This window comes from Sporosarcina sp. BP05, assembly GCF_014282005.1.
Classification (GTDB): domain Bacteria; phylum Bacillota; class Bacilli; order Bacillales_A; family Planococcaceae; genus Sporosarcina.
The window spans coordinates 461,373-519,043 of sequence record NZ_JACFTD010000002.1 but is presented as its reverse complement, the minus strand read 5'-3'; the positions used below and the strand labels follow the sequence as shown (position 1 = coordinate 519,043).

General features: G+C 41.6%; 60 protein-coding genes, 1 tRNA gene and 1 other annotated feature (2 of these 62 cut by a window edge). Of the genes, 15 read left to right on the top strand and 46 right to left on the bottom strand.

Annotated elements, in window-relative coordinates:
- The 7 genes from H2672_RS04300 to H2672_RS04270 form a co-directional block, all read right to left on the bottom strand.
- Positions 1–27 carry the 5' end (the start) of a TerC family protein gene (locus H2672_RS04300; RefSeq protein ID WP_186669373.1) on the bottom strand. Its footprint begins 729 nt before the window's first position, so the window shows 27 of its 756 coding nt (coding positions 1–27); it begins with the start codon at positions 25–27; its stop codon lies beyond the left edge, outside the window.
- 244 nt (positions 28–271) lie between these two features.
- Positions 272–1,360 carry an SDR family oxidoreductase gene (locus tag H2672_RS04295; RefSeq protein WP_186669371.1) on the bottom strand — a complete coding sequence of 363 codons (1,089 nt, stop codon included), beginning with the start codon at positions 1,358–1,360 and terminating at the stop codon, positions 272–274.
- A gap of 454 nt (positions 1,361–1,814) precedes the next feature.
- Positions 1,815–4,880, bottom strand: a complete 3,066-nt coding sequence (locus H2672_RS04290; protein ID WP_186669369.1) for an efflux RND transporter permease subunit — start codon at positions 4,878–4,880, stop codon at positions 1,815–1,817.
- 366 nt (positions 4,881–5,246) lie between these two features.
- Positions 5,247–6,821 (bottom strand): peptide chain release factor 3, encoded by a 1,575-nt coding sequence (locus tag H2672_RS04285; protein WP_186669367.1) that lies wholly within the window; start codon positions 6,819–6,821, stop codon positions 5,247–5,249.
- A gap of 379 nt (positions 6,822–7,200) precedes the next feature.
- Positions 7,201–7,707, bottom strand: a complete 507-nt coding sequence (locus H2672_RS04280; protein ID WP_186669365.1) for a hypothetical protein — start codon at positions 7,705–7,707, stop codon at positions 7,201–7,203.
- Between the two features lie 262 nt (positions 7,708–7,969).
- Complete coding sequence (locus H2672_RS04275) at positions 7,970–9,460, bottom strand: UDP-N-acetylmuramoyl-L-alanyl-D-glutamate--2,6-diaminopimelate ligase (RefSeq protein ID WP_186669363.1); 1,491 nt, start codon at positions 9,458–9,460, stop codon at positions 7,970–7,972.
- A 13-nt stretch (positions 9,461–9,473) separates the two neighbouring features.
- Positions 9,474–10,526, bottom strand: a complete 1,053-nt coding sequence (locus tag H2672_RS04270; protein ID WP_186669362.1) for a M42 family metallopeptidase — start codon at positions 10,524–10,526, stop codon at positions 9,474–9,476.
- Positions 10,527–10,619: 93 nt separating this feature from the next.
- Here H2672_RS04270 and H2672_RS04265 point away from each other — a divergent pair, with 93 nt between their 5' ends.
- Positions 10,620–12,191, top strand: a complete 1,572-nt coding sequence (locus H2672_RS04265; RefSeq protein WP_186669361.1) for a two-component system sensor histidine kinase NtrB — start codon at positions 10,620–10,622, stop codon at positions 12,189–12,191.
- 205 nt (positions 12,192–12,396) lie between these two features.
- Here the strand turns inward: H2672_RS04265 and H2672_RS04260 are convergent, their stop codons facing one another.
- Both H2672_RS04260 and H2672_RS04255 read right to left on the bottom strand, forming a co-directional pair.
- On the bottom strand, positions 12,397–13,785 hold the full coding sequence (locus H2672_RS04260) for an aldehyde dehydrogenase (RefSeq protein ID WP_186669360.1): 1,389 nt from the start codon (positions 13,783–13,785) through the stop codon (positions 12,397–12,399).
- A gap of 80 nt (positions 13,786–13,865) precedes the next feature.
- A complete protein-coding gene (locus H2672_RS04255; RefSeq protein ID WP_186669359.1) occupies positions 13,866–14,804 on the bottom strand; it encodes a Gfo/Idh/MocA family protein in 939 nt (312 codons plus the stop codon).
- Between the two features lie 144 nt (positions 14,805–14,948).
- Here H2672_RS04255 and H2672_RS04250 point away from each other — a divergent pair, with 144 nt between their 5' ends.
- Positions 14,949–15,092, top strand: coding sequence for a hypothetical protein (locus H2672_RS04250; protein WP_186669358.1), 144 nt, complete (start codon positions 14,949–14,951; stop codon positions 15,090–15,092).
- 153 nt (positions 15,093–15,245) lie between these two features.
- On the opposite strand, the gene H2672_RS04245 is transcribed toward H2672_RS04250, so the two are convergent.
- A complete protein-coding gene (locus tag H2672_RS04245) occupies positions 15,246–16,100 on the bottom strand; it encodes a DNA-3-methyladenine glycosylase family protein (RefSeq protein WP_370569595.1) in 855 nt (284 codons plus the stop codon).
- Between the two features lie 117 nt (positions 16,101–16,217).
- Here H2672_RS04245 and H2672_RS04240 point away from each other — a divergent pair.
- Positions 16,218–16,290, top strand: a tRNA-Val gene (locus H2672_RS04240).
- A gap of 113 nt (positions 16,291–16,403) precedes the next feature.
- Here H2672_RS04240 and H2672_RS04235 read toward each other — a convergent pair.
- The 5 genes from H2672_RS04235 to H2672_RS04215 form a co-directional block, all read right to left on the bottom strand.
- A complete protein-coding gene (locus H2672_RS04235) occupies positions 16,404–16,934 on the bottom strand; it encodes a DUF6241 domain-containing protein (protein ID WP_186669356.1) in 531 nt (176 codons plus the stop codon).
- Between the two features lie 563 nt (positions 16,935–17,497).
- Positions 17,498–19,495: a TRAP transporter permease gene (locus tag H2672_RS04230; protein ID WP_186669648.1), complete on the bottom strand. Its 1,998-nt coding sequence runs from the start codon at positions 19,493–19,495 to the stop codon at positions 17,498–17,500.
- Between the two features lie 13 nt (positions 19,496–19,508).
- On the bottom strand, positions 19,509–20,048 hold the full coding sequence (locus tag H2672_RS04225) for a DUF1850 domain-containing protein (RefSeq protein ID WP_186669354.1): 540 nt from the start codon (positions 20,046–20,048) through the stop codon (positions 19,509–19,511).
- A 93-nt stretch (positions 20,049–20,141) separates the two neighbouring features.
- Positions 20,142–21,137 carry a TAXI family TRAP transporter solute-binding subunit gene (locus H2672_RS04220; protein ID WP_186669352.1) on the bottom strand — a complete coding sequence of 332 codons (996 nt, stop codon included), beginning with the start codon at positions 21,135–21,137 and terminating at the stop codon, positions 20,142–20,144.
- 195 nt (positions 21,138–21,332) lie between these two features.
- Positions 21,333–21,917 carry a phosphatidylglycerophosphatase A family protein gene (locus H2672_RS04215; protein ID WP_186669350.1) on the bottom strand — a complete coding sequence of 195 codons (585 nt, stop codon included), beginning with the start codon at positions 21,915–21,917 and terminating at the stop codon, positions 21,333–21,335.
- Between the two features lie 111 nt (positions 21,918–22,028).
- Between H2672_RS04215 and H2672_RS04210 the strand changes: the two genes are divergently transcribed.
- The 3 genes from H2672_RS04210 to H2672_RS04200 all read left to right on the top strand — a co-directional run bounded on the left by H2672_RS04210 (position 22,029) and on the right by H2672_RS04200 (position 23,786).
- Positions 22,029–22,751, top strand: coding sequence for an alpha/beta hydrolase (locus tag H2672_RS04210; RefSeq protein ID WP_186669348.1), 723 nt, complete (start codon positions 22,029–22,031; stop codon positions 22,749–22,751).
- Positions 22,752–22,835: 84 nt separating this feature from the next.
- A complete protein-coding gene (locus H2672_RS04205; RefSeq protein WP_186669346.1) occupies positions 22,836–23,351 on the top strand; it encodes a YjcG family protein in 516 nt (171 codons plus the stop codon).
- Positions 23,352–23,354: 3 nt separating this feature from the next.
- Positions 23,355–23,786 (top strand): GNAT family N-acetyltransferase, encoded by a 432-nt coding sequence (locus H2672_RS04200; RefSeq protein WP_186669344.1) that lies wholly within the window; start codon positions 23,355–23,357, stop codon positions 23,784–23,786.
- A 17-nt stretch (positions 23,787–23,803) separates the two neighbouring features.
- Here the strand turns inward: H2672_RS04200 and H2672_RS19545 are convergent, their stop codons facing one another.
- From H2672_RS19545 to H2672_RS04165, 8 genes are all read right to left on the bottom strand, one after another.
- Entirely contained in the window at positions 23,804–23,926 is a 123-nt protein-coding gene (locus H2672_RS19545) for a hypothetical protein (RefSeq protein WP_255485302.1), read from the bottom strand.
- Between the two features lie 128 nt (positions 23,927–24,054).
- Complete coding sequence (locus tag H2672_RS04195) at positions 24,055–24,354, bottom strand: hypothetical protein (RefSeq protein ID WP_186669342.1); 300 nt, start codon at positions 24,352–24,354, stop codon at positions 24,055–24,057.
- Between the two features lie 89 nt (positions 24,355–24,443).
- Complete coding sequence (locus H2672_RS04190) at positions 24,444–24,698, bottom strand: stage VI sporulation protein F (RefSeq protein WP_186669340.1); 255 nt, start codon at positions 24,696–24,698, stop codon at positions 24,444–24,446.
- A 16-nt stretch (positions 24,699–24,714) separates the two neighbouring features.
- On the bottom strand, positions 24,715–24,876 hold the full coding sequence (locus H2672_RS04185; protein WP_186669338.1) for a YjcZ family sporulation protein: 162 nt from the start codon (positions 24,874–24,876) through the stop codon (positions 24,715–24,717).
- A gap of 67 nt (positions 24,877–24,943) precedes the next feature.
- Complete coding sequence (gene spoVAE / locus H2672_RS04180) at positions 24,944–25,306, bottom strand: stage V sporulation protein AE (protein WP_186669331.1); 363 nt, start codon at positions 25,304–25,306, stop codon at positions 24,944–24,946.
- Between the two features lie 9 nt (positions 25,307–25,315).
- Positions 25,316–26,317: a beta-ketoacyl-[acyl-carrier-protein] synthase family protein gene (locus H2672_RS04175; protein WP_186669323.1), complete on the bottom strand. Its 1,002-nt coding sequence runs from the start codon at positions 26,315–26,317 to the stop codon at positions 25,316–25,318.
- Positions 26,311–26,766, bottom strand: a complete 456-nt coding sequence (gene spoVAC / locus H2672_RS04170; protein ID WP_186669321.1) for a stage V sporulation protein AC — start codon at positions 26,764–26,766, stop codon at positions 26,311–26,313. The genes H2672_RS04175 and spoVAC overlap by 7 nt, the downstream gene beginning before the upstream one ends.
- Positions 26,766–27,212, bottom strand: a complete 447-nt coding sequence (locus tag H2672_RS04165; RefSeq protein WP_186669319.1) for a hypothetical protein — start codon at positions 27,210–27,212, stop codon at positions 26,766–26,768. The genes spoVAC and H2672_RS04165 overlap by 1 nt, the downstream gene beginning before the upstream one ends.
- A gap of 75 nt (positions 27,213–27,287) precedes the next feature.
- On the opposite strand from H2672_RS04165, the gene H2672_RS04160 reads away from it, so the two are divergent.
- The gene (locus H2672_RS04160) at positions 27,288–27,809 is read left to right on the top strand and encodes a CotY/CotZ family spore coat protein (RefSeq protein ID WP_186669317.1); all 522 of its coding nucleotides are present in this window, start codon (positions 27,288–27,290) and stop codon (positions 27,807–27,809) included.
- 111 nt (positions 27,810–27,920) lie between these two features.
- On the opposite strand, the gene H2672_RS04155 is transcribed toward H2672_RS04160, so the two are convergent.
- Both H2672_RS04155 and mgtE read right to left on the bottom strand, forming a co-directional pair.
- A complete protein-coding gene (locus H2672_RS04155) occupies positions 27,921–28,202 on the bottom strand; it encodes a hypothetical protein (RefSeq protein ID WP_186669315.1) in 282 nt (93 codons plus the stop codon).
- A gap of 198 nt (positions 28,203–28,400) precedes the next feature.
- On the bottom strand, positions 28,401–29,768 hold the full coding sequence (mgtE, locus tag H2672_RS04150) for a magnesium transporter (protein WP_186669646.1): 1,368 nt from the start codon (positions 29,766–29,768) through the stop codon (positions 28,401–28,403).
- A gap of 99 nt (positions 29,769–29,867) precedes the next feature.
- Between mgtE and prpE the strand changes: the two genes are divergently transcribed.
- The gene (gene prpE, locus H2672_RS04145) at positions 29,868–30,608 is read left to right on the top strand and encodes a bis(5'-nucleosyl)-tetraphosphatase PrpE (protein ID WP_186669313.1); all 741 of its coding nucleotides are present in this window, start codon (positions 29,868–29,870) and stop codon (positions 30,606–30,608) included.
- Here the strand turns inward: prpE and H2672_RS04140 are convergent.
- From H2672_RS04140 to H2672_RS04125, 4 genes are read right to left on the bottom strand one after another with little or no spacing between them, the layout of a single operon-like run.
- Positions 30,595–31,548: an RluA family pseudouridine synthase gene (locus H2672_RS04140; protein WP_186669312.1), complete on the bottom strand. Its 954-nt coding sequence runs from the start codon at positions 31,546–31,548 to the stop codon at positions 30,595–30,597. The two genes, prpE and H2672_RS04140, sit on opposite strands and share 14 nt — an antisense overlap.
- Complete coding sequence (locus H2672_RS04135) at positions 31,520–32,320, bottom strand: NAD kinase (protein WP_186669637.1); 801 nt, start codon at positions 32,318–32,320, stop codon at positions 31,520–31,522. The genes H2672_RS04140 and H2672_RS04135 overlap by 29 nt, the downstream gene beginning before the upstream one ends.
- On the bottom strand, positions 32,320–32,994 hold the full coding sequence (gene yjbM, locus H2672_RS04130; RefSeq protein ID WP_186669310.1) for a GTP diphosphokinase: 675 nt from the start codon (positions 32,992–32,994) through the stop codon (positions 32,320–32,322). Before yjbM ends, H2672_RS04135 begins: the two co-directional genes overlap by 1 nt.
- Before the next feature lie 19 nt (positions 32,995–33,013).
- Positions 33,014–33,403 (bottom strand): UPF0738 family protein, encoded by a 390-nt coding sequence (locus tag H2672_RS04125; protein ID WP_186669308.1) that lies wholly within the window; start codon positions 33,401–33,403, stop codon positions 33,014–33,016.
- A 153-nt stretch (positions 33,404–33,556) separates the two neighbouring features.
- Between H2672_RS04125 and H2672_RS04120 the strand changes: the two genes are divergently transcribed.
- The 3 genes from H2672_RS04120 to H2672_RS04110 all read left to right on the top strand — a co-directional run bounded on the left by H2672_RS04120 (position 33,557) and on the right by H2672_RS04110 (position 35,550).
- Positions 33,557–34,249 (top strand): lytic transglycosylase domain-containing protein, encoded by a 693-nt coding sequence (locus tag H2672_RS04120; protein WP_370569594.1) that lies wholly within the window; start codon positions 33,557–33,559, stop codon positions 34,247–34,249.
- A 105-nt stretch (positions 34,250–34,354) separates the two neighbouring features.
- On the top strand, positions 34,355–34,747 hold the full coding sequence (locus H2672_RS04115; RefSeq protein ID WP_067211850.1) for a globin domain-containing protein: 393 nt from the start codon (positions 34,355–34,357) through the stop codon (positions 34,745–34,747).
- Positions 34,744–35,550 (top strand): DsbA family protein, encoded by an 807-nt coding sequence (locus H2672_RS04110; RefSeq protein WP_186669305.1) that lies wholly within the window; start codon positions 34,744–34,746, stop codon positions 35,548–35,550. The genes H2672_RS04115 and H2672_RS04110 overlap by 4 nt, the downstream gene beginning before the upstream one ends.
- An 83-nt stretch (positions 35,551–35,633) precedes the next feature.
- On the opposite strand, the gene H2672_RS19540 is transcribed toward H2672_RS04110, so the two are convergent.
- The 10 genes from H2672_RS19540 to H2672_RS04065 all read right to left on the bottom strand — a co-directional run bounded on the left by H2672_RS19540 (position 35,634) and on the right by H2672_RS04065 (position 47,016).
- Positions 35,634–35,759, bottom strand: coding sequence for a hypothetical protein (locus H2672_RS19540; protein ID WP_255485301.1), 126 nt, complete (start codon positions 35,757–35,759; stop codon positions 35,634–35,636).
- Positions 35,760–36,119: 360 nt separating this feature from the next.
- Positions 36,120–37,937 carry an oligoendopeptidase F gene (pepF, locus tag H2672_RS04105; protein ID WP_186669627.1) on the bottom strand — a complete coding sequence of 606 codons (1,818 nt, stop codon included), beginning with the start codon at positions 37,935–37,937 and terminating at the stop codon, positions 36,120–36,122.
- Positions 37,938–37,991: 54 nt separating this feature from the next.
- Positions 37,992–39,104 carry a competence protein CoiA gene (locus H2672_RS04100; protein WP_483315862.1) on the bottom strand — a complete coding sequence of 371 codons (1,113 nt, stop codon included), beginning with the start codon at positions 39,102–39,104 and terminating at the stop codon, positions 37,992–37,994.
- Between the two features lie 130 nt (positions 39,105–39,234).
- Complete coding sequence (gene mecA, locus H2672_RS04095) at positions 39,235–39,897, bottom strand: adaptor protein MecA (protein ID WP_186669303.1); 663 nt, start codon at positions 39,895–39,897, stop codon at positions 39,235–39,237.
- A gap of 252 nt (positions 39,898–40,149) precedes the next feature.
- Entirely contained in the window at positions 40,150–40,545 is a 396-nt protein-coding gene (gene spxA / locus H2672_RS04090) for a transcriptional regulator SpxA (protein ID WP_186669618.1), read from the bottom strand.
- A 543-nt stretch (positions 40,546–41,088) separates the two neighbouring features.
- A complete protein-coding gene (locus tag H2672_RS04085; RefSeq protein WP_186669301.1) occupies positions 41,089–42,012 on the bottom strand; it encodes an ABC transporter ATP-binding protein in 924 nt (307 codons plus the stop codon).
- A complete protein-coding gene (locus H2672_RS04080) occupies positions 42,012–43,076 on the bottom strand; it encodes an ABC transporter ATP-binding protein (protein ID WP_186669300.1) in 1,065 nt (354 codons plus the stop codon). The genes H2672_RS04085 and H2672_RS04080 overlap by 1 nt, the downstream gene beginning before the upstream one ends.
- A gap of 14 nt (positions 43,077–43,090) precedes the next feature.
- Positions 43,091–44,110 carry an oligopeptide ABC transporter permease gene (gene opp3C / locus H2672_RS04075; protein ID WP_304626068.1) on the bottom strand — a complete coding sequence of 340 codons (1,020 nt, stop codon included), beginning with the start codon at positions 44,108–44,110 and terminating at the stop codon, positions 43,091–43,093.
- Entirely contained in the window at positions 44,110–45,039 is a 930-nt protein-coding gene (gene opp3b / locus H2672_RS04070) for an oligopeptide ABC transporter permease (RefSeq protein ID WP_186669297.1), read from the bottom strand. Before opp3b ends, opp3C begins: the two co-directional genes overlap by 1 nt.
- A 264-nt stretch (positions 45,040–45,303) precedes the next feature.
- A complete protein-coding gene (locus H2672_RS04065) occupies positions 45,304–47,016 on the bottom strand; it encodes a peptide ABC transporter substrate-binding protein (protein ID WP_186669295.1) in 1,713 nt (570 codons plus the stop codon).
- 239 nt (positions 47,017–47,255) lie between these two features.
- On the opposite strand from H2672_RS04065, the gene H2672_RS04060 reads away from it, so the two are divergent.
- Positions 47,256–47,600, top strand: coding sequence for a DUF3899 domain-containing protein (locus H2672_RS04060; protein WP_186669287.1), 345 nt, complete (start codon positions 47,256–47,258; stop codon positions 47,598–47,600).
- A gap of 59 nt (positions 47,601–47,659) precedes the next feature.
- Positions 47,660–47,914 (top strand) — a binding site (T-box leader).
- Between the two features lie 155 nt (positions 47,915–48,069).
- Positions 48,070–49,056, top strand: a complete 987-nt coding sequence (trpS, locus tag H2672_RS04055; RefSeq protein ID WP_186669285.1) for a tryptophan--tRNA ligase — start codon at positions 48,070–48,072, stop codon at positions 49,054–49,056.
- Here trpS and H2672_RS20070 read toward each other — a convergent pair.
- From H2672_RS20070 to H2672_RS04045, 3 genes are all read right to left on the bottom strand, one after another.
- Entirely contained in the window at positions 49,007–49,171 is a 165-nt protein-coding gene (locus H2672_RS20070) for a hypothetical protein (protein WP_483315861.1), read from the bottom strand. The two genes, trpS and H2672_RS20070, sit on opposite strands and share 50 nt — an antisense overlap.
- A gap of 627 nt (positions 49,172–49,798) precedes the next feature.
- The gene (fabF, locus tag H2672_RS04050) at positions 49,799–51,034 is read right to left on the bottom strand and encodes a beta-ketoacyl-ACP synthase II (protein WP_186669283.1); all 1,236 of its coding nucleotides are present in this window, start codon (positions 51,032–51,034) and stop codon (positions 49,799–49,801) included.
- A gap of 81 nt (positions 51,035–51,115) precedes the next feature.
- A complete protein-coding gene (locus H2672_RS04045) occupies positions 51,116–52,048 on the bottom strand; it encodes a beta-ketoacyl-ACP synthase III (protein WP_186669274.1) in 933 nt (310 codons plus the stop codon).
- A gap of 186 nt (positions 52,049–52,234) precedes the next feature.
- Here H2672_RS04045 and H2672_RS04040 point away from each other — a divergent pair, with 186 nt between their 5' ends.
- Positions 52,235–52,420 (top strand): YjzD family protein, encoded by a 186-nt coding sequence (locus tag H2672_RS04040; protein ID WP_186669272.1) that lies wholly within the window; start codon positions 52,235–52,237, stop codon positions 52,418–52,420.
- Between the two features lie 840 nt (positions 52,421–53,260).
- Here the strand turns inward: H2672_RS04040 and H2672_RS04035 are convergent.
- The 4 genes from H2672_RS04035 to H2672_RS04020 all read right to left on the bottom strand — a co-directional run bounded on the left by H2672_RS04035 (position 53,261) and on the right by H2672_RS04020 (position 57,421).
- The gene (locus H2672_RS04035; RefSeq protein WP_186669270.1) at positions 53,261–55,396 is read right to left on the bottom strand and encodes an ATP-dependent Clp protease ATP-binding subunit; all 2,136 of its coding nucleotides are present in this window, start codon (positions 55,394–55,396) and stop codon (positions 53,261–53,263) included.
- 174 nt (positions 55,397–55,570) lie between these two features.
- Positions 55,571–56,053, bottom strand: a complete 483-nt coding sequence (rraA, locus tag H2672_RS04030) for a ribonuclease E activity regulator RraA (RefSeq protein WP_186669261.1) — start codon at positions 56,051–56,053, stop codon at positions 55,571–55,573.
- Positions 56,054–56,290: 237 nt separating this feature from the next.
- A complete protein-coding gene (locus tag H2672_RS04025) occupies positions 56,291–56,599 on the bottom strand; it encodes a metal-sulfur cluster assembly factor (RefSeq protein WP_067211901.1) in 309 nt (102 codons plus the stop codon).
- A 54-nt stretch (positions 56,600–56,653) separates the two neighbouring features.
- Positions 56,654–57,421, bottom strand: a complete 768-nt coding sequence (locus H2672_RS04020; protein ID WP_186669254.1) for a prolyl oligopeptidase family serine peptidase — start codon at positions 57,419–57,421, stop codon at positions 56,654–56,656.
- A gap of 137 nt (positions 57,422–57,558) precedes the next feature.
- Here H2672_RS04020 and H2672_RS04015 point away from each other — a divergent pair, with 137 nt between their 5' ends.
- Positions 57,559–57,671 carry the 5' portion of a Cof-type HAD-IIB family hydrolase gene (locus tag H2672_RS04015; protein ID WP_186669252.1) on the top strand. 697 nt of this gene lie beyond the right edge of the window, so the window shows 113 of its 810 coding nt (coding positions 1–113); it begins with the start codon at positions 57,559–57,561; the stop codon falls past the right edge of the window.

The window sequence follows — 57,671 nt, the reverse complement described above, 5'->3', positions numbered from 1 at the left end:
TGCATATTCCAATAATATTGCTTCCAAATCGATTCCTCCTATTTTTGCAAAACAAAAGAGACCCTCACCTAATAAAAGGCAAAGGTCTCGCTAAGTCGGAATTTTGTTTTTGCAAAAATCCAGCTATCATAACCGATGGCAAAAGCCATGTATTGACGACTATGAAATAGGTTTCCCTATAGCTACTCCCCCTTGACGTAAAGTCAAAAGTTATTAAGTTCGGGTTCTTTTGTTTGATTATACCATAGTTGGCCAAAAAGTATATGTGGAATTACCCGATTTTTATATGATAATCGCTATTTTTCTTATTTTCTTCATAAAAAGCGGTCATGGATGGAATCGACTCCAGAAAATCAGCACACTGTATGCCGCTTCCTTTCAGTAGCGCCTCTGCAACTGTCGTATCGAATGTTGCATCCCACATCATGTAAGCCAATGTCTCCGCCTCAACACCCAATCTGCGCTGCATACGAATCGAAGCAAGGCCTTTTTCAGCAAAGAGCCGTGGCAATCTGCCTTTAGGCTTTTTCCCAGTCAATTCAACGACCATTGCGCTGTAAATTTCTTCAATCGGGTGCGGTGAAGGATCCGTTAAGTGGACTGTTTTACCAGCAGCCTCTTCGTGATTGGATAAATACACGGAAGCGTCGATTATATAGTCAACCGGTACAACATTTATGCATGCCTTCGTTTTTCCCACATAAGGAATAATTGGCATCCATCGCAATTTGTCAATCATATTCATAAAAAAATATGGACCGTCAAACTTAATCGTTTCTCCCGTTTTGGAGTGACCACGGACAATTCCAGGGCGGATAATTGTCACAGCACCATCCTTCTTCAATTCTTCTACAAGTAGTTCCGCTTCAAATTTGGTTTCTTCATAATGATTTTTAAAAGAAGACGGACGAATCAGCTCAGTTTCAAGCAACCTGCCTTCCCGTTTCCCTGCAACATACGCTGTACTAAAATACATAAAACGTTCGATAGAAGGATGATTCTGGACGAATTCAATCACTCGTCTCGTCCCTTCAACATTTACTTGCCAAGCAATTTCAGCCTTGACCGCGAGATCATATATGGCGGCGAGATGCCAGACAGTTAGCCTTTTCTCATGTAAATCACTACTTATCTTCTGCGCCATCCCAAGCCCTGGTTGCGTTATATCCCCGACCAGAATTTCAAATGGGAATGCCACATTCATCTCTTTCATAATAGATGTGGCTTTTTCCTTTGCAAGATCAGCTTGACTGGATTGAACTACTACGTATACCTTTTCCACGTCTCCAGCACGTACCAATTCTTTTATCAATTGCGTAGCTATGAATCCTGGAAAGCCTGTAAAAAAATGAGTCCGCATATAATCCCCCCTTATTTCAGTAGTGTAGCATTAGAGAAAAATAATTAAAAGAGTATTCCGTTCATTATATATGTTGGAATAAAGAACTTCATTGCATTCGCTACAGCGCTAACTTTCCGTAGATAAAGCAGTCACTAGTAGAATGGATAAAAATGCGACGTGCCAGTCACTGACACCATTCGTGCCCTTCGAATTGTGGCAGCAAGCCAAACAGCGAAGGGTTAGGTTTGTATAATTTCTGTGCACTTTACAGTAATCATACAAGTAAATGCACCTCACACTGAATAGAAAAGGCTATGCTGGATTCACATGCGAAATTCAAAATTTCAATCTATATAGTCAATATATACCTTGATTACAATTTCCAGGACTAGTTGATTCTTTAAATTTATGGCAGCAGCCAGCACCGGACTCAATTCAAAAAGAACCTCCCTAAGAAAGGGAGGCTCTACGGTTATTCACTTTCGACTGCACGTTTTCTCGTTTGTCGATCAAATAAGCTATAAATGATTGGTACAATATACAGCGTCAACAAGGTCGAACTAAGTAATCCACCGATAACTGCAATTCCCATCGGCTGATTCATCTCAGTCCCTTCACCAATTCCCAGGGCAAGTGGTAGCAAGCCAAGAATGGTCGTCAGTGCCGTCATGAGGATTGGACGTAACCGATCCCTAGCCGAAGCAACAATAGCGTCATATGAGCTGAGCCCCGCTTCTTTTCGTTGATTAATATAGTCAACCAGGACAATCCCGTTGTTGACCACAATCCCAACAAGGACGAGAATCCCGATTATCGCTGTAACACTGATTGGCGTACTCGTCAGGAAGAGACCTAGCGCTACCCCGATAATCATAAGCGGTACAGAGAACATAATAACGAATGGGTATTTGAACGATTCGAACTGCGCAGCCATGACAATGTAAACAAGCACAACAGCTAGTAATATCGCCATGATCATGTCATCGATTGCACTTTCAAAAAGCTCCCGATCACCGCCAAATGTAAGTTCAATTTCCTTCGGTAACTTAAGCCCGTCAATCGTATCATTCACTTTAGCCGTCATATCGCCAAGTGACTGGGACGATTCATATTTCAGATTAAATGTAACAGAGTGTGCTTGATCGACTCGTTGGATAGAAACGGGTCCTTCCGCAATTTCGATTTTAGCAACTTCCCCAAGTGTCACAAATGTACCTGCTGGGGCACGGAGTTTCAATTTTTTCAACTGATTCATACTGTTACGGAATTTCTTATCGTATTTCACATAGACAGCGAACACTTCGTCGTTTTCCCCAATAATCTGCGTGGCCAACGACCCCCGTGTAACGCTGTTTACTGTCTGTGCAATTTGATAAGGCGCCAATCCTTTGTCAGATGCTTTTTGGCGGTCCACTTCAATTTGGATCTCTTGAACAGTATTTTGAAGATTATTTGTCACTTCTGTTACAGAATCAAGTTCGACCAGTTCACTGTTTAATTTCGTAACCGCATTATTCAGGCGTGCTTCATCAGTATCTTTCAATGAGAACGTCAAAGTATTCGGACTTGAACCCGCTGCTGTCTGCATAACGAAACCAATTTTCGCAGCGTCTCCGACAGTTTTCAATACATCGGGTTGGACATCATCTACGAATTTAAAAATCGAACGTTCCCTATCTGCGAGTGGGACTAGTTTCACGGATATTTCTGCAATATTTGCTTTAGAAGTACCTTGCGCGATATCCTGTTGCGTTCCACCAATAAGACTAACGTATACTTCCACATCATGCTCAGCTTTCAATTTCGCTTCAATTCGTTTTACTACTTCATCTGTCGCAGCTGAAGATGAACCATTCGGTAACTTCACCGTAATGCTGACAAACCCCTCGTCAGTCGCTGGCAAAAATTCTGTCCCGACCTTGGTTAAAGCAAAACTGCTTAACACCAGCACAATTAGTGTAGCTAACAGGACGACAGCACGATGTTTCAGTGCCCATTTCACCGAACGTTCAAAGTTATTCAACCCTTTTGAACGGCGTCTCCGCGCTGCTACATTTTTCGTCGATTTCTTTAGCATACGGCTCGCCAACATGGGTACAACCGTCAAAGCAACGACAAGAGAGGCAAATAAGCTAAAGGAAATCGTCAAAGCAAATTCTGTGAAAATCTGTCCGATTAGGCCGCTGATGAAAATAACTGGGACAAAAACAGCTAGCGTTGTTAACGTTGACGCAATGATGGCACCACCAATTTCCTTTGAACCATCAGAGGCCGCTACTTGCGGATCCTTCCCCATATCGAGATGACGTTCGATATTTTCAATAACAACAATCGAGTTATCGACTAGCATTCCAATTCCAAGCGCAAGTGCACCAAGAGTCATAATATTAAGCGAGAAATCAGCAAAATACATAAGGACGAATGTCACGATTACCGAATATGGAATGGCAATACCAATAATAATTGGGCTTTTTATGCCACGCAGGAAGAAGAACAACACAAGCATGGCGAAAATACCGCCTAAAATAAGTGACTGGCCAATATTTCCTATGGCTAGTTTTACGTAATCCCCTTGGTCAAATAAAATATCTGACGCTACACCTTTGAATTCTTCTTTTCCCAACAGGTTGTCAAGAGCCTCTTTGAAGGCGGTCGAGACATCCGCTGTATTCGCACCAGATTCTTGCAATACAGACATCAGAACAGCCTGCTGGTCATTTGCACGTGTTTCTGTGGCGGACTCCGCCTCTACAAGTGCCACATCTGCCACATCAGCGATTGTTACTGCAACGCCATTCAACGGATTCGCACCAACCGTGATACTTCGAATATCAGATATGGTCGTCAATGTACTGATAATACGGGTTGTAAGTTGCTTGCCAGCTGTCGTTTTAATTGGTTCACCAGGCATAGACACATTATTTGCTTGAATCATTTTAACGATATCAGCTTGTTCAAGGCCGTTCGCTACAAGTTTTCTCTGATCCACAGTGATTTGCACTTCTTCTATCAATTGACCCGAAACGGAAACACTTGCTACACCTTTCGTCCGGCGTAATTCAGTTTCCAGCTGATCCGCAATTTTCCGGATATCTGTATCTTCCGCTGTTGTACGTAGTGACAATTGAATAACCGGGAACTGCGACGGATCAAATTTCATAAAACGCGGTTTAGTCGCACCTTCCGGGATTGGAACCTGATCGACCCTTTGCATAATATCGAGCTGGACCTCATCGATTTTCGTTGACCAGTCAAACATAAGTAAGATGAAATTGGCGCCTTCTTGAGAGGTGGATTGCATCGATTTCAATCCGGGCGCAGTCGAAAGACTCGCTTCAAGTGGTTTTGTTAGTTTCTCGCTCACTTCAGTGGGAGATGCACCTGGATAACTTGTCACAACGACAGCAATCGGCGGGTTCAATTCTGGTATAAGCGTCACCGGAATACGAAAGAATGACACTGCCCCCAAAATGATGATAAGAAACATAATGACAATCGTAAAAACAGGCCTTTTTATAGAAAAATCACTAATTTTCATATACACGTTCCTTTCTTATTTGAAAAAGCGGAAGGCGACGTCCTGTCGCAACGACTGCATACCTGCATCCTTGCAAGCACTAGGAGGCGAATTTCAGCCCCCACAGCAAAACGGCTTTCAAGGAACCCAGCCTAAATGCGGCGCGTCCTGCGGCAACGGCTGCGCAACTCACATCCTGCGAGCCTCCGAGGGGTTGGCGCCTGGAGTCTAGACAACGACCCAAGTAGAAAAAACTTATAATTTCTTATCTTTCCAAAAGCTTCATTTCATTAATCATAATGAAAGATGGAGGCGACTACAAATAAGAACGTCTACTAGCTAAGAAAACCCGACAGGACGGATGAACCGTCTTGTCGGGTTTGGGTATTATAATAGGCTATATAACTCGATTTCCGGATACTTATCATGGAACCAACGCATCGCAAAATCGTTTTCAAATAGGAATACACGTTTGTCGTGGCGATCTTTAACAAGCATTGCACGTTGCCCTGCCATTGATTCATTGACGTCGCTTTCGTTAACAATCCAGCGTGCAACTTTCGAACCGACATGCTCCATGCGCACTTCAACGTTATACTCATTCTTCATCCGATGCTCGAATACTTCGAATTGAAGTTGACCAACTGCACCAAGAAGTACTTCCTCAGTATGGAGCGTCCGGTAATATTGAATCGCTCCCTCTTGCACAAGCTGAAGAATTCCTTTATGGAAATGCTTAGATTTCATAACGTTTTTCGCTGTCACCCGAACAAAGAGCTCCGGTGTAAACTGTGGCAGCGCATCGAATAGGAAGTTCGATTTACCACCGATTACAGTATCCCCGATTTGGTAGTTACCTGTATCGTGAAGACCGATAATATCACCAGCAACAGCCTCCTCCACTATTTCACGATCATCCGCAAGAAACTGCGTTGTCTGTGTCAGTTTAAATGTCCTTGAAATACGCGGGACAGTTACAGTCATCCCGCGTTCGAACTTACCAGAGACAATACGGACGAATGCAATACGGTCACGGTGCATCGGGTTCATATTTGCTTGAATTTTAAAGATAAATCCTGAAAACTCTTCCGAATACGGATCGATTTCCGTTTTATCTTTTGTTATTCGTGGTTGTGGTGGTGGTGAAAACTGTAAAAACGTTTCCAAGAACGTCTGAACACCAAAGTTTGTCAACGCACTGCCGAAAAATACAGGCGTCAGTTCGCCAATTGCTATTTTCTCTTCATCAAAATCATTGCCTGCTTCGTTAAGAAGTAGAACGTCCTCGAGCGCTTGCTTATAATAGGATGTTTCCATCATCGGATGTGGTTCTGCAAGCCCTCCGTCTTCGTTTATCGCAAGAAAACGTTTATCATCGTCGACCCGTACCTGTTCAACACGGTGATTAAAACGATCGTAAATGCCTAGGAATTCCTTACCCATCCCAATCGGCCAGTTCATCGCGTAAGACTGGATGCCAAGTACTTCTTCCAACTCTTCCATCAATTCGAGTGGTTCTTTACCTTGACGGTCCATTTTATTAATGAACGTGAAGATTGGAATCCCACGCATACGGCATACTTTGAATAATTTAATCGTTTGTGGCTCAATTCCTTTTGCTGAGTCGACCATCATGACAGCCGCATCGACAGCCATAAGTGTACGGTATGTGTCTTCACTGAAATCTTCGTGTCCGGGTGTATCTAGGATGTTAACACGCTTACCATCGTAATCGAATTGCATGACGGATGATGTTACCGAAATTCCACGTTGCTTCTCAATTTCCATCCAGTCAGAAGTTGCGAATTTTCCTGATTTCTTCCCTTTTACTGTTCCGGCATCGCGGATTGCACCGCCGAAATAGAGTAGTTTTTCTGTGATTGTTGTTTTCCCGGCATCCGGGTGAGAAATAATTGCAAACGTCCGGCGGGATGCAATTTCTTCATGTATTGGTTTTTCCATTATATATTGTCTCCTTCTGTTCTGCTTTTCTTAGCATAGACACTATGGGTGAGGATTTCAACAGTTTTTCATCAGAATTTAGTAACTATATATGTTGAATTAAAGAATACCCTTAAAGCTGCTCCGAAGCTTAGGGGATGACTCCCGCCATAAGCTGCCCCTGTAAGGCGCCTTCGCTCAATATACATAGGTATAGCATTCCCAATCGCTATGGAGCAAAACTGTGTTGCGGGAGGACATAAATCGGGGTTTAATCTAGGTAATACGGATAGACACCGGTTGGCATTTTCATCATACAAAAAGGAACCCCCTCAACCATTTCCAGTTGAAAGCAGGTTCCTTCTATTGCACACCCGCTTTTAAGCATTCTTTCCCACCTCTACAGAAAACTTTGTTTTCTAAATCCACCCAGTAATGGATCAATTAACACTCTAAATTCAAAATCAAGATGCATGTCTGCCATCCAATTCAAATCAATCCTACGTAGCTTAAACATTGCTCGATTATCGTCCGGGAAAAAAAGTTCTATCTGACATCTGCAATCAAATTGCTGGTCGACATTTTTTATTTTACCAGCTGTTACTCCATCCACTTGTAAATTCAGCCTCAACTTATCAAATAAAATGGCAATTGCTAAATCATGGCTATCATTGCACCATTCTATTTCCTCTTTCGTTAAACAAAAGGATTGACACCAATACGAATAGCTAGCTGTACCATATTGACTAAAAAAGTTAAAATCGCCACGATTAAAATGGAATGTACTTTGCGCCCTTAAAGCTTTATCAATATCTTTATTGGTGAAAATAATGTAATCCTCACCCGAGTTGGAAATCAAAGACTTCGGCATGGAGTAAAATGCCAAATTTAATACAAAGCGTTCCACAAATCCGACAGCTCCTTAATTAGTTTTTTAATAGGATTTAAACCCAAAGAATTAAATAGATTTCAGGTGAAATACACCATGTTTCCGAAAAGGGTTTAGTGGGTATGACTTATTTGGGTAGACAATCATAATATGTTTTCAACAACAGTGAAACGACCTTTCTTTAGAAAAGTAGTAGCACCTTGTCTTGGATAAAGAATGAAGAAGGGTGAAGTATAATAAATAAAGAGCCGTCCCACAACAGGACGACTCCCTTTCCAAGTCATTTTTCAACTAACCCTGTACCAAATTTCTTTTCTGCCTCTTCCAACGCAATTTCTGCGTCCGAATGCGGATATTTCACAGAGCCAATAATTTGATAATCTTCATGGCCTTTCCCTGCAAATATGATGATGTCTTCAGGATTTGCAACCGCTATCGCATGGCGCACTGCTTCCGTCCGATCACCTATACATGCATACTGATCATGCTTCATACCCGCTTCCAATTCTGAAAGTATGGATTCATACGGCTCGTCTCGCGGATCGTCCGTCGTTAAGATTACATAATCTGCGACGGATGCTTTTTCGGCCATAATCGGACGTTTTATCCGATCACGGTTGCCGCCGGTTCCAATTACGAAGATTAGACGACTTCCTTCCTTCTTATAAGGAAGGACTGCATCAATCGCTTTTTCAATGGCATCAGGTGAATGTGCATAATCGACATACATTGTAATCGGCAATTCTGTCGGTACTTGTTCCATTCGCCCTTTGACGGCTGAAATCTTCCCTAAATAGTTAATGACATCTTCAGTCATCATTCCTTTTGCATACAAAGTAGCGATGACCGCGAGCGCATTATAGACACTGAATTCACCAATGAGGCTCATGTCAACCCGGAATTCACCATCGGGCGCAGTAAGCCTGAATGTCGTACCATTTGCCCGTAACTCAATCTCTGATCCACGAAAGACTGCTTTATTTCGGATGCCGTATGTGAAAACTGGATAAGACGTCATTTCCAACAACTTATTGCTCCACTCATCATCTGCATTGACGATAGCAAACTTACGCTTCTCTAAGTCTTGTCCAAGCTGCGAGAACAACAGTCCCTTCGCTTGTCCATAATTGTCCATCGTGCCATGGAAATCGAGATGATCATGCGTTAGATTTGTAAAAACAGCGATATCGAATTCGGTACCAGCTAGACGACCTTCCACTAGTCCATGTGAAGATACCTCCATTGTCATCGTTGTACATCCTTCTTCCACCGCTCGAGCAATCATCCCTTGTGTTGTCAATACATCAGCCGTCGTGTTCTCAGTCCCATAAAGAGTTCCATCCAAATCGAAACCGATTGTTCCGGTAACGGCAGATTTCTCACCCGCTCGCTGAAGAATCGCTTGTATGATGCCACTAACACTCGTCTTGCCGTTCGTGCCCGTCACACCAATCATCGTCATCCGCTTCGATGGATAATCGTAAAAACGGGACGCCAATAAACTGATGGCCCGTGACGTATTTTCAACCATAACGACCGCGACTTTATCCAAATTGACATCGACTGGCTTCGAAGCAACGATAACCCTCGCTCCATTCTCCACTGCTTTTCCAACGTAATTATGACCATCCACTGTAAATCCTTCGATACATACGAAAATTCCTCCTGCATTCACCGCGCGTGAATCAATCGCGATATCCGTCACAGTTGGAGGGACGACCCCAATTACCTGTTTTACCGGCAACATTGAAAGCAACTTTTCTGTTTTCATTATAACCCTCCGTTCAGTCCATCATTGCTGAAGTTACGTATGCGTGAAGCAACTGTGCTGATGCTTTTAGTGAATCGATATGTGTCCGTTCCAATGCATGTGATGATTCGATGCCTGGACCAAATAAAGCATGTTTCACGTCAAAGCCCGCTCGGATTGCAGCAGATGCGTCTGAACCGTAAAACGGGTAAATATCAAGTTTAAACGGAATGTTACCCTCTTTGCAAAGGCCCGTCAAATGCTGTGTCAACGCATAATGGTATGGCCCGCTTGAATCTTTCGCACAAATCGACACTGTATATTCATCCGAGGTTTGTCCATCACCAATCGCCCCCATATCGACCGCGATATACTCAACAGTCTCTACTGGAATATTAGAGTTACCCCCATACCCGATTTCTTCATTGTTAGAAATATAGAAATGCGTCGTATGTGGAAGTTTAACCTCTTCCTCTTTCAATGAACGAATTAGTCCAAGCAAGAGTGCCGTACTCGCTTTATCGTCAAGATGACGAGACTTAATGAAACCGCTGTCCGTCGCTTCAAAACGCGGATCAAATGATACAAAATCGCCCACTTCAATACCTAGTGCACGTGTTCCCGCTGCATCGGTTACTTTCTCGTCAATACGCACTTCGATATTTTCCGCGCTTCGTTCTGCGGTACCAGCGTTTTTATAAACATGAACCGTAGTCTGATGCATTAGGATTGTTCCACGTACTTCTTTCCCTGACGCTGTATGAATAAGACAGTATTCCCCTTCAACCGCATTCCAATTAAAGCCGCCAATCATCGTCAACTTCAGGCGACCGTTACTTTTAACTTCTTTCACCATCGCGCCAAGTGTGTCCGTATGTGCTGTAAGCAGACGATGGCGCGTTGAATCCGCTCCCTCAAGCGTTGCAATGATGGCTCCTTTGTTTGTTTTCTTATGTGTCACGCCGATTTCATCGAGTTCCTTAGCTATTAGCTGCATCACTTTCTCCGTATAACCTGATGGACTTGGTGTTTCAACAAGCCTTTTAAGTAGTTCAACAATACGTTTTTCATCAAATTTTGTTGTCATCTCTATTTCCCCTCTCCCTCGTCGAAATATGTCGTTCTATACCTACCCGGAATCATGTATGATAAGTATAATGAGAATTCAATGAGGTGCCTTATGAAAAATTCGACAGTCGTCCATTCTCGTAACATGTTCATTATACTTTTTTTTACCACTAGCGTCATCGTACATCTTTTCACTTCACTCTTTTTAGGTTTTTATAGCGCAATGATTTCAGCCCTTATCGGATTGTTCATCGTTACCGTGCTGCTTGTCCTTTATAAATCAGGGATGAATTCTTTTACTTTTCGAATCCCCCTAATAATTGGGTACATTATATATCTATTTATTGCAAACTTAGTAAATCCTGATTTACTACACTTATTTTATCTTATCTTCCCTGTCGCCTTAGTGGCAATCTACAATATCACCTGGTTAAACATACTGATTATGGTCATGACGGGTATAGAAGTGTTTGTTTTATTCTACTTATTCAGTCCAATTTATAGATCTGTGGATCAAGCTCAATTACTCCCCAATATAGCTTTCATTTTTAGCTTGGCAGTGGTCCTTTGCCTACTGTATACTTTCAGAATCACACCTGAATGGAACAATATCTTTAAGGAAAACAAGAAATTGGATGTTTTACTTACATCTAGAGAAAGCTATCTCGACCTTTTTATTGAGCATTCAGAAGACGCAATTGTCATGTTCGACCTAGACCAGAACATTGCCGCTATCAATCCTGCGTTTGAAAAAATGTATGGCTGGAAGCGTGAGGAATGCATTGGGCGTTCGCCGCGACTATTCCCTTTATCCGAAGATGCAATGACATCCGAGAGGACCCAAAATCTAATGGATGGAAAAAGTTATCATTTCCTACGGACGAAAGAAATGAGGAAAGATGGTACTATATTTGATGCTGAACTGACATTAGCGCCCATCTATGATGTCGAGAAGAAATTGGTCGCCACATCCTTCATTGCACGCGACATCACACTTAAAATACAAGCCGAACAACTTAAAATCGAAACAGAAAAACTAAAAGCAATTGGTGAGATTGCAGCAAGTGTTGCCCATGAAGTACGCAACCCGATGACGTCAATTTCAGGATTCGTACAGATAATGAACAACGATCCTTCTAATCCTTATCGCGCATACACCGAAATTATGTATAGCGAAATAAACCGTGTGGATTTGATAGTCAGCGAGTTTCTCGTCCTATCCAAACCGAACCTGAAAAACTCAACTGAGTTCTACATCGAAAAGTCACTACGGGATATAGTATCGATATTCGAAACGGAATTTATAAATCGATCAATTTTCTTCGATGTTCAGATTCCTGAAAACAATGCAATTTTTAAGGGTAATGAAGACGGTATGAAACAAGTCTTCATGAACGTACTCAAAAATTCATATGAAGCGATTGAAAAAAACGGCATGATCACTATCATTGTCACATTCCAAGACGAAGTGGTTTCAATCCTCATTCGCGATAACGGTCCTGGAATGGATCCTGAAACAATTAAAAATTTATTTGAACCATTTTACACGACGAAAACGGAAGGTACAGGCCTCGGGATGCTCATTACCAAAAAAATCATCGTCGATCAAGGCGGAACGATAACCGTGAACAGCAAAAAAAATCATGGAACCGAAACAACGATTATACTTCCACTATATAAATGAGAACAAAAGCGCAAGCGCCTGTTCAGCCCCGACTAGCGCTGGAAGGCAGCTTAGGATCGCGACATCCTGTCGCAACAGCTGCATGACCCACGTCGTGTGGGTCCAGGGGCTAGGCGCTGAAGTCTAGACGTAAAATCTCTACGTTACAACTAATCCACAGTACGAGATTTTATAATTTCCTAGACAATTAGAAAACCGCCATCCATTATCGGATGAGCGGTTTTACTAGTTTTAATTTATTGCCGTATGGCGGAAATGCAAGTGTCATTGGTATGGCCGTACTTTTTTTCATCATGGATTTTGCATGTGTGAATGTATCGAAACTAGCTTTTCCGTGGTACGCACTCATACCTGATGAACCGACTCCACCAAATGGTAAATTGATGTTTCCGACATGTGAAATTGTATCGTTAATACATCCCCCGCCAAACTGCAAGTTTTCAATGAAAAAGTCTGCCGCTTGCTCGTTTTCAGTAAACATATATGCCGCTAGTGATTTTGGCAATTGACGAATCTTGTGAACCGCTTCACCAAGATTATCATACGTCAAAACCGGTAAAATTGGACCAAAAATCTCATCTTCCATCGAAGCATTATCCCATGAAACATCGTCCAATAGTGTTGGTTCAATGAACAGTTCTGAACGGTCAGAAGAACCACCGCTTACCAAATGCATACGATCCTTTTCAATGATTTCAACAAGGCGATTGAAATGATTATTACTGATAATTCTACCGTAATCTGGGCTTAACGAAGCATCTTCACCATAAAACTTACGGATCGCAGTAAGCATTTCTTTGACTAGTTTATCTTTAATAGAATGGTGGGCAAGTATATAATCTGGCGCAACACATGTCTGTCCTGTATTGACAAACTTGCCCCAGACAATCCGTTCAGCCGCCTTTTGAATATTCGCTGTTTGGTCTACCAGAGCCGGACTTTTTCCGCCAAGCTCGAGCGTAATCGGCGTTAACCTTTCTGCCGCCGCCTTCATTACGATTTTCCCTACCGCTACACTGCCTGTGAAGAATATATAATCGAATGGGGCGTGGATGAGCGCTGAAATCTCCTCGCGCTCACCTTCTACAACGCGGATATAATCGGATGAGAACGTTTCAGTCAATATCTTTTTAACAATTTGTGCCGTGTGAACAGCTGTCTCGGATGGTTTGACAATTGCGCAATTACCCCCAGAAATCGCCCCGACAAGCGGCTCCATGACAAGTTGAAACGGATAGTTAAATGGACCAATGATAAGCACGGATCCGTATGGTTCACGAACAATGAAGCTTTTCGCAGGTTGCAGATGAACAGGCGTTTTTACCTTTTCATCTTCCATCCAGCCTTCTAGATGCTTAATCATATGTGAAATGCTTGAAAGAACGAAACCGATTTCCGTCACATAAGACTCAAAAGGACTTTTACGAAGATCTTTATGTAACGCTTCCGTAATTTCCACTTCATTCGCGACAATCGCTTCTTTCAATTTCAAAAGCATTTCTTTGCGGAATGCAAAACTCCTTGTTTGGCCCGAAAAATAATAGGCGTGTTGGGAAGCAATCATCGTTTCAACGTCTTGTGCGGTAAAGTTCAACTTATTCCCTCCATCCCTTTGTACCTTTAATCATAGTTAGATTTGTTGCGGGATGCAAAAGTTAGCACTGTATTCCATTATCAAGTCAATAGAAGATCAATCAGCTTTTGTATTTCTAATCCTTCATCAAATGACACCAGCAGCGCGGTTTCACCGTTAGCCGCCGCTATACACTCTTCCGTAAGCGTTTTCACTGTATCGAAGGAAGTCAATATCTCAAAAGGACTGTCTTTTTGTGCCACGGTAAGTTCCGACCAATTGCGCAGTTTCAGAACACCTTCATCTCCATATACTGTATAGGACAGTTCTTCTTGTTGACCGATTCCCGAAACGCCGTTCAAGAAGACCGGAATGTCATCAACAGTCTTTCCGATTGCAAGGACACTCGTTTCCGCAAGCGTTTCATCTTCAGGATAAACGGTTTGGTGGGAAGTAATCGCAAGTTGACCAAACATCCTGTACATAAGCTGAAGGTAATGCGGGAATACTTCTCGTGTAAAGCCACCTTGTTTTCGCGTTGCAATCCATGCATTTTGTTGCCATACACGTGGCCAATGCGGGAAATAAGTTTGCAGTTCGATTCGAACGATTTTACCAATTTCACCTTCATTAATAAGTTTCATCATTTGCCGAACGGACGGACTGTACATCAACGGAAAATGCATTGCAGTTTGAATTTCATTGTTCTCTGCAGCTGAAGCCATGACTAATCCATCTGAAGCGTCGTGTGCAAGTGGTTTTTCACAAAGTACATTCAAACCTTTTGAAATCGCAGCCTTGCTAAGTGCAGCATGCGATACAGGTGGAGTTCCAATATAGATCCAGTCGGGTTTCATCTCCAAAACCTCTTCATAAGAGGATGCCGCAAATAATCCGTATGTATCCGCCATTTCAGTAAGACGATCATCATTTTCATCAAACAAGGCAATAATTGTTGCAGATTCGTTGTTGCGTAATTGATTGATGATTCGCTCACCAACAATACCTGTACCAACGAGAGCAAATGTAGTTTTTTTCACCGAAATAACCCCTTTTTACGGATAGTTTATGAATGGCAAAAGGATAGGTAGAACGATTCCTTTTTAACCTTTGCCATTTAGTATTATAGCATCGAAGGGAATAGAATGTTCAAATAACACAGAATTTAAAAGGAGGAAATGGACATGACAACAACTGATACTTGGTGGGAAAAGATCTTTGAAGGAAATCTTTCATTGGGAATTAATAAAGAACGTCTTGTTGAACTTGAAGAAGAAAATTTCCTTTATTTTGATGAAGAGAAGCAACTGCAGGTGCCTGCACACTGATAATTAGTATAACTAACTTGACAACGATGCCCATTTCCAACGGACCCTAAAAACAGCTTTTCCATGAATTTATAATGGGAAAGCTGTTTTTTCATGTGTTAGAATGGCGCGTAGTATTTTTTGGGGGCTGCGTTATTCAGTTTTCCTTAAACGTCACTCAATACTGTGCCACAGATAAAGTGCTGCATAACTTAAGTAAGGTGACCACTCTGGAAAACGGGCACGCATTTCATCTTGCGATGGCTTGCAATCCATATTCCATACCTTTTTCAATGCGTTTTGCAAACCAATATCCGCAAGTGGAAATAAATTCGGACGTCCGAGCCCAGACATTAGAAATCCTTGTGCCGTCCAAGGTCCCACACCGCGGAAAGCAACCAGTTTTGAAGTTACTTCATCGTCATCCATTCCGCTGAACTGCTCAAGGTCGAGCGTCCCCTCTGCAATCGCTTGCGACAAGCCAATGACATATTCGGCCTTACGCGTGCTAAACTGCAAATCTCGAAGCGCTGAGACGTCAAGCGCCGCAATACGCTCTGGGGATGGATAACGCCAGACGTCATCCACCATCTCTCCAAATGATTCAACAAAGCGCTTCGTTAGCGTATGTGAGAATGACAAATTGAGTTGTTGGTGAATGATACTTTTCATAAGAGTTCCATATAATGAAAAACTTTTAATTAGCGGAGTGCCTTCATATTCAAGAAATAGTGGTCCAAGATCTGTTCCCGCAAAATGCAGCCCAATTGCATCTAACGGTTTATCAAAATGAAAGATTGATTTAATTGTTTCAATTTGAATGTCATCAATTGCATTTCCCACTATAAATGAAGGTAGTTGTTTCGTGCCTATACTTTGCAGCGTGACACTATTCCCTTCTTCCATGGGAATGCGTATTGTACGACTTTGCAAATCCACCGAATTCACCGGATCCCCCGCCAACCGAACAATTGCCCGATCGAAGTCATAGACATAAGGCAATGTAAATTGAACATCGATTGGAAACACCCCTTTCCATTGCCTATTATACTCGTTTTTAAAAAACTTTTCCTAAAGGTGTTGACTTCTATTACAGAAGCGCTATAATAGAAAATGTGCAGTAAGCAGAAACACAATTTAATTCCCGGTTCCGTAGCTCAGCTGGGAGAGCACTACCTCGACAAGGTAGGGGTCGCTGGTTCGAGCCCAGTCGGGACCATTGGGTGCCAAACCCGAAGAAAACCTTTAGGAACAAAGGTTTTTCCGAAAAAGACGTTTTAAGCCTTGTGCTTGAACGTCTTTTTTTCTTTGAATTTCCACCTATTTCTGACGTCACTCATTTTCAATTTTGAAGTGTTTTTTAATAAATGTTTTTTCTTCTTCAATAGATAACAATCCACTTGCTTTTCCAACATTCCCTTCTTGCAAATCCCAGATGGCGTTATGATCTTTATCTGCTCGAGAAAAGTCATTGTTTGCCCAACGATTGAGAATATCCAAATACACTGGAGCGCTAATATAATTATTTTCACTTGCTTCAACAACTTCAATTAAACGTTGCACACGGTCCTGAGTTAAAGGAATGAATCCCCATTTGTCATCTGCACGAACTTTCTGATGACTCATACCATGTATTGCATCTTGTACACCATATTCCTCCATAGAAAGCAGAAATTCTTCTTCAACTGGTATTGTTCTTTTTTCGCCAATTTCAATTACTGGTATTACAACTCCCGCTTTTGGAACTCCGGGTTTTTCCTCGATTGTTACGCTCCCTTTATTCCATTGATTGAAAACCAGGTACGCACTTAAACCCAATGCTACAATCCCTGCTGTTATTAGTATTGTTTTTTTATAATTCATTAAATTCACTCCCAATTACATTGTACAATTGGGAATATCTGCTTGCAACTTATATACAGGCGGTTCTATTTACGTTTTCATCTATAACTGAAGCCGGTCGTATTTTAGGTAACCCACGAAATACTGTCCCATTTTATTAAATAAATGGTAAACAACATTCGGCTGGTTATCGTTTCTAATATGGTTTATAAAACTTTTGAGGTGTTCAGATCATGTGAGACAATGACGTTTCAGAAGTAATGGGATGTTATGGTATCACCGTTTGCACAGTTTCAGAATTTGATTGTTTGCGGAGTGATTCGACAAGGTAAGGGCGCTGGTTCGAGCCCAGTCGGGACCATATTGAGTGCATAACCCACAGAGAACCTTTAGGAACAAAGGTTTTTCCGACAAGCATTACTTCTTCGGAAGTGATGCTTTTTTTGTACTTTTCATTTAACCACTGATTTAAAACGTTTATAATAATCGTTCGGCAAGCTTATATCCTCGGTTATTCGCCAAATCTTTAAACTAAAAATCCCTTCGCCTGATAAAACTCACAGCGAAGGGATTTCAACATTCTATTAAGCTACAGAAACATTCTTACCTTCGTCATCTTTCTCCCGTGTCATCCACTGGAGTGCGACCATTACCACGAACAATACTAACCCGACAATGTCGGTAATAGTTTCTGGGAAAATGAGAAGCATTCCCGTCGCTAAAGCGAACAAGCGCTCAATCCAGTTACATTTCCGATACCAGAAGCCAATCATGCCTGCACCGATCGCAATCATTCCGATAATGGCGGTGAAAACGACCCATAAAATCTCTGGGACAGAAGCGCCCATCATCAGCATCGCCGGGTTAAATACGAACATGTACGGAATGATAAATGCCGCGATAGCGAGCTTTGCAGAGGTGACACCTGTTTTAATCGGATCTCCACCAGAAATACCAGCTGCTGCAAATGCTGCAAGGGCAACAGGTGGTGTAATATCTGCAATAATACCAAAATAGAAAACAAATAGATGCGCTGATACAGCCACAACGATTGGAACAGTCGCGCCAGGGGTATCAAGCATAAGAAGCGTGATAATCGCAGGAGCGGCAATTGTTGACGTTATGACATAGTTCGCTGTTGTCGGTGAACCCATGCCTAAAACGATTGCAGCAAGCATTGTAAAGAACAACGTCAGGAAGATGTTCCCACCCGCCGCTGAAATCAGGCCAGTGGCAAGGCTTAAGCCTAAACCAGTCTTCACAACAACACCTACAATAATACCGGCACATGCCGTTGCCGCTGCGACGCCAAGCGCAGTACGTGCACCATCAACTAGCGCTTCGATCATGTCTTTGAATCCAAGACGCGTTGATTTATCGAATGAGCTGACGATAATCGTTAAGACGATTCCAAGCAACGCTGCTTTCATCGTTGGAATACCAATTAATAAGAAGACAATAATACCGACAATCGGTAAAAGTAAATAAATTTTCTTTAATGTCTTTTTACGGTCAGGAATTTGGTCTTCCGTCATTCCTTTCAGACCTACACGCTTCGCTTCAAAGTGTGTCATAATCCAAACACCCGTGAAATAAAGGAGTGCTGGAATCGCTGCTGCTTTTGCAATTTGCCAGTAGGTAACGCCGCCTATGAATTCAACCATAAGGAAAGCGGCTGCTCCCATAATCGGAGGCATAATTTGCCCACCCGTCGACGCTGCCGCTTCAACTCCGCCAGCAAATTCCTTTTTATAACCGAGTTTTTTCATCATCGGAATTGTATATGAACCTGATCCAACAACGTTTGCAACCGAACTTCCTGAAATCGTACCTTGTAAAGCACTTGAGAAGATGGCAACTTTAGCCGGTCCCCCAACTAAACGACCTGCCAACACAACCGCAAGATCGTTGAAATATGCTCCAACACCTGTTTTGACAAGGAATGCTCCGAATAACAGGAACACGAAGATGAATGTAGAAGATACACTAATTGGCGTACCCAAAATTCCATCTGTCGTGAAAAACATTAATTGAACGACACTTTTTAGATCTTGTCCACGGTGTGCAAGGAATCCCGGGAAATAAGGTCCAAAAAATGCATAGACTAAAAATACAGCTGAGATAATTGTAATCGGCATTCCAACCGCTCTTCTCGCGGCCTCCATGGTCAAAAGGATAGCTAGGACCCCGACGACAATATCAAGTGTCGATACACGACCTACACGTAAGACAAGATCACCGATGAGAAGCGGCCAATAAAGTCCGACTCCTATTGCCAAAAGCGCCAAAATCATATCGTAAAACGGTACCTTATTTCGTTCGCTCTTAATTTTTTTCTTAGCCGGAAACAAGATAAAGATTAGTGATAATGCAAACCCTAAGTGTATTGAACGTTGAATGTATGCCGTAAAAGGAGTCCCAATCGCTGTGTACAATTGAAATATAGAAAATGCTAGTAAACCAAAAAATACAATTTTCTTAAATATGCCTGTAACATCACGTGTATTCGATTCCGGGTCGTACTTTTGAAGTATTTCCAGTTGTTCTTCTTCTGACAGCATTTTAAACTCTTCTGTTTGCATTTCCAACTCTAGTTCATCGTTCCGCTTTGTTTCTTTTTCCATTCATATTAACCCCTTTAAGCATTTGATAGAAGGATAGTTTCGCGACACGAAATGTGTAGGATTTCCCCCTTACCAACTGTTTCTTTAAATTTAGTTCATTGCCTAAGTATCGAAAAGCTAATTCTGCATCTACATCGCCAATTAACATGACAAAAGAATCTATAACATTATCATTGTATGTAAGCGTATACACACCGTCCTGTACAGTAAATGTTTCTCCTTCTTCTGCATAGCCCGGTAAACCAATTGCAAGATCCTCGTACTGCATCGATAGCAGACGTATTTTTTGATTCGCAGTCACTTCATAGAATTCAATGACATCCGTCAAATGAATTGAATGAACGTATCTGATTTGAAAGCTAGTCGTACTTTTTAAAGGGACATAATAAACCCTAGAGTTCTCCACACGATGTTCAGTAAACGTAAACGCTGACTTTATCGGCATAAAAAAAAGAATGGCAACTGTACAAATAAAAAAAAGAATAAGCGGAACCACTATTTTGGAACCCATCCGCCTCTTCCTTCCGTTTCTAGTTTACAAGAATAATTAAAGAAAATAGGACGGCTGAAGCATAACGCTTCACCGCCCCGCGTACATCACAACTTATTTTTTGATTACTTCATCAAAGTATTTCTGTGCACCTGGGTGAACCGGAATTCCGATTCCATCAAGGCCTTTTTCTGCTTGTATCAATTTCCCTTTTGCGTGTTGCAATTTAGACGCGTTGTCATAAATTGCTTTTGTAATTTCATAGCCCAACTCTTCAGGTACTTCATTTTGAATTACAAGCATCGCACCAACGGAAACTGCTGGTGTTTCAGCTGCCATTCCATATGTGCCTGAAGGAATCATTTCTTTAGCGTAGTAAGGATATTTTTTGATCAATTCGTCTGCTTTTGCATCCTCAACTGGAACAACAAATACTGACGCGACTGCGTTCAAGCCTTCAACTGCTCCTGTAGGTGTACCAGCTGTGATGAAAGCAGCATCGATTTGACCAGCTTGTAGACTTTCTTGTGATTCACCAAAATCAAGGCTTTGTGGCTTAATGTCATCCATTGTTAGTCCATGGATTTCTAGAAGTTGTTCCGCGTTCGCATACGTACCAGAACCTGGTGCGCCAACAGAAACTTTCTTCCCTTTCAAATCTGCGTAAGTTTTAATACCGTTCTTTTCAAGTGTGATTAATTGAACAGTTTCAGGGTAAAGTGCACCAATAGCTGAAACATTATCAATTACTTCGCCATCAAACATAAGCTCACCTTTAGAAGCGTAGTAAGCAATATCTGTTTGAACAAATGCAATGTCAGCTTCACCATCTTGAAGTGATGTCATATTCGCTGCAGATGCTTGTGAAACCTCTGCCGTTGTTTTAATACCTGTCGCTTCTGTAATATAATCAGCGAATGATCCCCCAAGTGGGTAGTACGTTCCTTGTGTTCCTCCAGTTAAAATACTAAGGAACTTGTAATCTTCTTTACTTTTACCAGCGTCAGCATCTTTCTCGGAAGTCCCTGTATCGCCTGAGTTACATGCTGATAGTACTAGTAATGCAATCATTGCAATAAATGCAAACAATCTCAATTGCTTTTTCTTCATTTTATTTCATCCCCTTATGTGTGATAGTTCTTCATAATCCCAAAATACATCTTACCATGAAGTCTCTCTATTTTGTCAATAAACTTTAAAATTAATCAGATTCTTGCAAGCGTTTACAGTTCTTTCTACTTACTATCTTCTTCAAATTCAAAAAACCCAAAAGGACGAATCCTTTCAGGTGTTCATAAGTCGTCACTATATTTGTGCACCGTTGACTTTCGTCTCAGGCATCGTTTCCTCAGGTGAAATATCTCCGAATGTTTCCCCCGCTTCTTGAAGGTCCCTTGTTCTATGTGCGATTCTTGAAGCTGCACAAGCAGCAACACTGGCAACCAGGTCATCCAAAAACGTATGGATGGCTTTTCCTTTTTTCGTGTCTAGCTCTTTAATGATACCCATTTTATTTTTATCGAGATGACCGAATGTCGTTACCGCAATAGAACCATATGTAAACACGGCACCCAGTGCGATTGTTTCATCAACCCCAAAAAGACCTTCGTCAGACTCAACAATTTGTTGTAATGGCGCAGACAGTTTCCCCTGTTCTGCCAATTCATCTAATTCAATTCCCACGAGAATCGCATGCTGAAGTTCACGTTTTCGGAGTACACCTTCAATAGATTCAATACAGTGAGCCATTGTTAGACCATCGTTATACGGGTATTGCAGTTCATAGACGATTTCAGCAATGGCTTCCAGTGTCACACCGCGTCGTTTCAAAGCCGCTTTCGTCGCTTCTGTCACAACTTTTGAATGAACAATTTTTGTATCATCATGCATTTCTGTCCAACCCCTTTTATAGTTAGTATATAAACGGAACACAAGCATTATACCGGACCTTTACGTTATGATACAATTTCAATATACATGCAATTTTAGGAGGCAACCAGAGTGAAATACGGAAAAATAGAAGATATTACAATTTACAGTAAAGCACTTGATGAGGAAATGCAGTTGCTCATTCATTTGCCCCACAATTTTTCGCCTCTCTATAAATATTCGGTGCTAATTGCATCTGATGGCAAAGATTATTTCCAGTTCGGGCGTATAGGACGGGTCGTTGACGAATTGATCGACGCGGAAGAAATTGAAAATGTTATCGTGGTAGGTGTTCCTTATAAAAGCGTCAAAGAACGCAGGCGCATGTATCATCCGGGTGGTGACCGTCGCGAAGCCTATACTCGCTTCCTGGCTCATGAACTTGTACCGTATATTGACGACAATTATCCAACTTATCAGATTGGGGCAGGCAGGGCCCTTATCGGTGATTCCTTGGCAGCAACGATTTCTCTTCTAACTGCAACCAAGTATCCTAATATATTCGGGAAAGTCGTTCTGCATTCCCCTTACGTCGATGATTTAGTACTTGAAAAGGTCGAAGCTTCACAAGACCCTTCCCGTTTCTCGATTTATCATGTGATTGGGAAGGAAGAAACCCAAGTTAATACGCAAATTGACGGCGTTCAAGACTTCCTTACACCAAACCGGACTTTAAACGAATTAATTGAAAGAAAAGGTTTCCCTTATTTCTATGATGAATTCGACGGAGACCATACCTGGAAGCATTGGCAACCCGATGTCCGCCGCGCGATTCAAATGGTTTTTGGTCATTAATTCAGACAAAATGGACATATTTTCAAGTATTCTGCTATAATCAAATTTATAAAGCAAAAACAATTATTCTAGGAGGTTTAAATTATGAAATATGGTGTCGTTGCATTCCCATCAAAGAAACTTCAGGATTTGGCAAACGCTTACAGAAAAAGATATGATCCGCATTATGCACTAATTACGCCGCACTTGACGGTTAAAGGTGTATTCGAAGCGAATGATCAAGAAATTGAAGAAGTTGCAAAGGCCATTAGAGAAGTAACTAAAAAACACAGTCCTTTTGAATTGAACGTGTCAAAAGTGGGCACATTCGCTCCAATCACGAACACTATTTATTTTAAAGCTATTCTTAACGATGAATTAGCCGCTTTGCACAAAGACCTGAACAACGATTTCTTCGGTGAAAAACCCGAATTTGCATTCGTTCCCCACGTGACGATTGCACAAAAACTTTCTTCTGGCGAACACGATGATATCATTGGTCAACTGAAAATGATTGGTGTCGATCATACTGAAACAATTGACCGCTTACACCTCACTTATCAGCTTGAAGACGGTTCTTGGACGGTATATGAAACATTCCGCCTTGACGAGGATAACTGAGCATTGTTTGAAGTAAGATTTGCGACTTCTGACCTTGAACAAGAAGATGCATTTTCTGTCAGAAGGAAAGTGTTCGTGGAAGAACAAGGTGTACCACTAGACCTTGAACTAGATCATTTCGATAAAACTGCAGCACATTTCGTCGTTTATTCATCAGAATCTCCAATCGGCGCAGGCCGCATTAGAGAAATCAACGAAGGAATTGGCAAAGTCGAACGTGTCTGCATTTTGGGAGAATTTCGGGGAAAACATCTCGGAAATCTTATCATGCATGCACTTGAAGAGCATGCTAAAAAAACAGCCATGAATAAAGTTATTTTAAATGCACAATCATATGCTGTCCCTTTCTATGAAAAGTTAGGGTATGTCATTACTTCACCCGAATTTATGGATGCAGATATTCCGCATCGCGCAATGGAAAAAAATATGGCGTGAAAAGCGGAAGGCGCCTTCTAGACGCGACAGGCATAAGTCAATCCAGCGACGTGGCGCTCTTTTCCACATAGCTGGATTGCTTTCAAGGAACGTAGCCTAAGTACGCCGCGTCCTGCGGCAATGGCTACGTGAACCCACATACTGTGGGCCTCCGAGCGGCTGGCGCCTGGAGCTAGACACTATTATAAGTAGAAAAATACTTTCTCTTTTTTCACTAAAAAAGGTTCGCATTGCTTAAAAGCAACGCGAACCTTTTTATTATTATCAATTAAACATAGGCATTTACCGCGATACCTTTCCCTACTACTTTGGCAATCGCCGGTGATAGATTAACTGGATTGGGACGGATAAACCCTTGATATGCAGAAGGAATTGATACAATAGGCTTACCTTCCTCTTCCTCCTTTTCTCGTTCTTTATGCGAGGACTCTTTAAATTCATCCAAGAAGTCTGAATTTAACTTAACTTTGCGCACTCGTTCAATATATGCAAAGTTATAAGCTTCCATACTTAATCGATTTGCATACATCTGAGATTGGATTGGTTGAATTGGTAAAATATAACCCATTGTAAACACCTCCATTTTCACTAGTACTATTACTATATCCATAAGTTGGTATTGTTAAACCTATTATTCTGTTTTTTCGTAAAGTTATTTTATTGTCGGCCAAGCATATCTGTAATATCTTTAATATTAACCGCTTTGCCATTTTTTACGATAGAATTAACAAGCTCATCTTCCGTCTGCTGAGGTACTTCTTTTTTTGCGAGCTTCCCGACTTTCCGAATAATTTTTCTTACTTGCCGTTCATCATTGAAATCCGCATATTGGATTGCATTTGCAAGTGCAAAAACTTCTTCCATCGGGACGCCTGTTTTTGATTCGATTTTCCGGAAAAATGAATCATTCATCTGTTATCCCTCCTTTTTATACACAAAAAGTACGGCCCACAATGATAAGCAAGATGAATAGAACCACAATCAGGCAAAATGTTGAACCGCTGCCGCCTCTTTCCACTTCACAACCGCCGCCGTATCCGCCACAACCGCCACCGTATCCGCCACCGAAAGAATTACATCCTCCAAACATAATAATACCCCCTTCCTTTCTTCGTATCCTATGCGGACACTTGAAGAAGGAAGAGGGCGCATGACTATTAAACCTTTCCTTTTGATTTAAAAATAAGCGATGCAATGAATCCAAATATTATTGCTGCGCTAATTCCTGAACTAGTCACTTCAAACATCCCTGTCATAACACCGATCAGACCATGTTTTTCAGCTTCTGCCATTGCGCCATGCGTCAAGGCATTACCGAAAGAAGTAATTGGTATCGTTGCCCCCGCTCCAGCAAAATCGATGAGCGGTTCATACAGACCCACCCCATCTAACACGGAACCCACGACGACCAAAATGCACAATGTATGCGCAGGGGTTAATTTCGCTACGTCAAACAACAGTTGTCCCACAACACAAATGAGACCCCCCACAATAAATGCTGTAATGAAAATCGAAACCATAATCCACACTCATTTCATCGTTAATTCGATTGCATGCGCAATGCACGGAATCGTATCACCTTGTTGAAATGATAACGGAGATAATAGCGCGCCCGTCGCAATTAGAAGGACCCGTTTATAATCACCCGCCCTCATTTTATCAATTACTTCCGTTAGGAAAATGGCGGCAGAACAACCTGCACCACTTGCCCCGGATAAAAAAGCTGCATCAGCACCGTAAAATTCTTCGCCTGCATCCCTAAACTTTTTAGTCACAACAATACCTTGATTGCCAGCAAGTATTTTATATAGCTCAAAACCAGTTTTTCCAAGGTCGCCTGTCATTATCACATCATAATCTTTGACGTCTTTATTGTGACCTGTTAGATGCCGGATAAGCGTATCTGCCGCTGCTGGCGCCATCGCTGCCCCCATATTTAGCGGGTCGGTCATTCCTAGATCGATTACACATCCAATTGTTCCACACTCTATGGAAGGGAATCCTTTTTTATGAGGTGTAACAGCTGCTACCCCCGCTGCTGTGACGGTCCATTGAGCAGTGTCAGGTTTTTGTCCACCATACTCGTTTGGATAACGAAATTGTCGTTCCACTGCATTATGCTGACTAGATGCTCCCGCAATAGCGCATTTCGACATACCTATTTCGGTCAGCAACGCTGCCATTAAGAGCGAGGACACTGACGTTGCACAAGCGGAAAACAGACCGATATACGGAATTCCCACCGTTTTAGCGGCAAAGTTTGAGGGGGTCATCTGGTTAATAAGATCGCCAATTAACAGGAAATCGGCGTCGCTTGGTACAGAATCCACTTTACTTAATGCAATCATGCAAGCATCTTCCATCATTTTTGCGTGTGCATGCTCATTCGTTTTCATTCCACAGCGCTCATCTTCGTAAACTTTATCAAATTTTTCGGCGAACAGACTTTTCTTCTCTAGCGGGCCCGCTGTAACCCCAGTTGCCGCAATGGATGGTGTCGTTTTGAATGTCAAGAGACCGCGCGCTACCATGATACAACACCTAACTTTACAAGTATCGTTTTAATGAGTGCAACGACAAATGCCGAAAATACGCCGAAGAGAATGACCGAACCCGCGAGTTTGAACATATTTCCACCAACTCCAAGAACATACCCTTCTGACTTATGTTCAATTGCTGCTGAAATGACAGCATTGCCGAAACCTGTAATAGGAACTGCACTCCCCGCTCCTCCAAATTGGCCAATTTTCTTATACAATCCAAAGCCAGTTAACAGCATCGCGAAAAATATCATTGTTGCGACAGTCGGATTACTGGCCGTCCGTTCCGTGAAGTCAAAATATGTCATATAAAACAGCGACACAAATTGACCTACTAAACAAATTGTTCCTCCCGTCAAAAATGCAAAAATCATATTTCGCATCAATGGTGTTTTAGGTGATGTATCTTTTTCTAACTTCGCATATTTTTTTTCATCCATTATGTCTCTTCCTTTATAAGCGATTTCAATTTCTCAATCTTTTTACCCTTATCCTTATTATCTTTCAAATCAATGAGCTTGTTCATTTCCATCCATATTTTACTGTCCGCTGAAACGGTAACGTCCAATTCTGGGTAGCCATTTTCTAATTTTTCCTTAAGCTCCTTTTCAATCTTCACTTTTTTGAAGCGTGAAAAAGTTTTAAGCGTAACGGCAGTTAGCAAGTTATTTTCATGAAAAGTAGTGACTGCTGATGTGAGACGTTTGTCATTTTTCAATACTTCTTCCGCTTTTGCTTGATTCTCGCTGGAATTATTGTCTATCCGGAAACCGCTTCCTGAACAACCGGATAGAATGATAACTGCGAAAATCACAAGGCTAAGTTTCCGGATATGCGTCCCCTCCATTTTTATACAGTATGCCTTTTCATACGTAACTTTATTCATAATCCACCTATGCGCCCTATCACTGTGAACTTTGTCGCATAAAGTATAAAGAATTAAGAAAAGGAGGTGGAATTAATGGGATGTGGAAGAAATGAAGAATGTAGTGAAAGAAAGCACCAAGATGACTGCGTATGTGAGGTTGTCAGGTTCATCAAGCGTTTACAGGATGCTGGAACAGACGATGACTGCGTAGAATGCGAAACAGATTGTTTCATGGCTCCGCTTGGTAGCATATCCAGCCCTGCACGTCACCGTGTCAATACACGCGTATTCATGCTATTGACGAAGAACGGTGATCCGTTCAAAGCAATGTTCCGTCCGGAAAGCCAAAAATATTACCTTCACAATTGCTTCTCTACTTTTTTCAGAGTCCAAAACGTCTTTGACGGCTGCTGCGCTACATTGCAAGTACTAGCGCCATTAGACATTCACAATAATCCGGTGGACATAATTAAAAACGGTAAGTTGGATCTTGAAGAACTCTGTAAAGTTGAAAAATTTGGTGCGACAGATTCATGTATCACAGTCGACTTGACTTGTTTCTGTGGAATCCAATGTATTAAAGATACGTATATCGATTTTTGTGACGTAGATTAATTAATACCCTGCAATGCCCAAACAACCCAACCGATTTAGACCGGTTGGGTTGTTTTAACTTTTCACTATCATTGTAAAAAGGCAGGACGGAGAGGTTCCCGTCCTGCCTTTTCATTTAGTTTCATCAAATGGCTTACCGCGCCATAACACTTCTTCAATTTTGCCCATTTCTACAGCAATTATTTCGTGATTGGCACCTTCCAGATCAATCCACACGGTTTCTTCTTCAACTTTCTCAATCGTTCCTGATAGTGTTTCTTCCTCTAGAATAAATTGAAGTGGCTGATAAGCTTGGCGGCGGAATGAATTGCTCAAATAAATAATTTTACGTTGTATATCTGGATTCACCGGCAAGGCTTCGGTAGCAATTACCTCTTCTTCATTTTCTAACATAGACTGCTCCTCGTTGTTCAGTAAAAATACTGACGTGCTTTCCTCCACAATAATCGCAACTTTTATAAAGACAGGTGGCCCGTCAACGAACAATAATGGTTTATTTCGAAAAATGGTAAGCACATCCTTTTTAATACAGTATATGCGCCCACTTTTCGGACGTTACCCCTGTTAGAAAAAACGGTTCACACCAATGATCTAAAGATCACTGATGAAAACCGTTGCAAGGCCAAGATAAATAATAACACTAATAACGTCATTTAATGTTGTGATAAAAGGACCGGATGCAACTGCAGGATCGATTTTCAACTTATGCATAAGCAAAGGAATGAATGATCCTGAAATCGTTGCGACAAAAATTGAGACAAAAATCGCTGCCCCCACTAAAAGTCCAATAATAAATTCATTTTTCCAAACGTAAATAAGCCCAACTACAAATAGTGCACAGATAAATCCTGTCATCAATCCTGTTCCAGCTTCCCGGATTAGCAACTTAAATTTACTTTCGTCCTCTACATCACCTGTCGCAATACCGCGCACCGCGACCGCAAGCGCTTGCGTTCCGCTATTCCCGGCAGTACCCGCAATTAGGGGAATGAACGCGGCTAGAAGTGCCACTTTTGAAATTGTTTCTGTAAACAAATCTATCAAATTAGCAGTAAGCATTCCGAGTACTAATAGAATAAGCAACCAGGGAAGTCTTTTTTTCATAGCTGAGAAAGAGTTTTTATCAAATGTATCCATACTGGAAACTCCGGCAAGTTTGGAGTAGTCATCTGATGCTTCTTCATCGAGTACATCGATAATATCGTCGACTGTAATAATACCAAGTATATGCTGTTGGAAGTCGACAACCGGGACGGCAAGGAAATTATAGTCCTTGATCATCTTTGCAACGTCTTCCTGATCTTCTGAAACGAGAACACTTACGACTCGTTCACTCATAATTGAACTAATCAACGTATCTTCATGTGCAATGATCAAATCGCGTAGCGATATAACGCCTGTTAGGCGATTATTGTCGTCAACGACAAATATATAATAAATTGTTTCTGCTTTCGGTGCTTCATTGCGCAAAATTGTCATGGCAGAACGAACTGTCGAATTCTGTGGAATTGTAACATATTCCGTTGTCATGATTGACCCTGCCGTATACTCCTCATAATGAAGTAAGGCTTTGATCTCAGCAGCGGCTTCTTTATTCATGAGCGTCAAATAGCTGACAACTTGTGATTTGTCAAGTTCATTCAGGACATCTACCGCGTTATCGACAAACATAAACGAAATCATGTCTGCTGCATACGTCGTGTCCATCTCCTGAAGGAACTGTTTATATTCATCATCGCTGATTTCACTAGTCTCAAATATTTCCGCAAGTTCTTTTGGCGATAAGTATTGGTAGATAATCCCACGAAGCTCCGGTTCTATTTTCTCGTAAAATATCGCTCGGTCATATGGATGAAGGCGTAGATATTCATCTCGGAAGGATTTTATGTCGTGCTGGATTAAAGTCTCTTTCAGCTTCTCTTCATCGAAAACAACTTCTTCTTTATGCTCATCTATTATGCTCACAGCTACACCTTCCTTTCTATTTCTACCGTGGATTATTAATGTGATTAAGGGTATTCTATACGAATACGTTTTGTGAAAAAGGGTGATGAAAATATGAAGTTCGATATTGTCGGTGATATTCACGGTTGTTACGATGAATTCATGCATTTGATTGACAAATTAGGATACCTGATGGATACAGGTATTCCCCTACATCCTGATGGCAGAAATCTTGTATTTGTCGGTGATACGATGGATAGAGGGCCCCATTCGATTAAGATGTTAAATCTACTTTTCAACGTCCAAGATGAGCACTTACTCTATTATTCCCCGGGAAATCATTGCAATAAATTATATCGATTTGCCAAGGGTAACCAGGTTCAGCCCACACATGGTCTTGAAACGACAGTAGCTGAACTTGATGCATTATCAAGTGATGCGCGTAAACGCTTCTTGGCCAGATACCGTCAGTTTTACGAAGCGCTACCGTTATACCATACCCTTAATGATGGTAATCTCATCATTGCACACGCGGGTATCCGTGAAGAAATGATTGCTGCACCCTATTCTGAAAAGATACGGGTATTCGTTCTCTATGGTGATATCACGGGTAAAAAATTACCCGATGGCAGACCCCTTAGGCGTGATTGGGCTAAACACTATAAAGGGGCTCCCTTCATAGTCTATGGTCATACGCCTGTAAAGGAAGCACGCTTTGTAAATAACACCGCAAATATTGATACAGGATGCGTATTCGGCGGTAAACTTACAGCTCTACGCTATCCTGAAATGGATATTGTGTCAGTACCTTCTCTACAGCCATTTGTGCCAGTGAAATTTACTACGTTTGATTGATTTCCGTGTTGGTTAGGCGCTTCATATCTAGCGGAATATCGCATCTAAATTCAACTTTCCCACCTGTAAGCGGATGCGTAAACCCAATCATCTCACAGTGTAAAGCCTGTCGACCAATCAGCCCATGGGAACCGCCATATAAATCATCACCATGTAACGGATGGCCTGCCCACCTCATATGGACACGTATTTGATGCGTCCTGCCTGTATAAAGGGTTAGTGCAATTTTTGTTAACGGATGACCTTTTATATCCGTACGGCCCAGTACTTCTACCTCAGTTCGAGCGAATTGGCCGTCTTCACGCACAATTCGTTCGATAATGCTGCCGTCTTTTCTGCCAATTGGTTGCACAATACTGATTTGGTCCTTTTCCACATGTCCTTCAACCAGTGCGACATACTGTCGATTGAAACCGGAATTTGTCATCTGTTCACTGAGCAGGTGATGAATATGCCGGTTTTTTGCAATACAAATTAAACCCGATGTATCCTTATCGAGGCGTGTGACGACGTGAACTGTTGCCGGAAGTCGTTCCTTAGCAAATTTTCCGGCAACGGCATTCGCTATCGTGCCGACAGGATGGTCGCGCGACGGTATCGTACTTTGTCCAGCAGGTTTATTAACAATGATTAGCGCTTCATCTTCATAAACGATTGTTAAATCACCAATCTCTGGAAGTAAACCTGGGCTTGGTTCTTCCGGTGGGAAAATAATGAGTACTTCGTCGCCAACTTGTAATGGATATCGTACATTACGTTCAGAGCCATTCACACGGATATCTCCACCATCGTATTTAGTTGCAGTTAGCGTTCTTTTCGATATCCCTTTTGCGTGCAAGTATTCGCGTAGCAGTATGCCACCTTCATCCACTTTAAATACGAGACGAAATCTGCGATCCAATTCATCTCCCTTAGACATCGCTGTCAATGAATGAATCATGCACACGTCTCCAAAACGGAAACGGCCTGAACCTTCCGAAACGTACTTTCTCCTTCGAAACTTGGTATTCAATTGACTTCACATCTTTATGAAGAAGTTGCAAATGGTCGACTGTTACCATGAAATCTGGTCCTTTTACAGGTGTTAGTACACATTTATGATGCGCGGGTAGCACTAGCGGCGCACCAACTGTACGGAATACCCTGTTGTTAATAGACGCCATTTCTGTCAATTGCATGGACGGTAAAGAAGGATGGATAATTGCTCCGCCCAGTGCCTTATTGTATGCAGTTGACCCGGAAGGCGTTGACATACACAACCCATCCCCACGGAAACGTTCAAAATGATTACCATTCAGCTCAACATCCATGACGAGCGTCACATCAGGAGATTTCACCGTCGACTCGTTCAGTGCAAGGTACAGGGCACTATCCTTCTCATTTCTGTAGTTAATCTTCACATCAAGAAGCGGGTATTCGAAAACTTCGAATTCTTTTCGAGCAATAGAAATGACAAGCTTCTCAATTTCAGCCGGTTTCCAGTCTGCGTAGAATCCTAGATGGCCTGTATGAATTCCAACAAATGCGGTGTCTTGCAAGCGGTATTTATATTTATGAAAGGCGTGGAGTAATGTACCATCTCCCCCAATTGACAAAACAATATCGGGTTCTTCTTCATCGAAAACAAGCCCGAAATCTGTCAAATATTCTTTCGCTTCATCCATAAGCTTATTCGACAACGCATCGTTTCTTGTCTGGATTGCAAATTTCATCATTTCTCTCCTCCTTTCCCATTCGTATCACCATAGCGTCTTGTCGCTGTTTCCTTGAATGCACTGAAATATTGTTGCGCATCCTGAATTTCATTACGAATCTGCGACATTTCTTCATCTAACTGGAAGGCTGCTTCTGCTGCACGTTCTAAACGATGCCTGATTTCATCTGGCATTTCGCCATCATATTTATAATTCAATGAGTGTTCAATTGACGCCCAGAAATTCATTGCTAACGTACGGATTTGAATCTCAGCAAAAATTGTCTTCTCCCCATGAATCGTCTGAACAGGGTATTTGATAATTAAATGGTAAGACCTGTATCCACTTGGTTTATTATGCGCAATATAATCGCGCTCTTCAATCACTTCGAGGTCCTTCCGCTGCCGTAATGTTTCTACGACAGTACTAATATCATCGACAAACTGGCACATCAGACGAAGACCCGCAATATCAGGCAGTTCGGCAGCAAGTTCAGCCGACGGTTCGAACGGAATCCCCTTTTCAAGTGTCTTGTCATAGATACTGGCGAGCGGCTTAACCCTGCCTGTCACAAATTCAACAGGCGTATGTACATCTTCCAATTCATACTGGGCTCGCAAGCCTTTCAATTTCACTTTCAGTTCATCTACCGCTTGTTTATAAGGTTCAAGAAATTGACTCCACTGCCTCATTCGGACCCCTCCCAGCTAGTTATTCCATATGTTGAAGTATCGAGCTGAATGCTTGCTCCACTGCCGAGGAGAATGCTTCCCCATAATTATCATTACCCTCAATATTATAAATAAGCATTGTCAGCTCATCTTTGAATCCAGGAAGCGAAATTAGTTCATCCTTCCACGAAAGAACTGGATCTAAATTCGTTGCTAATACATCGACCATAAGCGGCCATACTGCCTGTGTTAAATGAAGGTGCTCGTACCCTTCATCTACTTCTAAAAGATAGACAAACGACAAGTTGTCTGAATCTGTAATCATCTTTCCAGATGGTATACCACGAGGCTTTTCTGCTTGTTCTGCTACTAAAAAGAGGATTTGTTCATCATTTCGAAATCCACTATCAATTCGATTTTTAATGTTCACAATTTCTTCTTCCCTTCATGCGTCATTACGTTTATTCTATCATATGCTGCGCGGCCTTGCAGTCTAGAAAATGCGTTTACACACAATAATTGGTATACTAAAGTTAAGTTATTATTTCGCAAGCCCGCAGCTTAACGTTAGAAGGGACAGATCATGATGGATACGCGCACAATTCGTACATTAATGGAAATAAATACACTGCAGACTCTCGGAGCTGTTCAAACACAAACTGAACAAAATAGCACATCCCCATCCGTTTTCAACACACTGTTAGAGGAGATGTTAGGTAGTACATCCGTAACAGATTCCTTATCTACCGATTCATCTACACTACTCGATAATCTAACTAATATAGAGACCTTGCGCTATGACGGAAAAAACAGTGTATTTGAACCTTCTTCTCTCAGTGGGATCCTTTCCGCAACGCAACAAAATTCAGCTGTCCCCACGGAAAATACATCCATTGGCAATGACAGCTATCGCGATATTATCAGCCAAGCTGCAAACAAATATAACTTGCCCGATAAACTGATCTCAGCCGTTATCAAACAAGAATCGAACTTCAATAATGGCGTTGTCAGCCACTCAGGTGCACAAGGTCTTATGCAGCTGATGCCCGGAACGGCGAAGTTCCTAGGCGTCAAAGATAGTTTCGACCCCTTCCAGAACGTGATGGGCGGAGCCAAATACTTAAGACAAATGCTAAATCAATTTGGCGGTAATATCGAACTTGCACTGGCCGCCTATAATGCCGGTCCCGGAAACGTAAAAAAACATGATGGGATTCCACCTTTCAAAGAGACACAGCAATACGTAAAAAAAGTGCTCGGCTATTTCAATGCATAAGATTGATAATCTAGACTTCCACTTCACTAACAATGCGATTTATTTGTGAAAAGAGTGTAGGGTTGATAGAATATTAATACAGTCAGAGCAAAGGAGAATGAGATAATGATGCGAAAACCTTTGATCCCTTATGAGGAGATCGGTGCAACAAAGTTGTCGGAACTCATCGACCTATTTTACGCAAAAGTGGCCGTACATCCGGACCTATACCCGATTTTCCCGGATGACCTGACAGAAACAGTACGCAAACAAAAGCAATTTCAAACACAATATTTAGGCGGTCCCAATTTATATACTGAAGAACATGGTCATCCTATGATGAAAGCTCGTCATATGCCATTCCCGATTACTCCAGTTCAAGCGGAAGCATGGCTAGCATGCATGGCAGAAGCAATGGACGAAGTCGAACTTGAAGGAAATATACGTGATATCTATTATAAGCGCCTCGTCTTGACCGCCAATCATATGGTGAACAGGGCTGGGGAGGAGAAGACGTGAATCGACAAACATTACTGGAGAACCCAGTCATTCCTTCCACATGTATAAGGCCAATCGAACTATATGTTTTCATCGATCCCTTATGCGGAGATTGTTTGTCGCTCCCGCCTTTACTCCGAAAATTACAAGTTGAATATGATCGTTATTTCACACTGCGCATTGCACTGCGCACATCATTACCTAAGATGAATCTTCAATGTCTGCATAATGATGCGGATGAGCTAGCTTGTGAACAAACACATCCAGCGTTTCCGAGTATCGCTGTTAAAACTGCAGAGTTTCAAGGCAAACGCGCTGGGTTTCGATTCTTATCAAAAATGCTTGAATATTCATTTTTGAAGTCTAGGAATGTATCGTCTTTTTCCGTACTCGTCGAAATCGCAAAAAAACTAAATCTTGATGTAGACGAATTCATCCGAGACTTTTCTTCCAAAAACGTCTTGCGCTCTTTACAAGTCGATTTGTACATGGCAAAAGAAATGGAAGTCGACAAAGCACCTACTTTCGTCTTTTTCAATGAAAACATTGAAGATGAAGGATTAAAAGTGAGTGGCATATACGACTACGATGTCTACGTACAAATTTTAGAGGAGTTGGTCGGCGGACCGATTCTGCCGGACATCCCTCCTCTACTTGACGATTTGTTCCAACGTTTCGATACACTTTCCACAACAGAGATTGCTAGTATCTATAACATCTCCGAAAAGTCCGCAGAACGCGAACTCAAAAAACGCCTTCTTCAACAGCATGTTGAACGGATTCATTTCCAGGACATGACATTGTGGCGTAAAAAGTTGATATGAATTAAAAGAGTTGCTTCGTTACCTGGTGATACCGGGCAATGGGGTGACTTTTTTTGTTGGGGTAGAGGTTGCCATGACAGTCTTCAGTTACACTCACAGTTCCACGTGTTGCCATCACAGTTCTCATGTTTCTCCTCACAGTTCAACACTTTGCCATGACAGTCTTCAGTTGCACTCACAGTTTCACGCGTTTCCATCACAGTTGTCATGTTTCTCCTCACAGTTCAACACTTTTCCAAGACAATTTACCCGTCGCTGTACCTCATTAACCAAAAGAAAAGAGCATTCGCTCCTGGGGGGGAGGGAATGCTCTTATTCAAAGGGAATGGGAGAAATGTTCACGTTCAAACAAAAGGGGTGTATGTTTGGTATGTGATTTATTTCACATCCTTACCTTATCACAAAATAATAGTAGCATCAAGAATTCACAATGTTTTTCACAAGACTGTCACAATAATGATTTCACCGATGCGCCTTACTTTATATCTATATAGCAATATGCATATACGAAAAATCCCTATCGCCACCATAAATGTGGCGGATAGGGCTTTTCACTGAATCAATTTACTTTATTTTTTCAATAGAAGTGATTCAAGCTCGTTCAACTTTTCTTCGAAGACGCGGCATGCTTCTTCGATTGGAGCAGCACTTGTCATGTCGACACCTGCTTTTTTTAGAACCTCGATTGGATAATCGGAAGAACCGGCTTTCAAGAAGTTATTTACATAGCGTTCAACAGCCGGCTCTCCTTCTGTCAAGATTTGATTGCTCAACGCGACTGCAGCACTATAACCCGTCGCATACTGATAAACATAATAATTATAGTAGAAATGAGGAATTCTGGCCCATTCCACTCCAATTTCCTCGTCGACAACAAGATCTTCGCCGAAGTATTTCTTATTAAGTGCATAATACTCTTCCGTCAGTTTTTCAGCTGTCAATGCAACACCTTGCTGATCAAGCTGATGAATAAGGTGTTCGAACTCAGCGAACATTGTCTGACGGAAAACAGTACCGCGGAAGCCATCGAGCCAATAATTCAGCAAATAAATTCGTTTCTGTTCATCATCAATTGTTTTCAATAAATGATCATTCAAAAGCGCTTCGTTCACTGTCGACGCAACTTCCGCTACGAAAATAGAATAACCGCTATAGACGAACGGCTGAGTTTTTCGTGAATAATAACTATGGACACTATGGCCGAATTCGTGGGCGAGTGTGAATAAGTTACTGACGTTATCTTGCCAGTTCATTAAGACATATGGATTTGTTCCATAAGAGCCCGAAGAGTAAGCTCCAGAGCGTTTCCCTTTGTTCTCCCGAACGTCTACCCAGCGATTCTCAAGTCCCTCTTTAACGATTGATACATACTCCTCACCAAGTGGGTGGAAACTGTCTAGCATCGTTTTGGTAGCTTTGTCATATGGAATTTCCATATTTGCATCTTTTACAAGCGGTGCATACAGATCCCACATATGAAGTTCTTCTAGTCCAAACACTTTTTTGCGAAGCGCAACATAGCGCTGCAACAAGTGAACGTTTTTATTGATAGTCGAAACAAGATTTTCATAAACCTGTTCCGGGATATGATTATTCGCCATCGCCGCTTCACGTGCAGATGAATAATTGCGAATGCGCGCATTGACGTTATCACCTTTTACGTTACCTGAAAGTGTCGAGGCAAATGTGTTTTGAAATTCGCTGTACTTCGAATACATCGCTTTGAATGCGTCCTCACGAACTCGCGAATCATCGCTTTCCAAAAACCCTACGTAGCGGCCATGTGATAATTCGACTTCTTCCCCTTTTTCATCTTTCACCATTGGGAAAGTCAAATCGGCATTATTCAGCATACTGAATGTTTCTGAAGAGCTACCCGTCACTTCTGATAGTTGTGCAAGCAAAGCTTCTTGTTCAGCAGGCAGTACATGTGGTCGCTGCGTGTTGATTTCTTCAAATTCTTGCTTATAAAGAGCCAGTCCCTCATGTTCAATGACCAACTTGTCCAATTCAGCTTCATCAATAGACAGAAGCTCAGGCAAGAAAAATGATAACGCAGTTGCTACTTTCACATAAAGTGATTTCACCCGGCTATCCATCGCCTGATAGAAGCTGTTTGTCGTATCCTGGTCGGTCTTTAAGTGCGCATATGTGTAAAGCCTGCGCAGTCTTTCAGAGAGCGCGTCACGGTATGCCAACGCAGTGTAAAGTGCATCGCCACCACCCGAGAGTGTCCCTTTGTAAGAGTCTGCTTTGCCGGAGAATTCCTCAACTTCAGCGAATTCTTTTTCCCAAGCTTCATCAGTTGCGAAGATGTCTTCGAGACGCCAAGTCTCCTCTACTTTTACTTCATCACGCGTCAATACTTTATTCTTAGTTTCGGCCATCATCAATTATCCCCCTTCTCCCATTACTTCGGGAAGCGAATCAATCCTATTTTCTCAATTTTCATAACGCTTTGCAAGTAATCTTTCTGTAATTAGTTGAATTATTTTTTCTTCGTCAATAACTGTTCCATTTTGACAGGAACCCACATTCTCAGAAACAAGGAAATCACGGTATGCTATGCATGCTCTCACCTTTGCTTCCGATGGTTCTTCTAACCAAAAGACATATTTTCTAACCTGACTGCTGGATACAGTTCTAAAACTAATCCCATTTCTTCTCAAATAATAAAGGAATGCTAATTGCCATTCACAGTCATGCTCGCGGAATGACTCGCCGAAAAGGACAGGCAATCCAATCCATTTTGGAAGATTCGTTGGTATCACGCGCAGTTCATAACACATTCTTAAAAAAGGATCTTTAACCCCCCTTTTATTCAATAAAACACGGGATTGAACAAATTGATTGCGCATGGATAAGTAAAGGGCTACATAGTGATGGATTTCTAACTCTGATGGGGTTTTAGGCCGAGCAAAAGGAAATACTTGCATCGCTAATGGCAATGTTCGATGGATGCCGATATAACGCTTCCCAGCAATATGGATAAGACTGGTGTAATAATGGAATCGTTCTGTTTGGGGGTTATATGTGAGTAATAAATAGCCTTCAGGGGATGTATACGTCAAGAAGCTTTCGTGGAATCTTGAAAAATGGAATGTACCTACACCTACAGGTAATGTACTAAATTTTGCTGGGGTTTGCAAAATCCAGATGGGTTTCATTCCTATACTGTGATAACCGGCGGATCTAGACTCGATGTCAGCAACAGGTATCGAACTGCACTGAAATTCGATGGGTATCGACTCAGATTGTGTCGTTACAAGGATATCAGGACGCTGAGATACCAATTTCAAAAATGGTTCAAGTTCGACAAGCTCAGTATGTTTTTGAAAAAAAGCATACAATTGTTGCTTTCCATAAAGATGGCTCCTTGATTCACCTTCTGAGAATAAAGTCAGACAGGCAGAATCCTTCAAATGTGCAAAATGTGGGATCGTAATATCTCCAACTTTCAACTGAACCGGAGAGTTACATTGAGGGCAAAAGAACAATCTTAATTTCCGCCATTTGCGCAAACGTTCTCTTTCTAACTCTGGTGTAAGTACAATAAGTTTTCCTTGCTCTGTTTTGGCTGTAAGAATACTATTCTACTCCTTCCTTGTTTAATAATACAAATATTCAGTCAGTAAAGCAAGTAAAAAAACAGCTACCAGTTAAGATAGCTGTTTCCTCTGTCTGTTATTTAGCCCCGAAGTATTGATGAATTGTCGAGAATACATCTGCATCGATAATCGATTTGCCATACTCCTCAAGTCGATGAATCGTCATGTTCGACGGCGCGCCGAATTCCGAAAGTACACTGAACAAATCTGTCTTACGAGAATCATCCATTTCTTCGTCGTCATATAACAAATGTAAATAATAGTTATTTTCAAACGAATATAAAGATGTCTTCACTTCATACTCTTTCATCTTACCTGCTAACGGAATAAGATCATCAAATTCGGCAAAGATAAACATATTGTCAAGCCATTCAAATGGTGCATCCCCTATACCTGGCATAGTATCATCATCATCATGATCATACATTTTGCCATGCTGGAACAACTTTTTTGGATCATCACTAGTAAACGGTGATTCCAGTGGCTCGCCATCGTCAGACATTTGTGCACGTGTGACTGTTACTTCAATGCCACCGCTCATCGCATGTACTTGAATCCACAATGGTCCCTCGACTTCAAACTCAGACTCATCACTGACTTCGTCCATCATCTCCCAGAAGAGTTCCTCGCTCTTGTCGCGATTATACCAAACTTCCTCACGGGTAAAGCCACGCTCTTCAATATCAATATATGAAAGAAAAAACTTAACTGTATTTTCATTAATACGCTCTATTTCCATCCCTTTTCTCTCCCTTCCTATGGAACAGGATTTGTCCGGTTCCCTTCAATGTGTGAAAAAATCCTGCAATGCTTATACTTACTATATGACCGTCCTCTACGTTTTGAAAGGTTTCCGCCTTAGGACGTATAATTTTGATAGTAATAGCATTGTAGAGAACATCCACCAGGAAAGCAAGAGAAATACAAAAAGCCGATAGGTGTACGGCATTTTGCAATGTCAACCCCTATCAGCTTCACACTATTTTCCGGATTAGTTTACCATGCGCCGCGCTTCAAGCAGCTGATAGGCTCTTACTTTTCTAGGTAGGAATCGACGAATTTCATCTTCATTGTATCCCACTTGAAGTCTTTTCTCATCAAGAATAATCGGTCTTCTTAACAGACCCGGATGTTCTTGTATTAACTCATATAGGCGCTGTAATGGAAGACTTTCCACATCAACGTTTAATTTTTGGAATATCTTAGAACGAGTTGAAATAATTTCATCTGTTCCATCTTCAGTCATACGAAGAATTTCTTTTATTTCATCAATATTCAATGGTTCCGAAAAAATGTTACGTTCAGTATACGGAATCTCGTGTTCCTCTAACCATGCTTTCGCTTTTCTGCATGATGTACAGCTAGGTGAAGTAAATAATGTTACCATCATATGCTGACACTCCCTTTCAGTCGGCTCGAATGTTTTGATTTATATTTTTACGTTTAGATTAGAATTAGTTTAAACTGTCTGCTTCTAATCCCTATTATACACATTTTCATTACTGATTAATACACTTTTCAAGAAATATTAGTTATCCCATCCACAATTGTCACAGTTCCGCAACATAAGCGACTTTAACAAGTATGTGCATGTTCACTATACTGTTATACCCGGTTCAAGAATTAATTAAACATCTGCTTTGTCAAATAAAAAACTTTCTCATTTAGGAAGTCGCTAATTGACAATAAATTAATGTCTACATTATATAGTACGTTTAAATGTAGGCAAAGGTTTCATATTAATAAAAAAAATTCAGAAACATAAATTCGTCTCTGAATTCTTTAACTATTTTGGTTTGTGATTAACATTTGGGGAACTCCTATTACATGAATCCACGAATTTCATCGCATTCTTACCATTTACTTCATTGAAACATGCAAAAGGACCGGTTCTCTTGTCGAAAACCAGCCCAGTTGCTTCTATTTAAAGTTATTTTGCAAAAGCATCAAATTCGCGCTGTGAGCAAAGGACAAGATGTCCTGGTGTCACTTCACGCATGATTACTTCTTCATCCTTAAGATACTTATGTGTTGTTGGATCGTAACTTTTGCGTACACGGCTACGTTCATAAGCTGGATCTGGCAACGGAATCGCAGATAGTAGCGATTGTGTATAAGGATGTAAAGGCGCCGTATAGATTGTTTCGGCTGGTCCGATTTCGACAAGTTTCCCGAAATGCATAACTCCAATTCGATCTGAGATATATTTCACCATCGACAAGTCATGCGCGATGAATAGATATGTTAGTCCTCTTTCTTCTTGAAGCTCTTTCAACAAGTTGACGACTTGCGCTTGAATAGATACGTCCAAAGCTGAAATCGGCTCATCTGCGATAATGAATTCTGGTTCAACAGCAAGCGCACGTGCAATTCCAAGACGCTGACGCTGACCGCCAGAAAACTCATGCGGATAACGATTGGCATGCTCACGATTCAATCCTACCGTCTCAAGAAGCTCGTGGACACGTGCAGTACGTTCCTTCGAGTTCTTCACAAGACCATGAATATCGAGGCCCTCAGCAATGATATCAAGCACTTTCATACGCGGATTTAAGGATGCATATGGATCTTGGAAGATCATCTGCATTTTTCGGTTGAAAGCTTTCAGTTCTTTTTTTGATTTTTTTGCATGGACGTCGACGCCATCATAGATGACTTCGCCGCCTGTTGCGTCGTAAAGACGGATGATTGTACGACCGGTTGTTGATTTACCGCAACCAGATTCACCGACAATACCAAGCGTCTCCCCTTTATAGATGTCGAATGTGACATCGTCAACAGCACGTACTTCATTCTTTGTTCCGACATTGAAATACTGTTTCAAGTTTTTAATTTCAAGTAATTTTTCAGCCATTATCGAACACCTCCTGCATTGCCTTCATAATATCGGCTGCCAGGGAATCTCTTCATACGCTCGATGACCGCTACTGGTGGATCCACTTGAGGTGCATCGGGATGGAGCAACCACGTCGCCGCATAATGTGTCTCACTCACTTTAAAGAGAGGCGGAACTTGCTCCATATCAATCTTCATCGCATATTCACTACGCAGTGCAAATGCATCTCCTTTCGGAGGATCCAATAAATCGGGTGGCGTGCCTGGAATCGCATATAATTTCTCTTCAGTTGCATCCAGTGAAGGCATTGAACTTAGAAGTCCCCATGTATACGGATGCTGCGGGTTGTAAAAGACTTCATCAACTGTTCCCACTTCGACGATTCGACCACCATACATGACGGCTACACGGTCTGCTACGTTTGCTACGACTCCGAGATCATGTGTGATGAAAATGATAGACGTATCGATTTTCTTTTGCAAGTCTTTCATCAATTCTAAGATTTGCGCTTGAATCGTAACGTCCAAAGCTGTCGTCGGCTCATCTGCAATAAGAAGCTTCGGATTACATGCCAAGGCAACAGCAATGACGATACGTTGGCGCTGTCCACCAGAAAATTGGTGCGGGTATTGCTTCATACGCATTTCTGGCTTTGGCATTCCGACTAGTGTTAACAACTCAATAGACTTTTTACGAGCATCCGTTTTACTTAGTTTCTGATGCTTTAGTAACGGCTCCATAATCTGATTACCAATTGTCATTGTCGGATTTAGTGATGTCATCGGATCTTGGAAAATCATCGAAATGTCTTTTCCTCTTACTTTTTGCATTTCTTTTTCGGAAATTTTCAGTAGGTCTTTTCCTCCGAATAAAATCTCGCCGTTTTTGTACTCAGTACTGGATTTCGGAAGGAGTCGCATAATCGATTTCGTCGTTACAGATTTACCTGAACCCGACTCACCGACGATAGCTAGTGTCTCCCCCTTATAAACTTCAAAATTAACGCCCTGAATCGCTTTCACTTCTCCTGCAAATGTATGGAAGGAAAGCTCCAGGTTTTTCACTTCAACAATTTTCTCCATTTCGCTTTCCTCCTTTAATCTTTCATTTTCGGATCAAGTGCATCACGTAGTCCATCCCCAATTAAGTTGAACGCAATCATCAGTAAACTTATGATTGCCGCTGGGAAGAATAAAATATGCGGCTGATACTCAATGAATTTATAACCATCATTAATAAGTGTTCCAAGAGACGCTTTCGGCGCTTGAAGCCCTAGTCCGATAAAGCTTAAGAATGCCTCGAAGAAAATTGCAGTCGGAATTGTAAACATCATATTAATGACAATAATCGCCATAATATTTGGCAGTAAGTGTTTACTAATAATTCGTGTATCGCTGGCACCAAGGGTTTTAGCTGCCAAGACGAATTCTTGAGTTTTATATTTCAGAACTTGTCCACGTACAATACGGGACATGCCGATCCATCCGGTTATCGAAATGGCTATGATAATGGACCAGATACCTGGCTTCATGATCATAATCATTAGAATGACGATGACCAGCGTCGGAACTCCAATCAGTACTTCGACAATCCGTTGCATAACGTCATCAGTTCGACCTCCATAATAACCGGAAATCCCCCCGTATATAACACCGATTACGACATCAATGACAGCAGCTACAAATGCGATGATAAGAGAAATCTGTGTTCCTTTCCAAAGACGGGAGAACAAGTCACGTCCAAGGCTATCCGTACCGAACCAGTAGTTAACTTCTACTTTCTTTAATTCATAAAGATTTACAGTTTTAGATCCCAGTTTACCTACGCCATCAAAAATACCTAACTTTTCAAGTCCAGGAATTTTTGGGGGTAAGCTTGCATGGGCAACCTTTACATCTTCAGGATCATGTTCAACCATGAAAGGGCCAACAAATGCCATAAATACGATAAATACCAAGATGAACATACTAACGATAGCCGCTTTGTTTTTACGGATACGTAGCCATGCATCTTGCCAAAAACTTAAACTCGGTTTCGAAATCCTTTCAGCATGTGAACTATCGATTGTAATTCGCTCAAATGAATCTTTTGGTAGTTTTTTCATGTTAGTAGTCATTACTTGGAACCTCCAGACAAACGGATACGTGGATCAATGACCCCATAAAGAATATCCACAATTAAAATAATCACAATAAGGAATACTGAGAAGAACATTGTTGTGCCCATGATGACAGCGAAGTCGTTCGAGCTAATTGATTTAACGAACTGTTCACCAATACCTGGGATTGCGAAAATCTGTTCAACGACTAGTGATCCTGTCAATAGCCCTGCTGCAACTGGTCCAAGTACAGTGATTAGCGGAATTAGCGCATTACGGAATGCGTGTTTGAAAGCGATTTCAAACCAGTTCGCGCCTTTCGCTTTTGCCAACAAAATATAGTCCGAACTTAACACTTCTATCATTTCCGTTCTGATGAACCTTGCCGCTATTGCAATAGGTCCCATTGCTAGTGCAATTGATGGCAGTATACTGGACTTCCACCCTTCCCATAATCCGACAGGTAACCACCCAAGCCAAACTGAAAAGACATATTGCAACAATACTGCAAAAACAAAGGACGGTATCGAGATACCAAGAATTGCGATTATGGTACTCCCATAATCCCATACTGTATTTTGCTTCAATGCTGCAATCATTCCAAGAATAATTCCAATTAGGGTACCGAATATGAGTGCCTGGGCACCTAAAATTGCCGAGTATTTCAATTTCTTCACAATAAGGGTTGTAACGTCTGCATTTTTATATTGGAACGATACACCAAAGTCACCCTTTGCAAGGTTCCCCATATAACGAGCGTACTGTACGGGAATTGGATCGTTCAAGCCATATTTCTCATAAACGACTTCCCTTTCCTCAATGGATAATTTTGCTGCGGAAGCTAGCGGGGACCCTGGAAGCAGTTTCATAAGAACAAATGTAAATGATGCAATTAGAAATAACGATAGGAACATATAAATAACACGCTTTGTTATATACTTTGCCATTTTAGCACCTCCTGAAATTCATAGATAAAGCGAATGGTGATCAGTTGGGCGATTCCTTATCACTCACTGATTGTTAGTTTAGCCATTACGGGGATTTACAACCTAGTAATGCAGAATACATTTCATAAAAGACTTTTAATTTAGCTAAGCGCTACTACAATGAATTTTTAGTTTTTTCCTCTTCATTGAAAAAGAGAGTACATGGTCAATAACGCCCATATACTCTCTAATCTATAAAATTTTAAGCTTTCAAAAATATAATTCTTATTTCTCGACGGCTTCCATATACGTCCACTTGTAGCTATAATCTCCGCCAAATGGGTGTGTTGCAAGGCCTTTAACTGCCGGATTCATAAGAACCATTCTTCCGCGTTGATAGTTTGGCGCGATAGCTACGTCATCTTCAAGTAGCATTTTCTCAGCTTCTGCAAACACTTCAAAGCGCTTGATTGGATCATTTGCGTATGTTGTTTTTGTAGATTCAATAAGTTTGTCATACGCTGGGTTAGAATAATTCATTTTGTTTTGTGGGCTTGTAGTTACGAACAATTCCATGAACGAGATTGGATCCTGGAAGTCAGGGCCCCATCCTGCAGATTGGATGTCGTAATCACTAGTATCATCAAGTTCAAGACGGACTGCGAAAGGAACTTCTTTCAGGCTGATTGTTAAACCTGGTAGGTTTCTTTCAAGTTCTGATTTGAACCATTCTTGTTGTTTCTTAGCATTTTCAGTATCTCCACCAAGAATTTCAAGTGTTACTTTGTCAGTTCCAAGTGCTTTTAGGCCTTTTGCCCAAGACTCTTGTGCTTCTTCAACATTATAAACTGAGAATTCCTTGCTGTAGTCACGGAAATCTTTACCGTCTTCATCAAATGTGAATTCTGTTGGTACTAGGAAGTTAGCAGCAATAGATCCATTAGCAAGGACTGCATCTGCAAGTTCTTCTTTGTTGTACCCTTTTGCGATTGCTTTACGAATGTCAGCATTTGCAAGTGGAGTTGGTTTACCATCACGTACTTGGTTCATTTTGAAATAGAATACAGCTGTTTCAAGCTCATTGATGATAGTCGGGTCATCAGCATATTGCATTGCATACTCGGCAGAAAGTGTTACACGGTCTTTCTTGCCTTGTTCATATAATTTTACAGCTGTTGAAGTTTCTTTAACTACGTCAACAATGATTTCATCAAGTTTTACAGTATCAGCATCCCAATACTTGTCATTTTTAACATATTTCCAGTTACCAGTACCATCCCAATCAGCTAATGAGAATGGACCGTTGTAAATCATTGCTTCAGAGTTAGTTGCATATTTATCTCCCTGAGCAGTTACAAATTCTTCGTTAAGTGGTAAGAACGTACCGAAAGACATAAGTGATAGGAAGTAAGCAACTGGACGTTCAAGCTCAATGATAAGCGTTTTATCATCTTCAGCTTTAATGCCTAGATCAGCAATTTCTGCTTTTCCTTCGCCGATTTCAGTTGCGTTTTTAACCATTCCTGCCATCAAATACGGTCCATAAGGTGAAGCCGTATCAGGGTTTATCGCACGCTGCCAAGCATATACAAAGTCATGCGCAGTTACAGGTGTTCCATTAGACCACTCCGCATCACGGATTTTGAATGTATAAGTCAATCCATCTTCACTGATTTCTGGATCTCCTTCTGCCATTGCAGGTACTGGAAGACTCTCTTGGTCAAGACGGTAAAGTCCTTCCATGATGTTGTTCAGTACGTTGAAACCTACAGCATCTTCTGAAGATGATGAGTCAATAGAAGGAATCTCTGCTGCTTCAATCAAATTCAAAACTTGTGGTACTTCTTTAGCTGGTTCTTCTGTAGTTCCTTTGTCTTCTTCTTTGTCTTTTACCGGTTCAGTAGTGCCCGCGTCTTCTTTTTTGTCGCCGCACGCTGCTAGGAACACGCTAAGTACAAGCATGATACTAATAAGCCACATAAATTTGTGGTTCTTCAAATCGATGACCCCCTCTAAATTGTCTGAAAACTAGGTACATTTATATTATACAATGATTCTCACAGTTGTACATACCTTTTTGAAATTTCATATAGTAATAGAACATCTTTTCATAGACAAACCCCGTGTTGGCAACGCTTACAACAATTATTTTAATCAAGACTTTTTTTAGCTATACCTTTGTTATATTGATTTTTCCTTGCCAATACTTTACTATTACTTTGGAACGGGGTGGAAATATGAAGAAGTTAGTTAGGAGTTTTCTGATTGCGCACATTGTGATTACTCTGCTTATTGTCCTCTATTTTAAAGAGCTGACTTTACTCTCTTATATAAACGCGTCATTCATCGTTGGAGGCGTACTAACATTTCTTGGTCTGGTCTCTTTCGTCTTTTCAACTGGGTTTTTCGATGTATTTACCGTTAGCATGAGAAAAGTAGTTACATCTAAACGCCGGATGGAAGATGTTATGGCGATGCGTAAGCCTTCAGAGATATTTTCTGGAAACGTAAGTCCAATGCTCGGAAGCGGTGCTCTCATCCTTGTTATCATGGGAATTGGACTTCTAATTTTTTATTTTTGAGGAGCAAGCCTATTGCATTTTCCAAGTATAAGATTTATAATTATTAGAAACATTTAGAGCGAATGGCAATGACGGAAAAAAGTATTTCAGTATCAGTCTTTTAGAGAGCCTGTGGGTGGTGTAAACAGGTAGGCTGAACCGAAAGAATGGGATCCCGAGCTTGATATGCGAACCTTTTGAATTAATTCGAAGTATATGGATTTTTTGAATTAACGCAAAAGAAGCTTGTCACGTCCCCCGCGTTATGGGAATCAGAGTGGCCTTCGGGCAATTCGGGTGGTACCACGGTTGATAAAACATCAGTCGTCCCTTTTTTACGGGGACGACTGATGTTTTTTATTACGCCTACAGGACGTAGGCGTGCGGCTTTTGCCACAGGACGTGGCGAAAGCCGCCTTCCATTAAGCTTTTACAACACCTTGAATCAATTTGCTTTATTTTATCCATCAAACAGGAGGAGATTTTTAAGATGAAAACCATTTTTTCAGGCGTTCAGCCAACAGGAACAGTGACTCTTGGCAACTATATCGGTGCCTTCCGTCAATTTACAGAGTTACAAAACGACTTTGAGTGCCTGTTTTGTATCGTTGACCAGCATGCCATCACCGTTCAACAGGATCCAGTGGAGCTGGCAAAAACAATCCGTTCTCTTGCTGCAATCTATATTGCAAGTGGGATCGACCCAGAGAAAGCGGTGTTATTTATCCAATCAGAAGTACCTGCACATGCGCAAGCTGGCTGGATGATGCAATGTATTTCGTATATCGGTGAACTCGAGCGAATGACGCAGTTCAAAGATAAATCAGATGGGAAAGAAGGCGTTTCTTCTGCACTTTTAACATATCCACCACTTATGGCCGCCGACATCCTTCTATATAACACTGATATCGTTCCAGTTGGCGATGATCAAAAGCAGCACCTTGAATTGACGCGTGATCTAGCAGAGCGTTTCAATAAAAGATTCGGCGATATATTGACGATTCCAGAAGTCCGAATTCCGAAGAACGGTGCCCGTATTAAATCACTTCAGGATCCGTTAAAGAAAATGAGTAAATCTGACCCTAATAAAAAAGGGACGATTTCACTTCTTGATACACCTAAAGATATCGAGAAAAAGATTAAAAGCGCGGTAACAGATTCTGAAGGAATCGTGAAATTCGACGTCGAAAATAAACCTGGCGTATCGAATTTATTGACTATTGAATCAGCACTTAGTGGGGTTGCCATTGATGATCTAGTCGCCAAGTATGATGGACTTGGTTATGGCGCATTTAAAGCCGGCGTAGCTGAAGCTGTCATCAATCATCTATCACCTATTCAAGAAAAATATTACGAACTGTTGGATTCGCCTGTCCTAGATAAAATTCTAGATGAAGGCGCAGTCAAAGCAAATGCGATTGCATCTGTCACTCTCGGGAAGATGGAAGCCGCGATGGGACTCGGGCGTAGACGGTAAGAATGAGCATGATTGTAGATACGACGAATAGCGTAAAATCAGCCGTATGTATAATAAAATAAATGATTTGACTCCATTCGTAACCAAGTGATCTGTAATTAAAATAAAAAATCATATGTGAAACAGTAACAACAATTAGTCCGTAACTGATAAGAAATAAGAATATACGTGTCATTGGCATCGTCCTTTTGATTTTCTTTGATTATATGACGGCATGGCCCCCTTTTAGACGAAGGGGGCTTTTTAATTTGATAAGAAGCTAATGTGAATATGTAGGGATGAGTTGGCGCAACACAAAACTGGCATCGCAAACTCCAAAACTGTGAGGGCAAATCATCAAACTGGCAGCGCAATCCGGAAAACTGTAAGGACAACTTCAAACTGGCATCGCAAACTCCAAAACTGTGAGGGCAAATTATCAAACTGGCAGCGCAATCCGAAAAACTGTAAGGACAACTTCAAACTGGCAGCGCAAACTCCAAAACTGTGAGGGCAAATTATCAAACTGTGATCGCAATCCGGTAAACTGTAAGGACAACTTCAAACTGGCATCGCAAACTCCAGAACTGTGAGGGCAAATTATCAAACTGGCATCGCAATCCGTAAAACTGTAAGGACAACTTCAAACTGGCAGCGCAAACTCCAAAACTGTGAGGGCAAATCATCAAACTGGCATCGCAATCCAAAACCGCATAAACAAAAAAAACGCCCCAGTAAACTGAGACGTCCTACTAACTTAAGCTTATATTTTTTTAAATACGAGTGATGCGTTATGTCCACCGAAACCAAGTGAGTTGCTCATTGCGTACGTAATGTCCGCTTTGCGCGCACCTTCAGTTACGTAGTCGAGATCACATTCAGGATCTGGATTCACAAAGTTCATTGTCGGTGGCAGAATTCCTTCTTGCAATGCCTTCACCGTGAAGATTGCTTCCAGTCCACCTGCTGCTCCGAGTAAATGACCTGTCATTGATTTCGTTGAGCTCATCGTAAGTTTATAGGCATGCTCGCCGAAAACCGCTTTTGCTGCCATTGTTTCGAATTGATCGTTATATGGCGTGCTTGTTCCGTGGGCATTAATATAATCGATTTTATCTGGAGTAATGCCACTTTGCTCAATCGCTTCTTGCATCGCGCGTGCGCCGCCTTCTCCCCCAGGAGCTGGAGCCGTAATATGATGCGCATCACCTGTTGCACCATAACCAGTTAGTTCAGCGTAAATTTTCGCACCTCGTGCAATTGCATGCTCGTACTCTTCAAGGATTAAAATACCTGCTCCTTCTCCAATTACAAAACCGTCACGTTCTTTATCAAATGGACGTGATGCAGTTGCAGGATCCGGGTTCAACGACAATGCTGTATTCGCACAGAAACCGGCCACTGCCATCGTTGTAATTGGCGCTTCTGCTCCGCCTGTAATCATAACGTCAGCATCACCGCGGCGAATAACTTCAAATGCATCCCCTATTGAGTTTGTGCCTGATGCACAAGCTGTTACTGTACAAGAGTTAATGCCTTTTGCTCCGTGATAAATAGATACTTGGCCCGCTGCCATATCCGGAATCATCATTGGTACGAAAAATGGACTAACGCGACGATAGCCTTTCTCTTGGAACGTCAGAAACTGTTGCTCATGTGTTTCCATACCACCGATGCCTGATCCAATCCAGACGCCCGTACGAAGAGCTAAATCTCCTTCAAGTTCAAGATTTGCATCTTTCATTGCCATAATCGATGCAGCAAGTGCGTAATGCGTGAACCGATCCATTTTACGCGCGTCTTTCCGCGAGATATACTGTTCTATATCAAAATCTTTGACTTCAGCAGCTACTTTTACAGGGAACTTTTCACTATCAAGTCTTGTTAGTGGTCCAATTCCAGATTTTCCTTCCAAGACCGCTTTCCATGACTCCTCCGCCGAATTCCCTACTGGAGAAATTGCACCAATACCTGTTACAACTACACGTTTTATTCCCATATGTGAAAACTTCCCTTCTATTCTATAAAGACTGATTCTATTTGCCACTTTTCATACACCACTAAAAAAAACATGTATTACTTATTTTCCCCACTTAATGCATAATGCGCCCCAAGTGAGACCCCCGCCGAATCCAACCATGACAATAACATCATCATCTTTCACTCTGCCTTCAGCTAAATCATCGACAAGTGAAATTGGAATGGACGCGGCAGATGTATTGCCGTATTTATGGATTGTCTTGGACATTTTTTCAACCGGTAAACCAAGTCGCTCACGGGATGAGTTCATAATTCGTATATTTGCTTGATGCGGAATTAGGAAATCGACGTCTTCCTTCGTTAGACCCGCTTTTTCGATAACACTTTCTGCGGATTCGCCCATTTGACGGACTGCAAATTTGAATACTTCGCGGCCATTCATTACGAGTTTTTCATCCTGATAAAGGTGTTTTCCACCGTTACCGTCTGCACCGAGTTCGAATGACAGGATTCCCCGTCCTTCACTTACTTTTCCTATGATAGCTGCACCCGCCCCATCTCCGAAAAGAATAGCGGTATTGCGGTCTTCCCAATTGGTAATTTTAGATAATTTTTCAACGCCGACAACGAGTACATAATCATATGTGCCCGATTCGATAAACTGTTTCGCTGTTACAACGCCGTACATGAATCCTGCACAGGCCGCGGAAACGTCCATTGCCGCTGCATTGGTTGCGCCAAGCTGTTGTTGAAGCATTGTTGACACTGACGGAAAAGGTCGATCAGGTGTTACAGTAGCTACAAGAATGAGTCCGATTTCTTCTGGTTTGATTCCTGCATTGTTGATCGCTTCTACAGCAGCGTTGTATGCCATATGGGACGTATCCGTTGAATCGTCCGCGATGCGTCTTTCTTCGATGCCTGTCATTGTACGAATCCATTCATCCGATGTATCTAAACGCTTTTCAAGATCCGCGTTCGTCAAAACGTGTGATGGTACGTATTTACCCATACCGATAAATCCAGCAATCATTCCGCATCCCCCGTTCTTTATCATCTATTATTAGTACCTGCTCTTAATCATAAAAGAAACGGGCTCACTTTTCAACCTACTGACACTTTTTCGCCAAATAAAGTTCGGTTTGCATGGATATTTGTTTCTCCAATGTATCCTCTGTGATATGATGAAATATGAAATAGTAATGTAGAGGTGAATTCAATGAAATACGTAATGACATTTTTCTGGTCTTTCTGTTTAATTTCAATGTTGAACTACGTTTCTGGAGCAATCGCTAACGTACCTGTTTTCGACTTCATGACAGGCGCAATCGTTTCAGCCGTCGTTTCTGTAATCATAATCTTACTGGCTGAATCTTTCCCAGAAGGCGAAATTGCAGATCATTAATCAACAAGAAACCATCTCCCTCGCTGGAGATGGTTTTTATATTGGACGCATTCATGTCTGTTGATTAACCATTTATTTGCATGAAATACTGGTGAGAAGGGCTTGATAACCTTCATTTCACTGGATTATTTTCGGCCCGCTTACGGCTAACTATTCGTGACAGATTTACTGAGGGGGCCTAGTGTGTCTAGAAGTGACTCTGTCACTTCTAGACACACTTTCTTCAGTAATCCTGTTGTGAATAGTTGCCTGTCGCGAACCTACACTGTTCCAGTGAAAAATGCAGTTGTTTTGGAAGAAAAGAGTAGATGTCTTTCTATAGAGATTGTAAGTGCCCGAAGATACAATTTCGGGCACTATTGCACGTTGTATAATGTACTTCTCGCTTACTTCTAGCAAAGAGTGTGCCTCTAATGATGTGATACCCTATAGAAAGTGACACTTCTTTAATTAAAAAGAAAAAACCATACAGTAAGCATCAGCCACCAAAATTGCATCTTTGGCGGCTTTTCTGCAGGTAGGAAGTCAGCTATTCTTTCGTTCCAAAAAGCTTCAGCACTACTTGTACTTATGCATTTGGAGAGCGACAGATGAAGGACCACCATACGATTAACGGAAAAAGTGTGTAGGGATGCGACAAAATCGCATCCCTACACATCCAGATATCTCGGTAATCGTAATAGTAGTCATTCAATCCAAAGCAATCCAAATGCAACTACATACGTAGCACCAGTGTATGATCAAGTTATTTGCTGGTTACTATTGGTTAATCTACAGACGTGGGATACATTACTAAAAGAAGCCGCAGGAAGTTCACAAACATCCTGCGGCTTCTCTATTTTAATCTGTTTGAATACCTAATTTCCCGTCTTCCATAGCTAAAATGAGCTTATCATTTGGCTTTCGTTCACCTTTAATGATTTCTTTTGCAACCATTGTTTCAACATGTCGTTGGATAAAGCGTTTCAATGGCCGTGCACCGAAATCAGCATCTGTGCCTTCATTGACAATCCAATCAAGCACGTCTTCACTATACTCCATAACGATTTCTTGTTCGCGTAATCGTTTGACGAGGTCTTCAATCATTTTCCGTGCAATCTTCCGGAATGATTTGCCCGTAAGTGAATGGAAAATAATGATGTCATCCATCCGATTTAATAGCTCGGGTTTGAAATGTTTTTTTAATTCGCCCATGACTAAATCTTCTGCTGCATGATTCTCTGTAGCATCGAGTCCATGAAGTAAGTACGCTGAGCCGATATTCGAGGTCATGATAACGACGGTGTTCGTAAAGTTGACGAGTCTACCTTGGCTATCTGTGATTCGGCCGTCATCTAATACTTGCAGCAAGATATTTGCGACGTCCGGATGCGCTTTCTCGATTTCATCTAACAGAACCACTGAATAGGGATTACGTCGTACTGCTTCCGTTAATTGGCCGCCTTCTTCGTAACCGATATAGCCCGGAGGTGCGCCGACAAGTCGCGACACACTATGTTTTTCCATATATTCCGACATGTCGATGCGGATGAAATGATCTTCCGAATCAAACAGGGTCGCAGCAAGCGTTTTCGCAAGCTCTGTTTTCCCAACGCCCGTTGGTCCCAAAAATAGAAATGAGCCGATTGGTTTGTCTGGGTCTTTAATGCCCGCACGTGCGCGCCACACGGCTTCCGTCACTAGTTGCACAGCGTCGTCCTGTCCGATTACACGCTCTTCAAGTGTTTCACGCAGACGGAGCAGTTTTTCACGTTCACCTTCAACTAGTTTCGTCACCGGTATTCCCGTCCAACGCCCAACAATCATCGCAATTTCTTCTTCCGTCACTTCTTCACGGAGCAAACGGTTTTCCTGCCCCTCTACAAGTACAGACTCAAGGTCATGCAATTCACTTTCAAGCGTCGGAATTTTCCCGTAAGTGAGTTCCGCAGCTTTATTCAAATCAAAACGGTTTTCAGCTTCTGCAAGTTCACGTCTGTAGCGGTCGAGGTTCTCACGCTTATCCTGGATTCCACGTAAAGTTTCTTTTTCAGAATCCCATTGCGCTCGCATACCTGATGACGAATCTTTCAGCTCTTTCAATTCGTCACGAAGCACTTCAAGACGATTTTTACTGACTGCGTCTTTTTCTTTGCGTAACGCTTGCTCTTCAATTTCAAGCTGCATAATCCGGCGTGTCACTGCATCCAGCTCGGATGGCATGGAATCGATTTCTGTCCGAATCATCGCACTCGCTTCATCTATTAAGTCGATTGCTTTATCCGGCAAGAAACGCTCTGTTAAATAACGGTCTGATAATGTTGCAGCTGCAACAATCGCCCTGTCATGAATGCGCACACCATGGTGAAGTTCGTAGCGTTCTTTCAGCCCCCGTAAAATCGACACGGTATCTTCAACAGACGGTTCACGAACAAGTACTTGCTGGAAACGACGTTCAAGCGCTGGATCTTTTTCGATATACATCCGGTACTCGTCAAGTGTCGTTGCGCCGATGCAGTACAATTCACCGCGTGCAAGCATCGGTTTTAGCATATTGCCCGCGTCCATTGCGCCTTCCGTTTTTCCTGCGCCGACAATTGTATGGATTTCATCGATGAAAAGAATGATCTCCCCAGCGCTATCTTTCACCTGTTTCAGTACGCCTTTTAAGCGCTCTTCAAATTCACCGCGGTATTTTGCACCCGCGATAAGTGAACTCATATCAAGTTCAAAAATTTGGCGATCTTTTAATCCTTCCGGCACGTCACCTTTCACAATTCGTTGCGCAAGTCCTTCAACGATTGCTGTCTTCCCGACACCCGGTTCTCCAATTAATACAGGATTATTTTTAGTCTTTCTCGATAAAATCCGAATAACGTTACGAATTTCCTCATCACGTCCGATAACCGGATCCATTTTCCCTTTTTTAACTTCTTCCACAAGATTCCGTCCAAATTGTTCAAGAGGTGTACGCTGGTCTTCTTGTTGTCCATCCATTCGCATATACATCCACCTTTCTATATGTCACACCTGACTTTGACCATCTTTGATTAATTAAATTATAGGATGGATTTGATTGAAAGTAAAGCGATTTGCACAGTGATTAATTAATGAATCAATGGACATAAAAAAACTCCAAAAAGGTATTCTTACCCTTTCGGAATTTCATAGTTAATTGTACAGATTACGGGTGGCCACTATAACACCGTCTTCATCTGCATAAACATAGTGGTTGGGGATCCAGTCTACGTCTCCGAAATGTAGTTTACTACCCTTTTCCCCTTCCCCCTCTTTTTTACTCTTCATCGGGTTGCTATCAAGTGCTAACACCCCAATATTTTGTTCAATCAATTCTGCCGTATCGCGGACGCATCCGTAGATGATGACACCAGCAAGCTTGCGGGTTTCTGCAATATCGCCTAAATTGTCACCCATTAATGCACACTTTTTTGAACCGCCGCCATCGACAACAAGGACACTACCTTCTGGAATCGTTTGCAGCGCCTCTTTTACTAATACGTTATCCTCAAATACTTTCACGGTAGAAATTGGGCCAGAGAATCTTTTGTTTTTGCCATACGATTTAAATTCCGTTGAACAAACTTGCAATTCATTTGAAAAATCATCACATACATCGGCAGTTTTCATCGACATTTGAACACACTCCCCTTTTTAAAGTTATTTTCTATATTTATAGAATTCGACATTGTTTCTATATTCCTTTTTTGATGTGAAATAAAATAGGATTGTAGACCTAACGAGGGAAGTTCTGAATTGTGGGATTACGCACGTTTTTCAAGGTTTACCCGCGGTTTCAACGATTTATCCGCGCCCCCCACAAAAAAAGGCCGCGCGACTTATCACTAAGTCGCACGGCCTTACTATTTTCTATTATCTTACGCCTAATGCTATTTTTGCATAACGAGACATATTATCTCTTGACCATGGTGGACTCCAAATGATATTAACATCTACGTTTTTCACTTCTGGAAGTTCCATCAGTTCTTGTGTAACGTTGGCAACGATTTGCGGTCCCATTGGACAGCCCATCGATGTTAGTGTCATTGTCACTTTTGACGTGCCTTCTTCGTCCAACTCTACATCATATACAAGACCTAAGTTGACGATATCGACTCCAAGTTCCGGGTCAATTACGTTTTCAAGTGCCCCCATCATGCTATCTTTCATATCCTGGCTCATCTTCATCCCTCATTTCGTGTTTTTACTATCTCAATCATAGCAGAGTTCAGCTCTTCATTTCAAATGCCAAGCAAACCAATCTGCGGCTTGAAGCATTCCCGCCCTAGAAACCACATGGCCTGCAGTTTCATTTGAAACAAACTCAATTCGTTCCGGCGCAGCCGCATACTCCTTTTTGATTGCCTTATAAAAGTTGTGCGTCGGTTCATAGGGCACAACTGTATCCTGCTCGCCATGCCAAAAGTAGATAGGCCTGTTGTTCAATGCGGATGGGTGTTTTGTTAAATCAAACGTAGATAATGTGGCTAATAATTTCTTTTTTTCTTCATCAGTGATGGGTAATTTAAAACCACGACGTTCGAACCCAGACATTTGTGCTTTCGCTAACTGGACAAAGCCAGGCGCCCCCATCATAACGGCGGCGGCATCGACCCAATCATAGACAGCGAGGCAGCCAAGCGTCGTAATACCGCCCATCGATGTGCCACCCAAACCAATTTTGCCTGTTGAATGAAGCCCGCGTTGCACCAGCTCTTCACGAATGAAACTCACTTCTTCAATTGACGTCAAAACGATTTCCCAAAACCGCAAACTTAGTTGAACTTCATCCAGATTATCTTCCCGGGCACCATGTAGATGCGCGTCAGGTAAGAGAACTCGTATACCCTGCTTTGCCATATTGTAGGCATAATGTAAATTATGCTCTTTAGCACTCGTAAATCCGTGAATAAAAATGACGACTGGAACTTGTTTGTCTTTAAACTCATCTTCAACTATATGCAATAAGGGGATATCGCCCCATAACTCTTCGGTTACATTCATCGAAATCACACCTTTTCCTTTTCACTTGAGCGTACCAAAGTTTTTCTAAAAAAACAAAAAGCACGATTTCATGAAGAGATTTTTTGACTTGAATCCTATGTTAACGATAGACTACTTAATAGAAGGAGGCGTTTTTTTTGAAGCCACATTTAATCGTCCTCGATCTTGACGGGACATTACTGACAGACGAAAAAGTAATTTCAGATAAAACCAAGCTTACACTGAAAAAAGCAGAAGAAAAAGGCCATCA

Bases quoted from the DNA above. Each gene is read 5' to 3' on its own strand.
- H2672_RS04165 (WP_186669319.1), bottom strand. From the start codon at position 27,212: ATGAATAAAGTTACGTATGAAAAGGCATACTGTATAAAAATGGAGGGG.
- trpS (WP_186669285.1), top strand. From the start codon at position 48,070: ATGAAAACCATTTTTTCAGGCGTTCAGCCAACAGGAACAGTGACTCTT.
- H2672_RS04035 (WP_186669270.1), bottom strand. From the start codon at position 55,396: ATGGATGGACAACAAGAAGACCAGCGTACACCTCTTGAACAATTTGGA.
- H2672_RS04115 (WP_067211850.1), top strand. From the start codon at position 34,355: ATGATGCGAAAACCTTTGATCCCTTATGAGGAGATCGGTGCAACAAAG.
- rraA (WP_186669261.1), bottom strand. From the start codon at position 56,053: ATGTCGATGAAAACTGCCGATGTATGTGATGATTTTTCAAATGAATTG.
- H2672_RS04155 (WP_186669315.1), bottom strand. From the start codon at position 28,202: ATGTTAGAAAATGAAGAAGAGGTAATTGCTACCGAAGCCTTGCCGGTG.
- H2672_RS04290 (WP_186669369.1), bottom strand. From the start codon at position 4,880: ATGAAAATTAGTGATTTTTCTATAAAAAGGCCTGTTTTTACGATTGTC.
- spoVAC (WP_186669321.1), bottom strand. From the start codon at position 26,766: ATGGATGAAAAAAAATATGCGAAGTTAGAAAAAGATACATCACCTAAA.
- H2672_RS04295 (WP_186669371.1), bottom strand. From the start codon at position 1,360: ATGCGGACTCATTTTTTTACAGGCTTTCCAGGATTCATAGCTACGCAA.
- yjbM (WP_186669310.1), bottom strand. From the start codon at position 32,994: ATGAGGCAGTGGAGTCAATTTCTTGAACCTTATAAACAAGCGGTAGAT.
- H2672_RS04220 (WP_186669352.1), bottom strand. From the start codon at position 21,137: ATGAAGAAAAAGCAATTGAGATTGTTTGCATTTATTGCAATGATTGCA.
- H2672_RS04020 (WP_186669254.1), bottom strand. From the start codon at position 57,421: ATGAATGTAACCGAAGAGTTATGGGGCGATATCCCCTTATTGCATATA.
- H2672_RS04120 (WP_370569594.1), top strand. From the start codon at position 33,557: ATGATGGATACGCGCACAATTCGTACATTAATGGAAATAAATACACTG.
- H2672_RS04140 (WP_186669312.1), bottom strand. From the start codon at position 31,548: ATGATTCATTCATTGACAGCGATGTCTAAGGGAGATGAATTGGATCGC.
- opp3b (WP_186669297.1), bottom strand. From the start codon at position 45,039: ATGGCAAAGTATATAACAAAGCGTGTTATTTATATGTTCCTATCGTTA.
- H2672_RS04235 (WP_186669356.1), bottom strand. From the start codon at position 16,934: ATGAATTATAAAAAAACAATACTAATAACAGCAGGGATTGTAGCATTG.
- H2672_RS04045 (WP_186669274.1), bottom strand. From the start codon at position 52,048: ATGATTGCTGGATTTATCGGTATGGGTAAATACGTACCATCACACGTT.
- H2672_RS04135 (WP_186669637.1), bottom strand. From the start codon at position 32,320: ATGAAATTTGCAATCCAGACAAGAAACGATGCGTTGTCGAATAAGCTT.
- H2672_RS04185 (WP_186669338.1), bottom strand. From the start codon at position 24,876: ATGTTTGGAGGATGTAATTCTTTCGGTGGCGGATACGGTGGCGGTTGT.
- opp3C (WP_304626068.1), bottom strand. From the start codon at position 44,110: ATGACTACTAACATGAAAAAACTACCAAAAGATTCATTTGAGCGAATT.
- H2672_RS04025 (WP_067211901.1), bottom strand. From the start codon at position 56,599: ATGAGCCAGGATATGAAAGATAGCATGATGGGGGCACTTGAAAACGTA.
- H2672_RS04250 (WP_186669358.1), top strand. From the start codon at position 14,949: ATGACAACAACTGATACTTGGTGGGAAAAGATCTTTGAAGGAAATCTT.
- H2672_RS04230 (WP_186669648.1), bottom strand. From the start codon at position 19,495: ATGCAAACAGAAGAGTTTAAAATGCTGTCAGAAGAAGAACAACTGGAA.
- H2672_RS19545 (WP_255485302.1), bottom strand. From the start codon at position 23,926: ATGTGGGTTCACGTAGCCATTGCCGCAGGACGCGGCGTACTTAGGCTA.
- H2672_RS04080 (WP_186669300.1), bottom strand. From the start codon at position 43,076: ATGGAGAAAATTGTTGAAGTGAAAAACCTGGAGCTTTCCTTCCATACA.
- H2672_RS19540 (WP_255485301.1), bottom strand. From the start codon at position 35,759: ATGACAACTGTGATGGAAACGCGTGAAACTGTGAGTGCAACTGAAGAC.
- H2672_RS04195 (WP_186669342.1), bottom strand. From the start codon at position 24,354: ATGGGTTATATTTTACCAATTCAACCAATCCAATCTCAGATGTATGCA.
- H2672_RS04265 (WP_186669361.1), top strand. From the start codon at position 10,620: ATGAAAAATTCGACAGTCGTCCATTCTCGTAACATGTTCATTATACTT.
- H2672_RS04040 (WP_186669272.1), top strand. From the start codon at position 52,235: ATGAAATACGTAATGACATTTTTCTGGTCTTTCTGTTTAATTTCAATG.
- H2672_RS04190 (WP_186669340.1), bottom strand. From the start codon at position 24,698: ATGAATGATTCATTTTTCCGGAAAATCGAATCAAAAACAGGCGTCCCG.
- H2672_RS04270 (WP_186669362.1), bottom strand. From the start codon at position 10,526: ATGACAACAAAATTTGATGAAAAACGTATTGTTGAACTACTTAAAAGG.
- H2672_RS04225 (WP_186669354.1), bottom strand. From the start codon at position 20,048: ATGGGTTCCAAAATAGTGGTTCCGCTTATTCTTTTTTTTATTTGTACA.
- H2672_RS20070 (WP_483315861.1), bottom strand. From the start codon at position 49,171: ATGATTTTTTATTTTAATTACAGATCACTTGGTTACGAATGGAGTCAA.
- H2672_RS04275 (WP_186669363.1), bottom strand. From the start codon at position 9,460: ATGAAAACAGAAAAGTTGCTTTCAATGTTGCCGGTAAAACAGGTAATT.
- mecA (WP_186669303.1), bottom strand. From the start codon at position 39,897: ATGGAAATAGAGCGTATTAATGAAAATACAGTTAAGTTTTTTCTTTCA.
- H2672_RS04085 (WP_186669301.1), bottom strand. From the start codon at position 42,012: ATGGCTGAAAAATTACTTGAAATTAAAAACTTGAAACAGTATTTCAAT.
- prpE (WP_186669313.1), top strand. From the start codon at position 29,868: ATGAAGTTCGATATTGTCGGTGATATTCACGGTTGTTACGATGAATTC.
- H2672_RS04160 (WP_186669317.1), top strand. From the start codon at position 27,288: ATGGGATGTGGAAGAAATGAAGAATGTAGTGAAAGAAAGCACCAAGAT.
- H2672_RS04285 (WP_186669367.1), bottom strand. From the start codon at position 6,821: ATGGAAAAACCAATACATGAAGAAATTGCATCCCGCCGGACGTTTGCA.
- spoVAE (WP_186669331.1), bottom strand. From the start codon at position 25,306: ATGGTTTCGATTTTCATTACAGCATTTATTGTGGGGGGTCTCATTTGT.
- H2672_RS04060 (WP_186669287.1), top strand. From the start codon at position 47,256: ATGAAGAAGTTAGTTAGGAGTTTTCTGATTGCGCACATTGTGATTACT.
- fabF (WP_186669283.1), bottom strand. From the start codon at position 51,034: ATGGGAATAAAACGTGTAGTTGTAACAGGTATTGGTGCAATTTCTCCA.
- spxA (WP_186669618.1), bottom strand. From the start codon at position 40,545: ATGGTAACATTATTTACTTCACCTAGCTGTACATCATGCAGAAAAGCG.
- pepF (WP_186669627.1), bottom strand. From the start codon at position 37,937: ATGGCCGAAACTAAGAATAAAGTATTGACGCGTGATGAAGTAAAAGTA.
- H2672_RS04175 (WP_186669323.1), bottom strand. From the start codon at position 26,317: ATGGTAGCGCGCGGTCTCTTGACATTCAAAACGACACCATCCATTGCG.
- H2672_RS04215 (WP_186669350.1), bottom strand. From the start codon at position 21,917: ATGCATGATGATACAAAAATTGTTCATTCAAAAGTTGTGACAGAAGCG.
- H2672_RS04205 (WP_186669346.1), top strand. From the start codon at position 22,836: ATGAAATATGGTGTCGTTGCATTCCCATCAAAGAAACTTCAGGATTTG.